The sequence below is a fragment of the Planosporangium mesophilum genome, from assembly GCF_016863255.1.
In the GTDB taxonomy this organism is placed as follows: Bacteria; Actinomycetota; Actinomycetes; order Mycobacteriales; family Micromonosporaceae; genus Planosporangium; species Planosporangium mesophilum.
This window is the reverse complement of record NZ_BOON01000018.1, coordinates 169,589-227,094: the sequence shown is the minus strand read 5'-3', so window position 1 is coordinate 227,094 and position 57,506 is coordinate 169,589. Positions and strand designations below refer to the sequence as shown.

The 57,506-nt window shown below is 68.5% G+C and carries 55 protein-coding genes (2 of these 55 running past the window's edge); 37 read left to right on the top strand and 18 right to left on the bottom strand.

Features of this window, described 5'->3' with window-relative positions:
- Positions 1-140: the final stretch of a phage/plasmid primase, P4 family gene (locus tag Pme01_RS10880; RefSeq protein WP_239088138.1), read on the top strand. 2,386 nt of this gene lie to the left of the window's left edge; 140 of the gene's 2,526 nt are visible here — the last part of the coding sequence; its start codon lies beyond the left edge, outside the window; it ends in the stop codon at positions 138-140.
- A 353-nt stretch (positions 141-493) separates the two neighbouring features.
- On the top strand, positions 494-1,393 hold the full coding sequence (locus Pme01_RS10875) for an endonuclease domain-containing protein (protein ID WP_203935537.1): 900 nt from the start codon (positions 494-496) through the stop codon (positions 1,391-1,393).
- Positions 1,394-1,452: 59 nt separating this feature from the next.
- Here the strand turns inward: Pme01_RS10875 and Pme01_RS10870 are convergent, their stop codons facing one another.
- On the bottom strand, positions 1,453-1,947 hold the full coding sequence (locus Pme01_RS10870; protein ID WP_168114578.1) for a helix-turn-helix domain-containing protein: 495 nt from the start codon (positions 1,945-1,947) through the stop codon (positions 1,453-1,455).
- A gap of 888 nt (positions 1,948-2,835) precedes the next feature.
- Positions 2,836-3,573: a hypothetical protein gene (locus Pme01_RS10865; RefSeq protein ID WP_168114577.1), complete on the bottom strand. Its 738-nt coding sequence runs from the start codon at positions 3,571-3,573 to the stop codon at positions 2,836-2,838.
- Positions 3,574-3,681: 108 nt separating this feature from the next.
- Between Pme01_RS10865 and Pme01_RS10860 the strand changes: the two genes are divergently transcribed.
- From Pme01_RS10860 to Pme01_RS10830, 7 genes are all read left to right on the top strand, one after another.
- Positions 3,682-3,921, top strand: coding sequence for a hypothetical protein (locus tag Pme01_RS10860; protein ID WP_168114576.1), 240 nt, complete (start codon positions 3,682-3,684; stop codon positions 3,919-3,921).
- A gap of 93 nt (positions 3,922-4,014) precedes the next feature.
- Complete coding sequence (locus Pme01_RS10855; RefSeq protein WP_168114575.1) at positions 4,015-4,266, top strand: hypothetical protein; 252 nt, start codon at positions 4,015-4,017, stop codon at positions 4,264-4,266.
- The gene (locus tag Pme01_RS10850) at positions 4,248-5,885 is read left to right on the top strand and encodes a S53 family peptidase (RefSeq protein WP_168114574.1); all 1,638 of its coding nucleotides are present in this window, start codon (positions 4,248-4,250) and stop codon (positions 5,883-5,885) included. Before Pme01_RS10855 ends, Pme01_RS10850 begins: the two co-directional genes overlap by 19 nt.
- Before the next feature lie 2 nt (positions 5,886-5,887).
- Positions 5,888-6,808, top strand: a complete 921-nt coding sequence (gene ldt-CoaP / locus Pme01_RS10845) for a L,D-transpeptidase (protein ID WP_203935536.1) — start codon at positions 5,888-5,890, stop codon at positions 6,806-6,808.
- Positions 6,805-7,494, top strand: a complete 690-nt coding sequence (locus tag Pme01_RS10840) for a hypothetical protein (RefSeq protein WP_168114573.1) — start codon at positions 6,805-6,807, stop codon at positions 7,492-7,494. The genes ldt-CoaP and Pme01_RS10840 overlap by 4 nt, the downstream gene beginning before the upstream one ends.
- Positions 7,495-7,666: 172 nt before the next feature.
- On the top strand, positions 7,667-8,029 hold the full coding sequence (locus Pme01_RS10835) for a hypothetical protein (protein WP_168114572.1): 363 nt from the start codon (positions 7,667-7,669) through the stop codon (positions 8,027-8,029).
- Between the two features lie 10 nt (positions 8,030-8,039).
- A complete protein-coding gene (locus tag Pme01_RS10830; protein WP_168114571.1) occupies positions 8,040-8,555 on the top strand; it encodes an amino-acid N-acetyltransferase in 516 nt (171 codons plus the stop codon).
- 779 nt (positions 8,556-9,334) lie between these two features.
- On the opposite strand, the gene Pme01_RS10825 is transcribed toward Pme01_RS10830, so the two are convergent.
- Positions 9,335-15,520, bottom strand: coding sequence for a DNRLRE domain-containing protein (locus Pme01_RS10825; RefSeq protein ID WP_168114570.1), 6,186 nt, complete (start codon positions 15,518-15,520; stop codon positions 9,335-9,337).
- Between the two features lie 709 nt (positions 15,521-16,229).
- Between Pme01_RS10825 and Pme01_RS10820 the strand changes: the two genes are divergently transcribed.
- The 14 genes from Pme01_RS10820 to Pme01_RS10755 all read left to right on the top strand — a co-directional run bounded on the left by Pme01_RS10820 (position 16,230) and on the right by Pme01_RS10755 (position 30,432).
- Complete coding sequence (locus Pme01_RS10820; protein ID WP_239088151.1) at positions 16,230-17,372, top strand: cellulose synthase operon protein YhjQ/BcsQ; 1,143 nt, start codon at positions 16,230-16,232, stop codon at positions 17,370-17,372.
- Complete coding sequence (locus tag Pme01_RS10815; protein ID WP_239088150.1) at positions 17,372-17,734, top strand: hypothetical protein; 363 nt, start codon at positions 17,372-17,374, stop codon at positions 17,732-17,734. The genes Pme01_RS10820 and Pme01_RS10815 overlap by 1 nt, the downstream gene beginning before the upstream one ends.
- 476 nt (positions 17,735-18,210) lie before the next feature.
- Positions 18,211-19,911: an ICP22 family protein gene (locus tag Pme01_RS10810; RefSeq protein ID WP_168114568.1), complete on the top strand. Its 1,701-nt coding sequence runs from the start codon at positions 18,211-18,213 to the stop codon at positions 19,909-19,911.
- 17 nt (positions 19,912-19,928) lie between these two features.
- Positions 19,929-21,446 carry an SCO6880 family protein gene (locus Pme01_RS10805; protein WP_168114567.1) on the top strand — a complete coding sequence of 506 codons (1,518 nt, stop codon included), beginning with the start codon at positions 19,929-19,931 and terminating at the stop codon, positions 21,444-21,446.
- On the top strand, positions 21,443-23,035 hold the full coding sequence (locus Pme01_RS10800; protein ID WP_239088137.1) for a putative type IV secretion/conjugal transfer ATPase: 1,593 nt from the start codon (positions 21,443-21,445) through the stop codon (positions 23,033-23,035). Before Pme01_RS10805 ends, Pme01_RS10800 begins: the two co-directional genes overlap by 4 nt.
- Positions 23,035-24,888: a type IV secretory system conjugative DNA transfer family protein gene (locus Pme01_RS10795; RefSeq protein WP_168114566.1), complete on the top strand. Its 1,854-nt coding sequence runs from the start codon at positions 23,035-23,037 to the stop codon at positions 24,886-24,888. The genes Pme01_RS10800 and Pme01_RS10795 overlap by 1 nt, the downstream gene beginning before the upstream one ends.
- A 1-nt stretch (position 24,889) precedes the next feature.
- A complete protein-coding gene (locus Pme01_RS10790) occupies positions 24,890-25,519 on the top strand; it encodes a hypothetical protein (RefSeq protein WP_168114565.1) in 630 nt (209 codons plus the stop codon).
- Positions 25,516-25,809: a hypothetical protein gene (locus Pme01_RS10785; RefSeq protein ID WP_168114564.1), complete on the top strand. Its 294-nt coding sequence runs from the start codon at positions 25,516-25,518 to the stop codon at positions 25,807-25,809. The genes Pme01_RS10790 and Pme01_RS10785 overlap by 4 nt, the downstream gene beginning before the upstream one ends.
- A complete protein-coding gene (locus tag Pme01_RS10780; RefSeq protein ID WP_168114563.1) occupies positions 25,809-26,081 on the top strand; it encodes a hypothetical protein in 273 nt (90 codons plus the stop codon). Before Pme01_RS10785 ends, Pme01_RS10780 begins: the two co-directional genes overlap by 1 nt.
- Complete coding sequence (locus Pme01_RS10775; RefSeq protein ID WP_168114562.1) at positions 26,078-26,626, top strand: hypothetical protein; 549 nt, start codon at positions 26,078-26,080, stop codon at positions 26,624-26,626. The genes Pme01_RS10780 and Pme01_RS10775 overlap by 4 nt, the downstream gene beginning before the upstream one ends.
- On the top strand, positions 26,623-27,717 hold the full coding sequence (locus Pme01_RS10770; RefSeq protein WP_168114561.1) for a M23 family metallopeptidase: 1,095 nt from the start codon (positions 26,623-26,625) through the stop codon (positions 27,715-27,717). Before Pme01_RS10775 ends, Pme01_RS10770 begins: the two co-directional genes overlap by 4 nt.
- A gap of 253 nt (positions 27,718-27,970) precedes the next feature.
- A complete protein-coding gene (locus Pme01_RS10765) occupies positions 27,971-28,558 on the top strand; it encodes a MarR family winged helix-turn-helix transcriptional regulator (protein ID WP_168114560.1) in 588 nt (195 codons plus the stop codon).
- A 243-nt stretch (positions 28,559-28,801) separates the two neighbouring features.
- Positions 28,802-29,521 carry a hypothetical protein gene (locus tag Pme01_RS10760; protein WP_168114559.1) on the top strand — a complete coding sequence of 240 codons (720 nt, stop codon included), beginning with the start codon at positions 28,802-28,804 and terminating at the stop codon, positions 29,519-29,521.
- A 74-nt stretch (positions 29,522-29,595) separates the two neighbouring features.
- The gene (locus tag Pme01_RS10755; RefSeq protein ID WP_168114558.1) at positions 29,596-30,432 is read left to right on the top strand and encodes an IS5 family transposase; all 837 of its coding nucleotides are present in this window, start codon (positions 29,596-29,598) and stop codon (positions 30,430-30,432) included.
- 49 nt (positions 30,433-30,481) lie between these two features.
- Here the strand turns inward: Pme01_RS10755 and Pme01_RS10750 are convergent, their stop codons facing one another.
- The 5 genes from Pme01_RS10750 to Pme01_RS10730 form a co-directional block, all read right to left on the bottom strand.
- Positions 30,482-31,096 (bottom strand): hypothetical protein, encoded by a 615-nt coding sequence (locus Pme01_RS10750; protein ID WP_203935535.1) that lies wholly within the window; start codon positions 31,094-31,096, stop codon positions 30,482-30,484.
- Between the two features lie 272 nt (positions 31,097-31,368).
- Complete coding sequence (locus Pme01_RS10745) at positions 31,369-31,749, bottom strand: response regulator (protein WP_168114557.1); 381 nt, start codon at positions 31,747-31,749, stop codon at positions 31,369-31,371.
- A 117-nt stretch (positions 31,750-31,866) separates the two neighbouring features.
- Positions 31,867-32,322 carry a hypothetical protein gene (locus Pme01_RS10740; RefSeq protein WP_168114556.1) on the bottom strand — a complete coding sequence of 152 codons (456 nt, stop codon included), beginning with the start codon at positions 32,320-32,322 and terminating at the stop codon, positions 31,867-31,869.
- A 708-nt stretch (positions 32,323-33,030) separates the two neighbouring features.
- Positions 33,031-33,396, bottom strand: coding sequence for an STAS domain-containing protein (locus tag Pme01_RS10735; RefSeq protein ID WP_168114555.1), 366 nt, complete (start codon positions 33,394-33,396; stop codon positions 33,031-33,033).
- A gap of 165 nt (positions 33,397-33,561) precedes the next feature.
- Positions 33,562-33,933, bottom strand: a complete 372-nt coding sequence (locus Pme01_RS10730) for an STAS domain-containing protein (RefSeq protein ID WP_168114554.1) — start codon at positions 33,931-33,933, stop codon at positions 33,562-33,564.
- A gap of 423 nt (positions 33,934-34,356) precedes the next feature.
- On the opposite strand from Pme01_RS10730, the gene Pme01_RS10725 reads away from it, so the two are divergent.
- Positions 34,357-34,680, top strand: coding sequence for an STAS domain-containing protein (locus Pme01_RS10725; protein ID WP_168114553.1), 324 nt, complete (start codon positions 34,357-34,359; stop codon positions 34,678-34,680).
- Between the two features lie 45 nt (positions 34,681-34,725).
- On the opposite strand, the gene Pme01_RS10720 is transcribed toward Pme01_RS10725, so the two are convergent.
- Both Pme01_RS10720 and Pme01_RS10715 read right to left on the bottom strand, forming a co-directional pair.
- Entirely contained in the window at positions 34,726-35,112 is a 387-nt protein-coding gene (locus tag Pme01_RS10720; protein WP_168114552.1) for a response regulator, read from the bottom strand.
- Positions 35,113-35,292: 180 nt separating this feature from the next.
- A complete protein-coding gene (locus Pme01_RS10715; protein WP_168114551.1) occupies positions 35,293-35,619 on the bottom strand; it encodes an STAS domain-containing protein in 327 nt (108 codons plus the stop codon).
- Positions 35,620-36,414: 795 nt separating this feature from the next.
- Between Pme01_RS10715 and Pme01_RS10710 the strand changes: the two genes are divergently transcribed.
- A complete protein-coding gene (locus Pme01_RS10710; RefSeq protein WP_203935534.1) occupies positions 36,415-36,777 on the top strand; it encodes a hypothetical protein in 363 nt (120 codons plus the stop codon).
- 66 nt (positions 36,778-36,843) lie between these two features.
- Here Pme01_RS10710 and Pme01_RS10705 read toward each other — a convergent pair whose 3' ends face one another.
- The 3 genes from Pme01_RS10705 to Pme01_RS10695 all read right to left on the bottom strand — a co-directional run bounded on the left by Pme01_RS10705 (position 36,844) and on the right by Pme01_RS10695 (position 40,265).
- Complete coding sequence (locus tag Pme01_RS10705) at positions 36,844-37,422, bottom strand: hypothetical protein (RefSeq protein WP_168114549.1); 579 nt, start codon at positions 37,420-37,422, stop codon at positions 36,844-36,846.
- A gap of 784 nt (positions 37,423-38,206) precedes the next feature.
- A complete protein-coding gene (gene idi / locus Pme01_RS10700) occupies positions 38,207-38,797 on the bottom strand; it encodes an isopentenyl-diphosphate Delta-isomerase (RefSeq protein WP_168114548.1) in 591 nt (196 codons plus the stop codon).
- Between the two features lie 595 nt (positions 38,798-39,392).
- A complete protein-coding gene (locus Pme01_RS10695) occupies positions 39,393-40,265 on the bottom strand; it encodes a class I SAM-dependent methyltransferase (RefSeq protein WP_168114547.1) in 873 nt (290 codons plus the stop codon).
- An 822-nt stretch (positions 40,266-41,087) separates the two neighbouring features.
- On the opposite strand from Pme01_RS10695, the gene Pme01_RS10690 reads away from it, so the two are divergent.
- Genes Pme01_RS10690 through Pme01_RS10675 form a run of 4 tightly spaced genes read left to right on the top strand, consistent with a single transcriptional unit; the run spans position 41,088 to position 44,829 of the window.
- Entirely contained in the window at positions 41,088-43,466 is a 2,379-nt protein-coding gene (locus Pme01_RS10690; protein ID WP_239088135.1) for a sensor histidine kinase, read from the top strand.
- A complete protein-coding gene (locus tag Pme01_RS10685) occupies positions 43,463-43,900 on the top strand; it encodes a roadblock/LC7 domain-containing protein (RefSeq protein ID WP_168114545.1) in 438 nt (145 codons plus the stop codon). The genes Pme01_RS10690 and Pme01_RS10685 overlap by 4 nt, the downstream gene beginning before the upstream one ends.
- Positions 43,890-44,255: a DUF742 domain-containing protein gene (locus tag Pme01_RS10680; protein WP_168114544.1), complete on the top strand. Its 366-nt coding sequence runs from the start codon at positions 43,890-43,892 to the stop codon at positions 44,253-44,255. Before Pme01_RS10685 ends, Pme01_RS10680 begins: the two co-directional genes overlap by 11 nt.
- Before the next feature lie 19 nt (positions 44,256-44,274).
- Positions 44,275-44,829, top strand: a complete 555-nt coding sequence (locus Pme01_RS10675) for a GTP-binding protein (protein ID WP_308441046.1) — start codon at positions 44,275-44,277, stop codon at positions 44,827-44,829.
- A gap of 158 nt (positions 44,830-44,987) precedes the next feature.
- Here the strand turns inward: Pme01_RS10675 and Pme01_RS10670 are convergent, their stop codons facing one another.
- Together Pme01_RS10670 and Pme01_RS10665 are read right to left on the bottom strand one after the other, a co-directional pair.
- Positions 44,988-46,400 (bottom strand): tryptophanase, encoded by a 1,413-nt coding sequence (locus Pme01_RS10670; RefSeq protein ID WP_168114643.1) that lies wholly within the window; start codon positions 46,398-46,400, stop codon positions 44,988-44,990.
- Positions 46,401-46,449: 49 nt separating this feature from the next.
- Complete coding sequence (locus Pme01_RS10665; protein ID WP_168114542.1) at positions 46,450-47,580, bottom strand: tryptophan dimethylallyltransferase family protein; 1,131 nt, start codon at positions 47,578-47,580, stop codon at positions 46,450-46,452.
- A 683-nt stretch (positions 47,581-48,263) separates the two neighbouring features.
- On the opposite strand from Pme01_RS10665, the gene Pme01_RS10660 reads away from it, so the two are divergent.
- On the top strand, positions 48,264-48,494 hold the full coding sequence (locus Pme01_RS10660) for a transposase (RefSeq protein ID WP_168114541.1): 231 nt from the start codon (positions 48,264-48,266) through the stop codon (positions 48,492-48,494).
- Positions 48,495-49,045: 551 nt separating this feature from the next.
- On the opposite strand, the gene Pme01_RS10655 is transcribed toward Pme01_RS10660, so the two are convergent.
- Entirely contained in the window at positions 49,046-50,665 is a 1,620-nt protein-coding gene (locus Pme01_RS10655) for a GAF domain-containing protein (protein ID WP_168114540.1), read from the bottom strand.
- Between the two features lie 201 nt (positions 50,666-50,866).
- Here Pme01_RS10655 and Pme01_RS10650 point away from each other — a divergent pair, with 201 nt between their 5' ends.
- From Pme01_RS10650 to Pme01_RS10630, 5 genes are all read left to right on the top strand, one after another.
- Positions 50,867-51,145, top strand: a complete 279-nt coding sequence (locus Pme01_RS10650) for a hypothetical protein (protein ID WP_168114539.1) — start codon at positions 50,867-50,869, stop codon at positions 51,143-51,145.
- Positions 51,146-51,349: 204 nt separating this feature from the next.
- Positions 51,350-51,607, top strand: a complete 258-nt coding sequence (locus Pme01_RS10645) for a hypothetical protein (RefSeq protein ID WP_168114538.1) — start codon at positions 51,350-51,352, stop codon at positions 51,605-51,607.
- 155 nt (positions 51,608-51,762) lie between these two features.
- Positions 51,763-52,461 carry a hypothetical protein gene (locus Pme01_RS10640; RefSeq protein ID WP_168114537.1) on the top strand — a complete coding sequence of 233 codons (699 nt, stop codon included), beginning with the start codon at positions 51,763-51,765 and terminating at the stop codon, positions 52,459-52,461.
- Positions 52,462-52,816: 355 nt separating this feature from the next.
- Complete coding sequence (locus Pme01_RS10635; protein WP_203935533.1) at positions 52,817-53,938, top strand: hypothetical protein; 1,122 nt, start codon at positions 52,817-52,819, stop codon at positions 53,936-53,938.
- A gap of 306 nt (positions 53,939-54,244) precedes the next feature.
- Positions 54,245-54,475, top strand: coding sequence for a DUF2188 domain-containing protein (locus Pme01_RS10630; protein WP_168114536.1), 231 nt, complete (start codon positions 54,245-54,247; stop codon positions 54,473-54,475).
- A 236-nt stretch (positions 54,476-54,711) separates the two neighbouring features.
- On the opposite strand, the gene Pme01_RS10625 is transcribed toward Pme01_RS10630, so the two are convergent.
- The gene (locus tag Pme01_RS10625; protein ID WP_203935532.1) at positions 54,712-55,224 is read right to left on the bottom strand and encodes a tetratricopeptide repeat protein; all 513 of its coding nucleotides are present in this window, start codon (positions 55,222-55,224) and stop codon (positions 54,712-54,714) included.
- 262 nt (positions 55,225-55,486) lie between these two features.
- Here Pme01_RS10625 and Pme01_RS10620 point away from each other — a divergent pair, with 262 nt between their 5' ends.
- Positions 55,487-55,744 (top strand): hypothetical protein, encoded by a 258-nt coding sequence (locus Pme01_RS10620; protein ID WP_168114535.1) that lies wholly within the window; start codon positions 55,487-55,489, stop codon positions 55,742-55,744.
- Between the two features lie 496 nt (positions 55,745-56,240).
- Complete coding sequence (locus Pme01_RS10615; RefSeq protein WP_203935531.1) at positions 56,241-57,047, top strand: hypothetical protein; 807 nt, start codon at positions 56,241-56,243, stop codon at positions 57,045-57,047.
- A gap of 188 nt (positions 57,048-57,235) precedes the next feature.
- Here the strand turns inward: Pme01_RS10615 and Pme01_RS10610 are convergent, their stop codons facing one another.
- Positions 57,236-57,506, bottom strand: partial view of a LamG-like jellyroll fold domain-containing protein gene (locus tag Pme01_RS10610; RefSeq protein ID WP_168114534.1) — the end only. The gene runs 3,845 nt beyond the window's last position; 271 of the gene's 4,116 nt are visible here — the last part of the coding sequence; the start codon falls outside the window, past its right edge — the gene reads right to left on this strand; it ends in the stop codon at positions 57,236-57,238.

The following is a 57,506-nucleotide window of genomic DNA, read 5'->3' as shown; positions in this document are numbered from 1 at the left end:
CCAAGCGGCTGACCCAGGAGCTGCGGGACCGGTTTCGCGTCGGTGATGCCCGTGGCGCGAAGGGCCGCAGGATATACACGGGGATCTGCCTGCTCGCGGCGGACAGCGAAGGTGGCTTCGATGAGGCAGGCGAACGGTGAGCGCGGGTAACCGGCCGCGCACGTCGGCACGGAGCCCGTCCGGAGGCGCGGCAGCCGAGCGCGTGTCGGCCGCGCGGTGGGTGACGGGGTGACAGATCGCCGACCGTTTCCGGTTGACAGCGTTACGCGCGCGTACGCGCGTGCATGATCCGCCCGCGTGGCGTCAATGCCTGGGCCTAGGGGGAATATCCGCCACCCGTCACCCCCCGGTACGCGTTGTGCCTGCGGACCGATTCGCTGCCTGTCCGACAACTCCCACGGCGGTGCGCGCCGGCTCCCGCGCCTACCGAGCCGATGGGCAGGTAGCCGCGCCGTGGGTGAAAACGTCGTACCCGGTGGGCAGGCTCCTACGGGTGGGGATTGAGGACCTGCCGGTACACCGGCGCGAGGCGTTGTTGTGGCGCTACGCACTCGACCTCGATTACGACGGCGTCGACGACCTGGTCCGTGAGGCCGCGGACATTCCGTGTCGGTGGGACTGGGGGCCCGACGCCATTGCGGAGGAGTGCGTCGCCGTGGTGGGTGACGACGGTCGTTACCACCTGGTGGTGAACGGCGAACCGCAGTGCGCCGTGGAGCGCGAGCGCGGCGATCCGGCGGGTGCTGTCCGCCACGGCCAGTGGTGCTACTGGTGGACCGACGGTGCGCGGTACCGGGTGCAGGCTCCGCCTGGTAGCTGGGGCCCGGATGGGCTGATCTGTGGAGAGCAAGGCCACCTTGACGTCAGCTGGTTGGTCACGCTGACTGACGCCGTCGCCGACCCGGCGCTGGTCCCTGTCCGGCGGCGCTGCGTCGACACCACCGCACGCGGGCATTGGCCCGGCTATCAGGGATCCGACACTCCATTAGGTCGGCAGCGGGCTCAGTTGGCGGCAGCGCTCGGCCCGCGCTGCCACGCCTGCCGGCTGCGTCCCGGCACGGATGTCGACCACGACCACTTCACCGGACTTGTCCGCGGGTTGCTGTGCGAGCACTGCAACAGCCACGTCGACAAGTGCGTTCACGTGTCCGGCTGTCCGTGGGCCGATTACCTCAATGACCCACCGGCCGCATACCTGCGGCTGAGGTACGCCAAGCCGGAGCGGGTGGGACGCGACATGCAGACCGCAGCCAGGATTGAGTATCTGGGCTTCGATCCCTTGTACCGGGGAGTGGCCAGCAGACGTCCCCGGTTCCCGGTTCGTCAGCTTCCCCCGCCCGCTCGGGCGGATGGTATCGATATGTCGACGGTGGAGGAGGCGCCTCTGTTCTGACGGAGGGCAAGACCCGGTACAGCAACGGCCGGCTCGTCACACGAGGGCCGGTGTGCGAGTTAGTCAGGTTTGTGGGGCTTGCGGGCGGGACGTGCGCGAGGTGGCCTGCTGGAGCCGGGCTCGATGCTCGTGTCGTTCTTGGTGCCGGCTTCCAGGCGTTGCACGTGATCGATCATCGCGGTGATGGCTTCGAGGCCGGCGGGTGAAAGGTTCGCCTTGGTGGCCCGCAGCGCGAGGGCTTGAATGTTGGGGTCGTTGATCGCCCTGAACAGGTCGAGCTGTGCGTCGAGCCTGTCGATGGCCTCGTCGTCGGCATCGTCGGTGAAGAAGCTGGGCTTGACGCCGAAGAATCTGGCCAGGTCCTGGATGGTCTTGAGCGTTGGGTTGTCGGCTGATCCTCGGCGCAGGTAGCCGACGTAGGTGTCGGACATCCCCGTCGCGGCCGCGACCTCGCTGTTGGTGTAGGTCCTGCCGGTCTTGCGGCCGAGCCAGTCGAACAGGAAGTTGATCTTTTCTGCCAGGGACGTGTGCGGTGGCGGGGGAGGCTCGGTCATGTCTCGCCTTCTGACGTTGGCCCGGCCGGTCTGGATAAAGGTTGACTACTACCTGTTTGTGGATTGACACGCCGGGCTGGTTGACGCTTATGCTCCGTCCGGCCCGCCTAAATATTGTGGAACGTCTGTCCTCGAAGTCAACCATCGTGGGGCGATGGTTGCGTTCGGCGTGGGAGGTGTACCAGATGCGTACAGCCGCGGCTGGCGTCGCGCCAGATGTGAAGTCGTGCAAACGGTTCGCAACGGTCATCGCCCATGAGTCCAGGGGGAAAGTTGGTCACCCCCGGACCGGTGCGCAGAGCGAGTCCGGAAGCGATGAGCACGTTGGCTATCGCAAACCTCAGGTCCAGGCGCGACATCGTCAGCAATCCGTGCGAACCGATGTACCTGCGGTCGGAGCGAGACGACGTCGCCAGCGGGCGGCTGATTTCGAAGTGACCTGGCGTGGTCAGCGTCGGTGGAGCTGCAGGTGCGGGCGGTGAGACATCGCCACCGCGGAACCGTGTGCGACGAGCTAACCGGGGGAGGCGCGAGTTGCGTATGAGTCCGCCGAACATGTCCGAGGGGACCCCGAACGGTCGAAACCACACGCCAGGTTCGGTGATCAGGCGGGTACGCCGACAGCGGGGATGGTCACAGCAGCGCCTCATCTTCGAAATGCAGCGGGTCGCGCCGCGCCTGGGAATGACTGTGCCCGCCCCGGAGAGCCTGAAGGCCATGCTCAGCCGGTGGGAGAATGGCCATCAGGTACCGGATGCGTACAACAGGCGCCTGCTCGCCGCGGGTCTCAGGATCCCGGAGTCGACGTTCGACATGCCGTCGGATTAGCGAGCCTCGTGGCTGGCCAGCGCCGGTCGCAGTCGTGCGGCGAAGCTGCCCGGGGGGGCGCTACGCTTGACCGTCGCGCCGCTGTCGAGTCGCCAGGCCGATTGCCGATACGCAGGTGGTTGCGTACCTGTGCAATGCCTCGGGTAACTGCGTGATGAGCGAGACCGACCCGGCCGGCCGGTGAGCCGACTGTGAGGGGTCGTCATAGACGGTGGCGGGTCCGGCCTCCAGTACACCCGCCATCACGTCGTGCAGGCTGCGGTGGTCTTCGGCCAGCTGTTGATTGTGGTCGTCGATCAGCTCGGTTTCGACGTCGTTGTGTGGCGCGAGCTGTATCAGCGGCACATACCGCTGCGGCTGTCCGAGGATCTGCGACGGCAGGACCGAAACCGGATCGGCTGCGCCGAGGCGCCGGCCCGCGCCTGCCTCGGCGCCTACTGTCGCGGCGTAGCTGGCATATGTCGCGCTGGCCATGGTGTAGGCGACGGTCAGGCGGTCGGCGTAGCCGATAGCCGAGTCGACCAGGTCCCCGGCGTACTGACGCTGGTAGAACGCTTCCGGCCCGCTCACATCGGCCCGTTCGGCGGCGGCGGTGGCCTGTCGTTCCAAGAGACGAGCCTGGGCCAGGGCGAGTTCCGCGGCAACGCATGCGAGTCCCATATCCAGCAGCGCGGCCTTGACCGGCTGGGGCAGGTCCAAATGGGAATCCAACGGAAGCAAATCCTCGCTGCCGCTCATGACGGGTGCCGTGCGTGGCCGCCGCAACGGCGATTCACTCGGCGGTTTCTTGCTGGCCACGCTTGACATTATGTATGCGCCGGCAGCCCGCAGCTATCCCACACCGCGCTAGCTGCGTTAACCCCCGTCAACTTCCGGGCCCCCACCCCGGCACGGATCGTCAGGGGCGTGATCGAGCCGGATCAGCCTCAGGGCTACCGCAACACGCCAGATCGGTCGAACCCGCAACCCGACCGTGCCTGGCAGCGGCTCGACACCCGGTGCGCAAGCGCCGCGCGTCTCGGTGAGTCGTACGGCCGCTACATCGCCGCGCTCACTCCGCAGCGGTGCTGGCAGATCCGCCGTCGTGTGCTCATTGTCTGCTGCCGTTTGGCCGAGGCGGGCCGCACCAGCGGCCCCCGCTCTTGACCAGTCGTTAGCCGCAGCGGGCGCGCGCGGTTAGCACCGGGCAACCGTCGGTCCACATCGGCGCGTAGCCGCCGAGGGAGGAAACGAGCGCCCATGCACACACGTCATCTGGCTGCCGTTGTCGGTGGCCTGGCCGCAGCCACCGCCATGCTGCTGGCAGCCGGCCAAGCGGCGGCGGTACCGACCGCCGCCGACCATCGTGCCGGCGGGTCAGCGGTCCGCGGCACGGTCGCTGACGGCACGCCGGTCACGGTCACGCTGACGCTTACGGCCGACGACAAGGCTGTCGCCGACTATGCGACGGCTGTCGCCACACCGGGGACACGGTGTATCGCCAGTACCTGACCCGCCAACAGCTGCGGGACCGGTTCGGTGCCGGGTCGCAGACCGTGTCGCGGGTGTCGGCGTGGGCCCGCAGCGCCGGATTCACCGTCAACGGCCTGGACTCCACCGGCAGCCGCCTGACGCTGACCGCGACCGCGCGAACAGCGCGGGTGGCGTTCGGTGTGGGGCTGGTGATGCAGCGGATCGGTGGCGTGCAGGTACGCGTTGCGACCGGTACGCCTCGTCCACCGGCGGCCGTGGCGGCCGACATCCGCGCGGTGTCCGGGCTGTCCGAGCACGTCGCGACGCCGCTGCGCGTCAAACCGGGCGCACCGGCGGTGGCGGGCCCATCGACGACCGCGGCCGGCGACGGACCGTACTGCGCGACCTACTGGGGCGAGTGGAACAAGCAGTCGGTGCCGCAGAAGTACCCGGCCGGCTACCAGAGCAACGAGCTGTGCGGCTACAACGGTGCCCAGCTTCGCGCCCTCTACGGGCTGAGCGCCGCCGACCGCGGCCAGGGTCAGACGATCGCCATCGTAGGCGCCTACCACAGCGCCACAACCCTGACCGACGCCAACACGGCGGCCGTCCGCAACGGCGTGCCACCGCTGCGCCCGGACCAGCTGGTGGTCAAGCAGTACCCGATCCCGGCCGGTGACGGCTCCGGCTGCGACCAGGACACCTGGCACGCCGAGGAGGCCCTCGACGTGCAGGCGGCGCACACGACCGCGCCGGACGCCCGGCTGGTCTACGTCGCAGCGCCCGACTGCACCCGGCTGGAAGATGCCCTGGCCGCGGCCGTCGACGACAGCAGCCTGGGCGCGACGGTGGTGTCCAACTCGTGGGGCATCCTCGGGGCGGAACCGGCCGACACGCAGTACCTGACCGCCACCAACAACGTCCTGGCCCGCGCCGCCGTTCTGGGCATCGGCACCTACTTCGGCTCCGGTGACAGCGGCGACAACAGCACCCTGCCCGGCGCGCAGGGCCCGAGCGTGACGTTCCCGTCATCATCGCCGTGGACGACCGCGGTCGGCGGCACCTCCAGCGCCGTCGGCGTAGGGAACCGCGTGTTGTGGCAGACCGGTTGGGAGGACGCCGGCAACACCCTGTCGGGTGGTTCGTGGACCCGGCTGAACCCGCCGCTGCTGGCGGGCGCGGGTGGTGGCGCCTCGCAGCGGTTCGACAAGCCGACCTGGCAGTCGAACCTCGCCGGCAGCAAGCGGATGGTGCCGGATATCGCTGCGTTGGCTGACCCGTACACCGGCTTCTTCGTCGGCTACACCACATCCGGCGGCCAGTACATCGGCACGCCACTGGGCGGCACGTCGCTGGCATCGCCGATCGTGGCATCGCTGGTCGCGGTGGCGCAGGGCCGGGCGGGTGCCGACAGCGATGTGGGGCTGCTCGCGCCGGTGCTGTACGCCAAGGCCGGATCGGGCAGCGGGGTCGTCGCCGACGTCCAGCACGTCGCGGCCGGGGTCTGGGCCCCGTCGGTCGGCGCGGGCAATCCGCGCGGGGACTACCTCGTCGACCTCGACGCCGGCGTCCAGACCCTCAAGACCGGCTCCGGATGGGACCCGGTCACCGGCCTCGGTACCCCCGGTCCGGGCTTCCTGACCGGGATCGTGTCCTGACCATGGCACGCCATGCACGCCGCGCGTCGGTCGGGCTGAGCCGCATCCCGATGTGGCTGTGGCTCAGCCTGGCCGGCGCCGGGATCCTGCTGGTCGCGGCCGTGGTCGTGGACCTGGTTTCGGGCGGCGACCACCGGCCGGCCACCCCGCGGCCCTCGGCGAGCACGGCGAGCACACCAGCGCCATCGCACTCACTGCACACCGCGGTGCCGCTGGTGAGCGCGGCGCAGCTGGACGCCTTGCCGGAGGCCAGCACCTGGACCACCCTGCCGGCGGCGCCGATTACTTCCGACCGCAGCGCGATCGACGGGACCGTAGTCCACCCCACCGCGGCGGTCGCGGTCTTCACCGAACCCGGCGATACGGCATTCGCGCGGCTGCCGACCACACAGGTCGGCAGCCCAACCTGGTTGCCGGTCATCGACCGTCGGCCCGGCTGGGTTCGCGTGCTGCTGCCGACCCGGCCCAACGGCGCGACCGGCTGGCTCGCCGACAGTGACCAACTGCAGGCGGCCCGAACACCGTTCGACATCGAGGTGGACCTCGCCGCCAGGTCGCTGCGGCTGCTGCGCGACGGCGACGAGGTAGGCCGCTGGACGATCGGCGTGGGCACGCCCGTTACCCCGACGCCGGCCGGACGCACCTTCGTGCTCGCGTCCGTCACCGACCCCACGCAGACCTACTCGCCGGTGATCCTGCCGCTGGGGGTTCACAGCAACGCCTTGTCCACCTTCGCCGGCGGCCCGGGCACCGTCGGCCTGCACACCTGGCCGACGCCCGACGTGTACGGGACACCCACCAGCCACGGCTGCATCCGGGTGCCGCCCGACGCGATGCGGGCACTCATGACGGTCCCGCTCGGCACACCGGTGGTCATTCACGAGCACCAACCACAGCCACGAGGAAGGACGTATCCCCAGTGAGGCGAAACAGAGCAGTCACGGTAGCCGTAGCCGCCATCGCCACCGGTGCCACCGGAGCAGCCCTGGCGAGCACCGCTGAGCCCGCCGCAGCCGCCGCCTACCACGACGCGGCCTACGGCATCTCGGCCACCGGCGCGTCTCCGATCGGCGCCACGCCCGCGGTGTCCAGCACCGACGGCCAGGTCCGCACCAACTCCGGATCGGCGCGATCCTCCGACGGCACCGTATCGATCAGCTCGGCCACGGTCCGCGCCGGAGGCGGCCAGGCCAGTGCCCAGGTCAACGGGTTCTCCGCCCTCGGGGGCCTCGTACGAGCCTCGAGCGTGTCCGCGACATGTACCGGCGGTACGGCGGCGGCCAGCGTCTCTGGCACGCCCGCGGGACCGGTGGGCAAGAAAGCCACTGTCGCCTACCGCGTCAGCTCCCGCAACGCCGACGGCTCCACAACGGTCATCGGTATGCAGGTGACTGTTCACGCCGGCGCCGGCAGCCCGGCCGGTGTCATCAACGTCGGATCGGCGACCTGCGGCCCGACCGGCAGCAAGCCGCAGCCGACCCCTACCCGCCGAGTGCCCCAACCGCCGACCGGGCACCCCACGGGCGGCCGGCCGCTCCCGCCGAGCGGCGGGCTCCCGGCCGCGCCCGCACCACGGCCCAACGCCGGCCACGTACCCGTCACCGGCTAACCGCCGCCGGCGCAGCACCGACCCGACACGGCCGGTCAGCGGGCCGGCGTAGACCACGCCGGCTCGCTGACCGCCACACGCGTCATGGCCGTAACGGCAGCGGCCGCGCGCGACTCGTCGCTACCCCGACCAGCCACAACTGCGCTCCCACGTCACCGAGGACGGACGACACATGGCACAACACTCGATCTCTACTGCCGATGACCGTTGCGCCGACCTCCTTCGCAGCCTCGATGTCGACACACGGCAGGCACTTTCGGCGCGCTACGACCAGGCGTACCTCGCCGACTACACCCGCATGGATCGCATCGTCGCGGCCGCCTACCAGGCCCTCGTGGTCAAAGGTCGAGTAGCTGAAGGCACAGGCCAGGAGTGGGAGGCCATCGCCGAGGCAGGGGACCTGGTCAACGGTGGCGACGACCTCGTGGCCGCCATCCTCGCCGCCGACCTGATACCGGACGAAGACTTCGTAGCGCTGGCCGGATGGGCGGCGACGCTGATCAGGATCGAAAGCCCGTCCCGTGCCGAGAGCTAGTGACCGGCAGATGGACGTCATCATCCGGCCGGCCCGTACCCGTGACGTACAGGGAATCCAGCGCTTGGTCGACGCGTACGCCGACGACCGGATCCTTCTGTCCAAGGCGCCCGTCGCGCTGTACGAGGACGTACCCGAGTTCTGGGTGGCCGAGCGTACGTCGGACGGGGCGGTGGTCGGCTGCGGCGCGGTGCACGTGATGTGGGACGACCTCGCCGAACTGCGCACGATCGCCGTCGACCCGGAGTGCCGCGGACAGAAGATCGGTCACCGGATCGTGTCGGAGCTGCTCGCGATCGCGCGGGAGCTGGGCGTGGCGCGGGTGTTCGTGCTGACGTTCCAGACGGAGTTCTTCGGGTCGTTCGGCTTCCAGCCGATCGACGGCACACCGGTGTCACCGGCGGTGTACGAGGAGCTGCTGCGCTCGTACGACGAGGGCGTGGCCGAGTTCCTGGACCTGGAGCGCGTCGAACCGAACCTACTGGGCAACACGCGAATGCTGCTCCATTTGGCTGATCGTGCGTAAGGTCCGCCGCGTGGTCAGAGTGGCGCTGGCCATCGCGAGGACTCGTTGCCAGGCGCAGATATCGCGGTTGTCGGCGGCGAACGGCGACAAGGGCTGCCACGCTGGCCCCTCGAGCGCCGGGCAGGCCGGTTGCGAACAACCGGGCCTTCGCCACGGCGCGGTTGTGAAAACGAGACGGGCACTTGAGCGGTGCCAGGTCGTTGATGGTCCGACACGCGGTGTCGATGCCGATGAAGAGCGAGGGAGTGGGAAGCTGTCTGGGACCCTTGATTGTCGGATGCACCGGCGCTGCGGTGCATGTTCGTTGTTAATTCAATAGATCTGCGTCGTGTGATCTAGGAACCCCGGGTTCGCACGGACGGCACCGCCACGATCGCTTACCGTTTTCGGACGATGGCCCATCCCGTTGCCAGAAGCAGGAAAATGATCACGAGGGCGATGATAAGCGGCAGGAAAGTTCGATCGTGGCGGTCGAAGAGAAATAGATGCGCCGACAGCGACAAAGCCAGCCCCATGACTCCGAAGTAGGTAGCGAAGGCGGCACGCGGCCACGTGACAGCACGTCCCCAGATGCTTCGCCGAGTGGGGGAATATCCCTTCAGTCCGACGGCGAAGACAGCATAGACGAACAAGGCCGTCCCCGCACACTCAACCACCAAGACTGCAGCATTGAATAGTCCCCGCGCGATCATTGCAAGCCTTCCCTCTGAATCGCCGGCGCCGGAGCAATTCCTCCACATAGGAGCGTGCTCCGACGCCGGCGCGGCTATCCCAACAAATCAGTGACAGGTCTCCCAGAACCATCCGGGATACGTCGAGGTACTCCACCATTTACGCCCATAGGCGTTGGGCCAGCGTTCATAGATTGTTCCGTTGAAATAAACACCATCCTGCCGACGGCAGAACGTGGAGTAGTACCAGGGAACGATGGCGCCGAGGATGGCTCCCGCGAAAGCGCCACCTAAGATGGTTCCGGGGTTGATCCCAGCCATGCCGATATACGCGCCGACAACTGCGCCGAGAACTGGCCAGGCATAAGCGAAGGTGTTCACGTAGCCGTGTCCCACGGCACATCTGATGTTGAAGTTGTAGCCACTGGTCCAAAACCCAGAGTAATTCGAGCGCCATGAACCGCCGCAGTTCAAGTACCAAGTGCCCCACATGCCGCTGGTGTCGGTGCAGTTGACACCGTCGCCGGAGCAGTAGTCGTAGGCGTTGGCATTGCCGCCGTAGACGGAGTCGACGCTGAGGAACCGTCCGGTGGCGGGGTTGTAGGTGCGTGCACCCATCGCGACGAGGCCGGCAGGGTTGTCGGCGGCACGTTGCGTTTGGCCCAGCCAGCCGTATCGGCGGTTCCCGACATCGCCGGCCTGGGTAGGCGTTCCGAAGGGGTCGTACTGGCTGGTGGAGGCCAAGCCTGCGCTGCCGGCGACCACGCCACCGACAAAGTTCCCCCGGAGGTCGCTGATGAGGTACACGTTGCCGGTGGTGTTGGTGAAGGTCGCGGCGATCCCGGTAATGCCAGGGATCTGTCGCGAAGTGTTGCCGTTACCTTCATCGGTCCAGGCCGGGACGTCGGTGTCGTTGTCGTAGTGGTTGCGCTTGCTGACGCTGCCGTCGGTCCAACTACGGATGCGGTTGGCGATCACGTCGAGGTCGTAGGTGGCGCTGCGACCGTTCTGGGTGCTGGTGCGGGCCATGTCGTTGGCGTAGTACGTCATTTGGGTGTCGCTGCTGCCGGTGGCCGTGTCGGCGGCGGGCAGCGTGACGGTGCGGCCGAGCGCGTCGTAGGTGTAAGCACCGGTGAGGCGGTCGGCGTTGTCGTAGCGCCAACTGCGCGAGTTCGCCTGCGTGCTCATTTGGCAGGTGCCGTCGGACGCCGGGTTGAAGGTGTTGAGGACGGTGCGGTTGGAGTTGGTGTCGAAGCCGTAGGCGCGGCTGGTGCACTGCCCGGCGACGGTGGTGCTGGTGATGTTCAGTCGGCCGGCGGCGTCGTAGCCGTCCCACTCCGCTGACAGGGTCGAGTTCTGCCACCGCTGCCGGTTGTGGGCGTCGGCTCCGCTGTAGGCGGAGTACAGGGTGCAGTCGGCCTGGCCGCAGCCGGTTTGGGCGTAGACGACGCCGGTCTGGGTGCCTGCCTCGTTGTATCCGCGGGTCACCACGATGTTGTTGGGCCAGTTCTCCCGGAAGGCGTTGCCCTCGGCGTCGTACTCGGCGGTGAAGGTGCCGCCCTGGCTGTCCTGGACCTGGGTCAGCAGGCCGCGTCGTTCCCAGCCGCTGTCATAGGTGAACGTTTGGGTGCCCTTTGGGTCGGTGATGGTGGTGGGCCGGGAGGCCAGGTCGTAGGTCGTGGTGGTGGTGTTGCCGTCCGCGTCGGTGTAGGACGTGATCCGCCCGAGCGTGTCGTAGGCGCGGGTGATCCGGGCGGTGACGGATCCGCTGGCGTCCAGCGACTCGGTGGCGGTGAGTTGACCGCTGGCCGGGTCGTAGACGTTGCGGGTGATCGGTAGCGCGGTGCCGAGGCTGTCCGCCGTGGTCACGGTGACCGCGCTGGCCCGGCCGGCGTTGTCGTAGGTCGTGGTGGTGGTGCGCAGCGTTCCGGCCGAGGACTTTTCGGTCTTGACCCGCGGCTGTCCGTAGAGGTCATAGGTGGTAACAGTGACCGGCAGTTCGGGGCCGGAGCGGGCTTGCCCGCCGGGGCCGGTCGTGCAGACCAGGCCGGTCCACTCGGGGTGGTTGTCGCATTCGGGATGGCCGGAGCCGGTCCCGGAACGGTAGTAGGTGGTGAGCTGGGTGGCCGGGGTTGTGTTGCTGGTGCCGCCGGCCGGGTTGGTGGTCGCGGTGACCTGTCCGGTGCCTGGGTCGTAGCTGGTGCGCTTGGTCAGGCTCAGGCCGCCGGGATCGGTGGTCACCGCGGTCGGCTGGCGCAACGTCCAGTCGTAGCTGGTGACGGTCGTGCGGGCATCGGCGTCGACCTGCAGCCCGGTGGCGTTGATGTACCGGACGCTCTCCGTGGAGGTGGTCACCAGGTTGTACGGACCGCCATAGGCCGGTGCGCCTTCGTCGTAGCGGTTCACGGTGTGGGTGCGGCCGCGCACGATGGACCCGTCGGACAGGGTGACGTCGTGCTCGGAGCCGAGGACCTCCAGTTGGCGCTGGCCGTCGGCACTGTAGGTGGTAATGGTGGACAGGCGCGCGGCGGTGGCGGCCTGGCCGGCGACACTGGTGCTGGAGTTGAGCGCGGTCTGTCGGTTACCGGCGGTCAAGGTGCGCACGGTGGCGCCATAGGCGTCGTACCAGGTGGTGTCGATGAACCCGCCCGGCCGGGCGACGTTGACCGGGTGGCCGTTGGTGTCGAAATAGGTGATGGTGGCGCCCTCGTACGACGACGGCAACTGCCCGGCGGCCTGGTTGCCGGTCGGCTTGTGGCCGGGGCTGAACACGGCGGTGCCCGTGACCGGTGCCTCGTTCTGGCCCCAGCTCATCGTAGCTAGTGGGGACAGATCGTACGGCGCTCCGCTGCCGCTGATAGGCACGTTGTAGACGACGGTGGTGGTCGCGGTCCCGGCAGACAGGGCGCTACGGGTAACGGTGGTGAGGCGCCCCTTGCCCGAATCGGACGGCAGCGTGGTGTAGCCGAGCTGCCACGGCTCCTGCGCGGGTGGGGTCAGCGTCGTGAGCAGGCCGTCGCTGTCGTAGCTATAGGTGATGCCGACGTGCACGGTGGCGCCGCTGCTGGTGGTGTAGTCGCGGCGCGGGTCCCACTGCTGGCGTAGCCGGCCGGTGCTGTCGTAGGCGTAGCGGGCCATGGTGATGGTGCGCATGGCGACGGTGTCGGGGGCGTAGGCGGTGTAGTCCACCGATGCCAGCCGACCGGTGTAGTCACCCCACTGGCCGGCGTCGCTGCCGGTCGCCGTGGTGGTGGCGGCGTAGGTGAAGGTGAGTGCCTGGCAGCCGCGTACCAGCGCAGCGGTGCAGTCGACGCCGGCGGGGACCGAGGCGAGCACCCGGGTGGGGCGCACCACGTCCGTGCCGTCGACGGTGGCCTTCTCCCACGCGTAGGTCGCGGACGTGCTGGATCCGGCGGGGGTGACGGCGGTCGGCTGGTAACTGCCGACGTCGACGGTGGCCAGGTGGGTGAAGATGACGGTTGCGTCGCCAGTCTTGCTCAGGGTGTAGGTGTCGTTGGCGCTCGCATAGGTGAGCTGGAGGTCGTCCTGGCCGGTCGGGGAAGTGAAGGTCGTGCCGGTGGCGGTGGTCGCCTTGGCGGTGAAGCCGAGGGTGGTGCCGTCGGGCAGGCCGACCTGCACGAGGCTACCGACCACGGTCAGTTCGGTGTAGGGCGCGCTGCTACCGGCGACCGACACGCTGGACACCCAGCCGGGGCCGAACATGTTGGCGGTGTCCGTGGCGGTGGCGCGGCGGGTGTTGAACGTGCGGCCCACGCCGAGGCCGGACCCCGCGGAGACGTCCGAACTGGAGACGGTGTAGTTACCGGTGACTGCGTTGACGCTTCCCGGCCCGACCTGGGTCACAGCAGCGCTGGCCTGGTTGCGGTCAAACGTGATCTTTACCGGGCTGCTCGCGGCGCCAGCCGGGTTGGCGAATGTGGCGCGGATCTGCAGCGGCCCGTCACGAGGGATCCGCTGGGCATCGGCGGCGGCCAGGGTGGATTCGATGTTCCAGATCAGGTCCGGGAAGGCGCCATTGCCGGTCGTGCTCAGCGGCCAGCTGACGGCCGCGCCGCCGGATGCGACGGTGACATCGGAGGCGGGGATGGCGGTCCAGGCGTCCGTTTCGGCGCGCCGCCACTGGTAGGTGATGCTGGTGGTGCCGGGCTGCGCGACGCCACTGAGCTTGATCTTGCCAGCGACGGTGTCGCCGTCGGCCGGTGCGATGGGGGCGCCGACGCCGACGTTGAAGTGGTAGGCGGTGGTCGGGGAGGCGTTGCCGGCACGGTCGACCGACTGCACGTACAGAACGTGCGGGCCGTCGGACGGCGGGGTGATCGACACGCTGGCGGTCCCGCCGAGTCCGGTGGCGTTGACGCTGGTGGTGGGCGGGTTGGTGTCAAGTCCGTACAGGTAGGAGGTGACGTCGGTAATGCCGGCGCCGCCCAGGTCGAACGTTCCAGCGGTGTCCGCGGCGCCGCTCCATGTGTCCTTGCGGTACGTGTTCGACGACACGTCGGGCGCGGTGGTCGGTGCAGTGACGTCGACGGCGAATTCGCACCACGGCGACCACGGGCCGGTGTCCATGCCGTCGTTGCTGGCCGCCCGCCACGCGTAGGTGCCGCCGTCGGCGAATGCGCCGGCTGGCACGGTGACCAGGACCGGTGAACCCGCCATCCGGCTGGCCGAGGCCTGGCCGATCTTCGAGCCGCCGGCGACGAACCACTCGAACGTGGTGGTCAGCGGGCTGCCCTCGGCGTCACCGGTGGTGACCTGGAGCTGGGGGGTGGTCGAGCCGATGTAGGGCCGGGCGTCGCCGGTGGCGCAGGCGACCGCCGGGGTCGTTGACGCGGTGGTCGGCTGCTGCGGAATCGAGTTGGTGGTGATGGTCAGGGTGGGGTTGTTGTCGAACTGCTTCCACGAGTTGGTGTCGGTCTCGTCAGCCGCGGTCACCACCAGTGTCACCGCCGACGAACCCTGGTTGGCGGCCTTCTGCGTCGCTGCGGTGACGTCGAAGCCGACGGTACCGGCGGGGCAGGACGAGGCACCGCCGATGCCGTCGGGCGAGAAGCCCTTGGCCGTGGACACCGACTGCTGAAGTGCGCCTACCCCGGGCTGGGTGTTCCAGGTCAGGTTCGCGTCGACCGCACCGTTGGACTCGTGGACCTCGACCGCCCGCGGGTCGCACGACGGCGCCCACTTCTCGTACAGGTTGAGCGTCGCCGACAGCACATGGGCTCCGGCCAGCGCCGAGCCGGCGTTCATCGTGAGGTAGGACCGGACCCGGTCGACTCCGTCATTCCAGGTGCCGGCCTCGATGTCGTTGGTGACGTTCCAATAGTGAGTGTCCGGGGTGGCCGAGTCCACCAGCCCCCAGCCGCCACGGTTGGCGGTCAGCTCCGGGTCGATGGTCACCGGGTAGACGGTGGCCGGGTCGGCCAGCATGCCCTGGTCGGGCAGCACCGACACCGCCCCGGCGGTCGCGGACGTCTTCATCGTCTTGTGGCGCGGGCCAGACTTGCCCTTGTTGCCGGCTTTTGATTTGCCCGCCTGGCCCGCGGTGGCGTCCCACATCAGCGGAGTCGAGCCGACGAACAGCGCTTGCCCCTTGGCATCCACCACGGACAGGTTGCCGTGGGCGTCGGTCTTGACGCTGGCACCCTTACCCGCAACGGGGAAGTCCAACTTTGCGAGCGCCTTCTGTGCACCCGCCTGCCGGTTCTTGATCACCAGCCGCTCGGTGTAGCCATCCACGTCTGCCGACAGCACCAGATCCACGCCCGGCAGAACCTCGCTGTAGGTGGCCGTGTTGGCAGCCAGCGTCGGTACGGGCAGTCCGCCGAACGGGGACGACAGCGATACTTCCGCGCCGTCACGGCGCAGGGTGACCAGCGGGCCCGCGCCGCCGCTGGAGAAGCTCATGTCCGCACTCGCCGCTGCCGGCACAATCCGGCCGGCATTGTCCCGCTGCAGGGTGGTGTCGACCGGAAACCACTTGCCGGCACGGTTCACCCGCACCGGCCGGTACCGGTGTTCAACGGTGAACGTGCCGTTGGCGTTGGCGAACACCTGGTCGGTTTCCGAAACCAAACCGGTGACCTCGACGCGCTTGCCGCACAGCCGCGCCGCCATTGCCGCCGACGCCCGGTCCGGACGCTGAAGACTGCGGCATTCGTCCCTGGTCTTGCTCGGCTTCGGTGCTGCCGCGGCCGGCGTCGGCAGGGCCGGTGCCTCGAGCAGTGAAGCGACCAGAGCGATCGCGATGAGCCACGCCACGGACCACAACCGCGACATGGTTCGAAGTGACAGGCGCGTACGCCATTGAGCAGACAAAGGCCAATCCCCCGTAACGAATGGCACGAACAATCGGCCACGCCAGACAGGGAGGCCGGTGAGCGGCCACCTTAGAGACCTTCCCCCTTGCATGACAAATGAAGAAACAGCAGCTCAGAGGGTGTTAATCGGTTGCAAGACGGTTCCTGCCCGATATGCCGCGCTCGATCCGACCCATGTGGACGACTAACCACAGTCCGATGCGGCCAACGCTCACCAGGCGAGTAGATGGCGAGTCCAGCCCGACCACCTGACGCGAAACTGAACCGCGCGGGCCTAAGGAGAGCTCTGTCGCGACGCCCAAGTAGTCCAGGCCGCGGGTCCGAGGTTGGCGTCCCTGGCAGAGTGGCAAGGTCAAACTCCTGACCCAACGTCTTACACCACCAGGTCCACCGTCCGGGCCCGGCAATATCGGCCGCAGTGATCAACTACTCACTGTCCCCTGCACCTGCGGGTATGCAGCGCCGCAGCGAGCGCGTTAACCCCCGTCAACTTCCTGCGCCTTTCCGTGGGCGGCATCGTCGGGCAGGTGAATGAATCGTTCCTCGACACGCGAAGCCCGGCTGTGAGCCGGCCGGGGGGATCGTGGCGGCGGGGAACGGGCGGGCGCAGATCCACCACGCCGCCTGGCTACACCGCAGTGGGGGGCACGGGGTGGGGCGGCGTGGTGATGGCCGCGCCCGCGGCGGGGTCGTCCGTGCCGGAGGTCGAACCTTCCCTGGCATCCGGCACGGGCGGCCCGATCACATCGCCGGCGACGGCAATGCTTCGTAATGGTCACGGCCTCCTGGTCCCGACCGTCGACCCGCAGGGGTCCATGGAGCCCTCCTGGCACGAAGCGCATCCCGCTACACCCGCCGATGACAACCAGATTTGGACCAGCCAGTTTCCTGCCCATGTGCGGGCGCCGAGGACGCTGCCGCGGGGTTTTCGCGGGTCGCGGGTTGAGCGGGTGTGGCTGCGCGCGGCGTCCGTGCGACCCGGTTGTCCGGTGCTTGCCGTGTCGTCGGCTGACGGCGGTGTGGGCCGCTCGACGGTAGTCGCCGCGCTCGGTGGCCTTCTGGCGTTGGCCTGCCCGCAGCCGGTCCTTGCGGTGGACGTGTCCGCGCGAGCCTGGGGTGGTCTGGTGCATCGGGTGGGACGCCGCAACGCGGCCACGGTCTGGGACGCGGTCCGTGACATGGCGCTGCTGACCGACCGCCTACAGGTGCAACGGCTGGCGCAACTCGGCCCGACCGGGCTGTGGACTCTGGTCGGCGAGGTCGAATTGAGCGCAGTTCGGCATCCGCCGACGGTCGGCGAGACGGTGCCGTTCGTTGATCACGTACGGACGCTGTACCCGCTGTTGCTGCTGGATCTGCCGACGGCCGATACCCGCCAGGTTTGGCAGGTGCTCGGCGCGTCGGCCGTACCGGTGCTGGTGGCGCGGGCCAGCCGTGACTCCCTGCAGCACAGCATGCGGCTGCTGGCTCGACTGCGCGGTGTCGGCCTTGCTGAGGCAGCGGACCGCAGTGTTCTCGCGGTCGTGGCGACATCACCACGTCCCGGGTGCGACGTCCGGGCCGCGATGCGGCAGGCCGGTGACACGGCGGGTGAGGTGTTGAGCCTGCCTTATGACCGGGCGCTGGCCCAGCCGGACCCGATCGATGTGCGGTCGCTGGGCCGGGCGAGCCGGCGGGCGCTGGTTGAGCTCGCCGACGCGGTGCTGCGCCGTTGCCCGTGCGATCCGGTGGCGGCGGCGACGGTCGTCGACCCACCGCAGCGATGGGAGCAGGCGGTGCGTGACCTGACCCTGGAGGAGGGAACGGCGTGATGACGGCCTACACGGGGGCGTGGCTCGCGGCTGTGCTGACGGCGCGCGTTGTGCGTCCGGTGGCCGATCCGACGCCAGCCCCAACCCCTGGTGGCGGGTTCGACTGGGAAAAGATCAAGCCCGACCCGAGCGCGGTGCCGAAGTCCGGACTGTTTTACACGATCGTCAACGCCTGCATGTTTTTGGGCGTTGTGGCCGCCATCGCCGGTCTGGTCAGCGGCGCCATTGCGTTCGGCGTGGGCCCGATTTTCGGCGCGCACATCATCTCCGATCGCGGGAAGTCGATGATGTGGAAGGCCGGTCTGGTCGCGCTCATCGTCGGCTCGGCGACGACGATCGTCAGTTTCCTGCTGAGGCAGTGATGGCGATGAGAACGCGCGGCGAGTCGTTGACCGTTCGCACCGACATGCGGGTGTCGGCAGCGCCACATGACGCGGTCGGCGGGGCGGGCCGGCGGGGACGGACGCCTGTGACAGAGGCGATCAGCACATGGCCGGCCCCGCAGCCCATCCGGCTAGTGGGCGGGCCAGCTGCAAAAACGACCCTCATGCGGGCGGTCGTTGCTGCCCTGTGCGCGTTGGTGCTTGTGATGGCGGCCGCGAGCGCGGCGTGGGCCGATCCGACGCCTGCCCCTGGGCCACCACCGTCGGGACCTGCCCCGTCGGCAAGCCCTGCCCCTAGCAGTAGCTGCACGCAGGCCCCTGCGCCCGATCAGGTGGGCTGGTGTTTCGCCTGGGCGGTCTACAGCGGCGCCGCTAGCAGTGGGACGCCGCAGTGGCTGACGGTGTGCAGCCGGGCTGAGAGCTCTGAAGACAGGACCGGCTGCGACGCGGCGTCGTTGACGTTGTCCAGCCCGCCGCCGGACAACACGCCGTCGGTCCTGCACGCGGGCAAGCCGGACGGCCCTGTTGTGCACTGCGACACGTTCGCGCAGCGGGCGCAGCACGACCCCACGAACGGGTGGGCCTGGAACGCCAAACGCGATCGCTGCGTAGCGCTGCAGAGCTTCTTGCTGTCCAAGGCGTATGTACCGAGCCAGCCCGGCGGTAGCGACTGCGGCGCGGCGAACGTCTCGTGCCAGGTCAGTCAAGCGGCCCAAGACGCCCTTGCCGCTGGCATCCGCTCCGGTATTCAGGGCCTGGTCGACATGGTCGTACAGGCGATGGTCTGGATGCTCGACCAGCTCGCGAAGCTCGTGTTCACGACGGCGACCGTGCCCACCCCGGACGCGCCGTTCTACACCGTCTACAACCAGTTGGCCGGCGTGATGGTGTTCCTGGTCCTGGTCTTCTTCCTCGTGTCGGCGATCATCAACGGCCTGCGACTGAACGGCCCGGGTCCGATGTCGACAGTCGGCGGACTGGTGCGCGCGATCCTGGGCATCGGTCTGGCCGGCGGTATCGCCTGGACCATCACCCGTGCCTGGGACGAAGCCGCGGTCGCGCTCATCGAGGCGAATCCTGGCTCGAACTGGGATCCAGGCCGGTGGGTGAAGGCGATCACCGCGCTGTCGGGTGGTGCGGGGACAGCGGTCGTGGCGCTGATGGTCGCTGGTCTGGCGGTGATCGGGCTGGTGCTTTTGTTCATCACGCTGCTGTTTCGGTCCCTGCTCGCGGTCGGTGCGGCGCTATTCGGCGTGATGGCGATGAGCGGGCAAGTCATGCCGGAGACCCGGGCCTGGGGCAGACGGTGGTTCTGGACCGTGAACGCCCTGGCGAGCTCGAAGTTCTTCGTCGCCGCGTTGTGGATCTATGGGTCGCGGGCGGTGTATGAGTCCGACAACCTCATGACCTGCCTGCAAGCCCTGTTGATCATCTGGCTGATGGTCGCGGCGCCGGTGGTGTTGCTGCGCCTGACGACCCTGTGGGACGGCTACCTGTCCGACATCCACGCGGGCCGGGTGCTCGCCGCGGCAGGGCATGCCATCGGTACCGGTGCGGTCGGCGGCGGTTTCGGCGGTAGCGGCGGCGGCCCGGCCGCCTTGCTGATGAACGCAAACATGGCCGATCTGGCCGCCGTTCCCGGTGAACCGCTGCTCGCAGCGGCGGGCCTGTCGCAGGGGACCGGCCGTGACATGGCGGAAGCGGTGCGCGCGGGCGCTGGCGGTGAGCGGGTCGGGCAGCCGCCGCGGGGCCCTGGCGGCAGTGCGCAGGCGAGTGGCGACGAGCAGACCGAGGCCGCGACCGACGACGGTGGTCGGCCGAACGCCGACGAAGCAGAAGCCATCGGGGCGGGGGCGGACGCCTCCCGGGCCGGCGTCGAGGGCGCACATGTCATCCCGCCGGGAGCCGATGCCGACGCGGGGGCCGGCGGCGAGGCGTCAACGCCGGGCGCCACGGGTGCACCTGGTGTGCCAAGCGGCGCGGGTTCCGGCGGCGGGCCGGGCGCTGCTGGCACGAGTGGCACGCCGCAGCACTCAGCGGCGCAGATGGCCGGCGACCAGCAGAGCTCCGGCCCTGCCGACGGCGGTGCAGGAGCGACCGGCGAGGCGGCGAGCAGCGGTGCTGGGGCTGGCATCCCGCCGGTGCCGCCGGTCTGAGAGGGGGAGCAGACACCATGAGCCAGTTCGAGTTTCCGCCCCGGTCAACCCGTGGCTCCGTGCTGGGGTTCACCTGGGGGCAGGTCGCCTGCGTCGTCGCGGCGGTGATTGCGTTCGTCGTCGCCGCGAACCTCCTCGTCGCCCAGAACCGGTGGCCGGCTGCTGGCTTGGTCGCCGTCGCGGTGCTGCTGGTCGTGCTGGCATTGGTACGTATCCGCGGGCGGCGGCTGACCGACTGGCTGCCCATCGCCGCCGGCGCACTGCTGCAATCGGCGGCCGGGCAGGACAGCTACCGCGGCGCGGTGTTCGCGCCCGCGGCTCACGCCGGGCACCCGGATCTACCCGGCGCTGCTGCCGGGTACCGGTGGCTGACCGGGGTGGCCGCTGACGGCACCACCGAGATCGGGTTGCTGCATCACCGCGCCGAGCGCACCGTCACGGCGGCGCTGCGCTGCTCCGGCCAACACCTGGTCCTGGCCGACACCGACGTGCAGAACCGGCGGCTGGCGGATTGGGCCAACGCGCTCAACATTCTCGGCACCGAGTACGGCGAGTACGGGCTGGCGCGGTGGGCACTGACGGAACGGGCCGTGCCAGACACCAGCAACCGGGCCCGGCGCTACCTGGCCAACCGGGCGGTTGACACCACCTCGGCGGCGTACCAGTCGCTGGCGGAACTGACCGCGGCCGCAACGCCGACCGCCCAGCGCCACGACGTGTACCTGGCGGTCTGTTTCGACGTCGCGCGGCTGTCGGGTGAGATCTCCGAGGCGGGCGGCGGCGACGCGGCGATCGCCGCCGTGGTCGTCGACAAGCTCGCCGGGATCGAAGCCACCGTCGTCGAAGCAGGACTGACCAGCCATGGGTGGCTGTCGCCGCGCGGCTACGCCGCCGTGCTGCGGACCCAGTTCGACCCGGACGACCAGGAGCTGGTCGACCTGCGCAGCACCGGCAACGGCGCCAGCACGGGTGTGCCCGAAGGGGTGTCGCCCGGCCTGGCCGGCCCAGCGGCGGCCGAGAAAACGGGCTGGTCGATCTACCGGCATGACAGCGGGGTCAGCCAGACGCTGTGGGTGACGGACATGCCACGCCAACGGGTCGGGGCGACGTGGCTGACCCCGCTGTACGCCACGACCACGAGCCGGCGCACGGTGACGCTGGTCGCCGAACCGGTCCCGGCGGCCCTGGCCCAGCTGGCCGTACGGCGAGACAAGGTCGCCCGCGCCGGTGACGAGGTGACCAAACGCAAGCTGCGGCTGGTCCGTACGGCGCGGGAGACCGCCGAGGCCCGCGCGGTGGAGCAGATCGACCGCGAGCAGGCGGCCGGGCATGTGCGCTACCGCTACGCGGTCCTGGTCACCGTGACCGCCGAGGACGTGGCGGCGCTCAAGCGAGACGTACGGGCGGCCAAGCGGATTCTGGGCCGGGCCGGCTGCGAAACCGTGACCCTCTACGGCGAGCAGGACCAGGCGTTCGCCGCCGGCGCGCTGCCGCTGGCCCGTGGACTCAAACCGATGCGGGGGTGGCTGGCGTGAGCGCCGGCAACAAGCCAACCGTGCGGCTGTCCCGGGAGGGGTCGCTGACCGAGCGGATCAGGCTGCAGGCCGCGGCCCGCGACGCCGCCCGCGCCGACGCCGCCCTGGCCCGGGAGCGCCGTGACCTCGAGCGGCTGGCACGGCGCTACCTGGGCCCGCCGCGGGCAGACCGGCGGGGCGGATTCGGTCGTGGCGCCGGCCGGGTGTTCTGGCGGTTGCAGCTGCCGCCACTGGTGACCACGTCGGCGCAGCTGTCCAGCGTGTACCCGTTCGTGACCGACCCCGGTCTGCCGGTGGACGGCCCGCTGGTCGGCGTCGAGGTGTATTCCCGGTCGGCGTTCACGTTCAGCCTGCACGAGCTGTACCGGGCGAAGGTCATCTCGTCGCCGAACATGGTGGTGACCGGCGAGATCGGCTCGGCCAAATCCTCGCTGCTCAAATGCCTGGCGTTTCGGGGTGTGCCGTTCGGGGTGCGGTTCTACGTCACCGACTACAAGGGCGAGTACGACGCGCTCGCTGCGCTGGCCGGCATCCGGCCGCTACGCGTCGGTCCCGGCCTTGGCGTGAGCATGAACCCGCTGGCCGGTCTGCGCCGCGACCCGGGCTCGACGGTGCAGCAGTGGCTGCAGATGCAGCGGGCGCGCCGGCTGCTGCTGCTGGAGGGCCTGCTGGAGATCCAGGTCGGCGGGCCGCTGACCGAGGCCGAACGGTCGCTGATCGAATATGCCGTCGACGTGGCCAGCCGGTCGGATGACGGCACGAGTCCTGAGCGGATGCCGACACCGACGCTGAGCGCGGTGCTGGAGGCGATGGGGCAGCCGGACCGGTGGCGGCGCCGGCTGGCCGCGCTGAACTATCCGATGACGGCCTTCGTCGCCGACTCCCGGCGGGTGCGCCTGGCCCTGGAACGGCTGATCTCTGGGGCGCTGGGCGGCGTCTTCGACGGGCCCTCGTCAACGGCCGCAGCGCTGGACTTCGACCAGCCCGGCGCGATCCTGGACCTTCGCGCCATCCGGTCGTCGGACCAGATGACCGCGATGGCCGTGGCCTGTGCGCAGTCCTGGCTGGAAGCGGAACTGTCCCAGCCCGACGCCCCCCATCGGGTGTGTTTCTACGACGAGTTCGCGTTGATCGCCCGGCACCTGTCGTTGATTCGGCGGATGCGCGAACAGCTCAAGATCGCCCGTGCGCTCGGTATCGGCAACGTGCTGGCGTTCCACCGGTTTTCCGATCTGTCGGCGTCTGGTGCGGCCGACTCGGAGCAGGTGCGTATCGCGCGCGGCCTGATCGAGGACACCGGCGTACGGATCTCCTACCGGCAGGCCACCGGATCGCTCGATCAGGCCCGCGAATTCCTCGGCACCACCGACACCGAAACCGAACTACTGCGCTACCTGCGCCAAGGCGTCGGCCTGTGGAAGATCGGCACCCGCTCGTACGTGGTCAAACACCAACTGTCGTCGATGGAGGCCGACATGGTGCACACCGACAGCCGCATGGAGGCCGTGGCAGGCGTCGATGACCTGCCCGACGCCGAGCACGCCGCCCGGCTTGAGGCCGCGCCGGCAGACCGCATCGGGGCGGCGTGATGCGCCCGCCGCTGTCCTCGCCCGCGCACCGCCTGCCGCGACGGGGCGTGACCCGCGCCGACATCGTCACCCGCGTGATCCTGCTCGGCGTGGTCGCGGTGGTGCTGCCCGCCGCGGTGTGGTCGCTGTGGCTGGGCGGCCAACTCGCCGGTTGGCTGACCCATCTTGCCTGGCCGGACTCGTCGCCGGCCGACGCGCCGGGCATTGCGCTGCGGCTGGCAGCCGACCCCGGGCGGCCGTCAGCCGCTTGGCCCGCACCGGCCCGCGCGCAGGTGCCGGGACCGTGGCTGGTGTACCCGGCGGCGTTGCTGATGTTCGCCGCGGGACTCACCGGAGCCGGCACGCCGGGGCTGCTGGTGGCGCGTCGGCTGGTGCGCCGTCACGGGTTCGCGCCCCGCTGGCAGGTGGCGCGGGTGCTCACCGCGGACGCGGTGACGGCACGGGTGGACATCGTGCGGCCGGGGCTTTCCATCAGCGACGCCGACGATCAGGAGACCCGCGCGGCGAAGCAGGCCCGGCGTGCCGACCCGCTGGAGGTCGGCCGGTACCTGGGCGACGAGGTGCTGACCGGCCAACCGCTGTACCTGGCCAACGAGTACACCCTGTTGGCCGCGGCGGCGGCACGGTGGGGCAACAAGACCACCCGCTACGTCATCCCGCAGGTGCTCGATGCCCGCGGCGCGGTCATCTCGACCTCGACCCGCCTGGACGTCGCCGAGGTCACCTACGACCTGCGGGCCGCACTGGGTCCGACGCTGGTGTTCGAGCCGCAGGGCGAGGTGCCCGGCGTGCCACGGCTGCGCTGGTCGCCCATCGACGGTGCCGAGGACCAGATCGTGGCGATGCTGCGCGCCAACGGCTTCGCCGCCGGGTCGGGAATCGGCGACGAGTCGGTGGAGAACGGCAAGTGGTTCCGCGACCAGGCCGCCACGATCATTCGGGGCCTACTGCACGCGGCGGCGCTCGACGAGCAGGCCACCATGACCGACGTCCTGGCCTGGTCGCAGGCACCGTCCAACAGTCGGCCCGAGAAGATCCTGCGCCACCACGGGGTCGACAGTTGGGCCGATCGGCTGGCCCGCCACCGCGAGACCACCGGCCGGGCACGCGACACGATCCAATCGGTGGTGTCCGGAGCGCTGGACGCCTTCAACGACCCGCGCGTGTTGACGGCCTGCTCGCCGCCGCGCGGAACACAGTTCCAACCGGCCCAATGGCTGCGCGAGTCCGGCACCTTGTACCTGGTCGGAACCCGCGACGCCCAAGCACTGGTCGCACCCCTGCTGGCCGCGCTCACCGAGGACCTCATCTATCGGGCCAAGCGCGCCGCGCTGGTCTCGCCCGGCGGCCGCGTCGAGCCGTGCCTGTACTTCGTCGGCGACGAGATCGCCAACGTCGCTCCGCTCGGGTCGCTGCCGAGCCTGATGACCGAAGGTGGCGGCAGCGGCATCGCCGTGAGCATCTTCGCCCAGAACACCCACCAGCTACGCGAACGCTGGGGCGACAAGGGCGGCCACGCCATCATCGACTCCGCCAACTGCCGGCTGCTCATCGGCGGCACCAGCGACGTCGCCGGGCTACGCGACGCCCAGGCCCTCGCCGGACAGGTCAACGAGGTCTCCAGCGGCGCGTCATGGGGCAGCGGGCGGGCCAGCATCAGCGAAAGCATCCGCCGCGAGCACCTGTTCGACCTCGCCGAGCTGCGCACCCTGCCCGAAGGGCGGGCCATCGCGCTGATCGGCAACCTGCCGCCGGTGGAGCTGCGGGTACCGGCGTGGTGGGAACGCCGCGACGCCGACCGGCTACGCGCGGCGCAGCAAGCGTTTCGGTCCCGACTGGCCAAGGCGGCCTGACATGGCAGCCGACACGCCCAAGCCGTTCGCCTTCCAGCTGCCGGACAACGCCCCGCCGGACATGCAGGCCATTGCCCTGCTCGGCGAGGGCCTGGACACACTGCGTGCTGCGGTGGCCGAGCTGGCCGCCGGCTACGACGACCTTCGCGGCCGCGTCGACTCCCAGCAGCCCGGGCGCCGCCAACCCGCGACGGTGCCCGTTCCGCTGCGTTGGCAGGACCTTGACCGGGTCCAGGCGAGCAATACCTGGGTCTGGCTGATCAACTGGGTCGGCTGGGTGGTGGCCCGTTACCAGCTCGCCGAGGAGCTACCGCGGTGCTGGCCGAAGCACCCGCCGCTGGTCGAGGAGCTGACCGCGCTGTGCGCGGCCTGGTACGCCGCCTACGGCGACGACGCGTCGGCGGACGCACCGCTGCTATGGCACGAGCGGCTGGCCCGGGCCCGGATCCGGCTGCACGACTGGGATGACGCAACCCGCTGCCGCAACGGTACCCACAGCGACCGGCGCATCGAGCTGAACTGGCCGTCCACCTGGCGGCTGGACGCTCTGGAAACCGCCGAGGACGACCTCGCCGGCCGCCGACCGGCCGTCGATCCCGGGACCGATACCGACGGGGGTGACCAGCCGTGACGCAGCCCGCATTGGTGTCGGATCGCCAGTCCTGGGAGGACCTGCTCGGCGGGCTGCGAGAAACCGTGCTGGCCGTCGCCGGGCTCTATGACGCCATCACCGGTCGCATCAACCAGAAGGACCACGACATGACCGACCCCGACCTCGAAGCCGAGCTGGAAGACGAGCGCCGGCGGCGCCTGGACTACGAGACCGACTTCGACCTTGACGGCGACTACGACCCGACACCGGCCGACGACCTCGACGCACACGGCGGCGACGACGGCGGCCCGGACCTGGAGGAGGAGTGATGTCGGCAACCGACGCCGGTCACGCCACGCAGACAGCGGCCACGGTCGAGTCTGCGCCCGCCGCGCCCGCTGACCGCTACGCGCAGACGCTGACCCGGGTCGACCAGGGCCTGCTCGACCTGCGCGCCATGCTCGCCTACGCCCAGGGCGCGACGCCATCACGGCGCGTAGCAGCGCTCGTCGCGCTCTACAGCACCTGCCGGTCGGTGTGCAACGTGCTCAACGACGCCCTCGGCAACTGGCCCGAGCCGACCAAGCAGCACACGCGATGACCGCCGGACGCCGCACTGCGGTCACCGCCGTTGCCGTAACCGTGCTGGTCGCTCTGACCAGCTGTAAGGGCGCCGGCGACAACCCGGCCGGGCGAGCGCGCCCGCCGACGGGCGCCGTGACGCACTCCGCGCGTCCGCCGGCAGGTGCTGACTCTGCCTCCCCGCGCCCGGAACCCAGCGCGTCGCGGACCATCGACGACGATGGTGTGGTCGGCGCCGCGCCGAGCATGCCCGCACCACCTGCGGCCCTGTCCAGCGCGCAGGCGTTCGCCCGCGCCTGGGCCCGACCGGACCTGCCGGCCGGCGCATGGCTGGCCGGCGTGCGGCCCTACACCCACCCGAGCTATTTCCAGCTGCTGGACACCGTCAATCCGGCCAACGTGCCCGCCCGCCGCATCACCGGACCGCTCGTGGTGGTGTCGTCCAACACCGACGTGGTCGTCGTCGAGGTGCCCACCGACGCCGGCACGCTGCGGCTGACCTGCGTGACGGTGTCGGGACAGTGGCTGGTCAATGGCGTCGGCTTTACCAGGACGCCGCGATGAGACGCGCCAGCGGACTGGTCATCGCTGTGGTCGCCGCGGTGGCACTGCTGTGTGGCCTGCCGATCGTCGCCGTCATCAGCAGTGAGCCGCAGGCCAATGCCTGCGTCGGCAACGGGCTCGGCGGCGCGGGAACACCGGCGGCCGCCGGGCCGGGTCGGACGGGCCCTGTCGGACGGTGGAACAGCACGCAGGTCGGCAACGCCGCGACCGTCGTTGGCGTCGGTAAAGGTATGACCGTGCCACCGCGCGGCTGGGTAATCGCGGTGGCCACGGCCATGCAGGAATCCAGCCTGACCAACCTGTCGGTGGCCACCGACCACGACTCGGTGGGTCTGTTCCAGCAACGCCCCAGCCAAGGCTGGGGGACCGTCGTACAGCTGACCGATCCCGTCTATGCGTCACGCAAGTTCTACGAGAAGCTGCTGACTGTCCCGAACTGGCAAACCTTGCCGCTGACGGAGGCCGCGCAGGCGGTCCAACGTTCGGCCACTCCGGACGCGTACGCCCGGTGGGAAAACGACGCCGGCGTTGTCGTCGCGGCCCTCTCCGGCGTCGCCGCGATCACCGACTTGCCCGGGGCCAGCCTTGTCAGCTGCGGCGCACCGCCAATGGTGTCCTCCGGAGGCTGGACCCAGCCGGTCAAGGCCGCCATCGTCTCCGGCTTCCGCACCCCGCAACGGCCCGGCCACTACGGCGTCGACCTCGGTGCGCCCCGCTACACCATCATCCGGGCGGCCTCGGCCGGGCGGGTGGTGTGGGCCGGCTGCGACCGCTCCACCGGAAACTGCGACATCGACGGCAGCGCGCAGACAGTCGGCTGCGGCTGGTACGTCGAGATCCAGCACAGCGGAGGGGTCGCCACCCGCTACTGCCACATGGTCACCAAACCCCAGGTCACCGTCGGCCAGACCGTACAGGCGGGCGATCCGATCGGTGTCGTCGGCACGTCCGGTAACTCGTCCGGCCCGCACCTGCACTTCGAGGTGCACATCGGCGTGTCCTGCACCGCCAGCAGGTGCGCCCTCACGCACGCCAACGCCATCGACCCGGTGCCATGGATGACACAGGCCGGCGTGCCGCTCGGAACCTGAGCACCGCTGTCGCAAGCAACCACGACGGGACCATCGCCCGTGGCCACGGCGACCAGCGCGGGCCCCCGTCGCCGGTTACTCGACCACATCCACCGCAGCAGCCACAGGAGGAGCCGATGAGCGCCACCACCACAGCGGCGTATCCCAACCACTCCGCGACCGGTACACGCGTCGGCCATCGCGGCGCACACCGATCACCGGACCAGTGCTGCAGTCTGCCGCAGGCGAGACGAGCTCGTCGAGGGCGGCGGACATGACCGAGCCACCCGCCACCAATCCCGGCGCCACACCGCCGAACCTGGGCGCCGAGCCGGACAGGGCACCGAACACCGCAGGCTACGGAATTGGTCTGGTTGCACAGCTCAACCACACCAGCAACGCGCTCCGCAGCTACGTGGAACGGGCCGTTCTGCTGCCCGAGGGCATGCGCTGGACAGCATGGGACGTGCTCGTGCTCATCTGCCGACGCCGGGGGATCGAGACCCGCGCGGTCGCCGCAGAGGTCGGCATCGCCAAAGCCACGCTGACTGAGGTGCTGGCCGGTCTGGTAGGTCGCGGTCTGGTCCGCCGCCACCGGCACGCCACGGACAAGCGCCGCGTCCACCTGCAACCCACCGACACCGGGCTCGCGCTCGTGGGCCGGCTCCACCAGCGGGTACAGGCCGAGGAAGCCCGCCTGCTGGGCCGCACTGAACCACCGGTCAGCCAACAGTTCGCCGACATGCTGCAAGCGCTGGCCCACCGCGCTCGTCACCTCGCCACCGTCCAGCCGCCGGGCCCGGACTCGGCAGAACAACGTTCGGCGGCACGCCGACGAACGCGGGTGCGCACGCGCACCTGACCCAGGGCGGCAACCTCGTCGCGCCCCGCGGACAGCGGCGACGGCGCCGCCCACATCGCGTTCACCCGGCGGCCCGGACCGCGTCGTGGCGTCACCGTGTCGAGGCCGTGGCCTGACCAGGTCGGGAAGCGAGCGGCGCGGCCGAGGAGAACAGGCGAGACCAACACATGAACGAACAGGCCCAACGCTGACCGCCACTGGTCACGTCGAGGGAAGTCACATCACTGCTCACGGGAGGTCATTGTGAAAACGCGTCACGGTGTCATCGTTATCGTGCTGGCCGGCATGCTTGCCGGCGCCTGTGGCGGGACCGGTCACGGTAGGAGCGGAGGCAACCGGAGCCCCAGGCCGAGCGCCAGCGCGTCGCCCGAGACAAGCCAATCCCCGTTTGTCTACACACCCGTCGACGACCTGTGCGCCACGGTGGACCTGTCCGCGCTGTCGTCACGGTTCCCCAAGCAGACCCAGACACGGCACGACTCGTACAACTCCCCGTACTCATCGGACATGCGATGCTCCGCGATGCTGGAAGCATCCGATTCGGCACGCGGATTGGTACAGATGTTGGTCAACTTGACGCCGACACCTAGCACTGCCGCAGCACAGTTCCAAGGCATCCGGCCCTCCCACCAGCGGACAGCAAAGGACGGCAAGCTCACCGACATTCAGAATCTCGGTCAGCGCGCTTACGTCTTTGTCGACGAGGGTCTTGGCCCAAAGGTGGTTGTGCTCGACGGCAACCTGTACATGACCATCGTCTGGTCCTCACACGGCCCGGAAGGGACGCCGGCCGACATCACGACGCTGTTGGCAAACGTGTGCCGGGCGACGATGGCGAAGCTGCGGACGGCGAGCGGTACGACCGCGACCGGCACGGCCAGCTTTCGGCCGGGCCCGACCGGGCAGACTGCTGATGATCATGGGCCGGCTCTCCCGAAAGGGCTGGGACGTGAGGTTGCCTAAGAACGTGTTTGAGAAGTTGAACGATGCCGGCGTGTCAGCGTGATTGAAGATGTCAATACATCCATGGTGGACGAATGGCACGCGAGCGGCGCTATCCCTCGGACCTGACCAATCGGCAGTGGAACCTGGTCGAGCCGTTGTTGCCCACAGCCAACACGGGTGGCCGGCCGGAGAAGCATCCGCGGCGCGCGATCGTGGACGCGATCCTGTATGTGGTGCGTACCGGCTGCTCGTGGCGGCAGTTGCCCGCAGACTTCCCGCCCTGGCAGACGGTGTACTGGTATTTCACGCGGTGGGAGCAGCGGAAGGTCACCGAGGTGATGCTGGCGGCGTTGCGCGAGCAGCTGCGTGTCCAGCAGGGCCGCAACGCGCAGCCCAGCGCCGGGATTATCGACTCCCAGGCGGTCAAAGGCGCCGACACCGTCGGCCGGGACTCGCGCGGCTATGACGCGGCGAAACGGATCAACGGCCGGAAGCGGTTCATCGTCACCGACACGTTGGGCCTGCTCATCGTGGTCGCGGTGATGGCCGCCAATGTCCAGGACCGCGACGGCGCCAAGACCACTCTGCTGGGCATGTACCTGACCGTGCCGGTCCGGTTCGTGTTCGCCGACGCCGGCTTCGCCGGCCGGCTCGTCGACTGGGCCGCCCAGATTCTGCGCACCACGCTGCACATCGTGCGCAAGCCCGACGGCCAACGAGGGTTCGCGGTCATTCCCCGCCGTTGGGCGGTGGAGCGAACGCTGGGCTGGCTGACCGGGCACCGCCGGCTGGCCCGCGACTACGAACGCGATCCCGCGATCTCCGAGGCAATGATCCGATGGGCCGCCATCAACACCATTACCCGACGCCTGGCGCGTGGCCGCCCGGCCACCCGTCAACCCCGTTGGCACTGGCCTGCAGGAAATTAGTCACCCCAACGAATCGACGACCGCACCGAAAGAGACGGCAATGCGCCGGTCAGCCGACACCGGGTAGCGCCTCGATCAGCGCGTCGAGCACAGCGGGGTCACACCGGTCCGGCCGTGCCGCAGGCAGCACCGCGGGAAGGCCGTCCGACGGCAGCTCCCAGCGCACCCGACCGGGCGCCACCATGTCCAGAGCCTCGTACCACTCCCGTAGCGGTTGCGCGAGCTGAACATGCAAGGCGAAGTTGCGGCGTCGACGGACCGGGTCGGCATCCCGGCGCCGGTGCAGCTCCTCAACGGAAGGAAGGGAGACCAGCACCACGTCCGCGAAGCCGAGTCGGCCGTCCGCGATTGCGGCACGGTTCGCGGCCACCTCAAACGTCCACAGTTTTCGACTGGCCGCACCGATACGGACCAGGGACCAGGAGTAGTGCAGTTTCAACGGGTCGTCGTCGCACACGGCCAGGCCGGAGACTCGCTCGCGGTGTATTGCCGCCTGCCACCGTTGGCAGTTCACCGCGCACCAGAAGGCAGCCTGCGCCGGCAGGTCAGTGTCATCCGGTTCCGCGCCGGTCGGCACGTACTCGCCGACCAGATCCTCGACGTGGTGGCGTCGGCACCACGTCGTCTTCCCGGCCGCGCTCGGGCCGGTTACCGCGACGATCACACCCGACAGTCTGCCAACAACCAGCGCGGATCTCGTGACGGCCCTGCCAGGCCAGGTGAGCAGGAACCACAGCAGAAACGGTGGACGTGACCGGACCAATGGGCTGCCGACCTTCTCAAACACGTTCTTAGACAGCCCTGCCGCCGGGCGCCGAGGAGACCGCGGCGGTGGGCGACGACATCGCGGGGGAGTGTCGCAGCCTTGACACCCCACGCGTGCGTCACGGCCACCGTGCCCTCGGTCGTCTCAACCGCGGGCGGCTCCGTGGCCGGTCACGAGCAGGTAGTCGGCTCGACGGCGAGAATCGCATCCACGTGGGCGGTTAGGTCGTGCGGCGATACCGGCTTGCGCAGCAGCAGCGTGGCCCCCAGCGCGGCGGCCGTGTCGGAGTCCAGGTGCCCGCCGGTGGTCACGATGACGGGGATGGGCGCCAGGTCGGGGGTGGCTCGGATCATCGCGAGCAGGTCCAGTCCGGACATCCCGGGCGGCATGTCGACGTCGGTGAGGACCAGTTCCGGCCGGTGGTCGCGGACCCGGGCCAGCGCCGAACCACCGTCCGGGCATGCGTCCACGTGATGCCCGGCACGGGTCAGCACGCGGGTGAACAGCCCTCGCAGGGCCGCGTCGTCTTCGGCGATTACCACCGTGGCCATGAGCTTTCCTTCAAGTCCTGTCTCGCTCCTGCGACCGTAGCCGGGCAACCGGGCACCGGCGGCACGAAGCCGGTAGCGGTCCGGTAGCGGCGGGGGTATACCCCGCCACTTGTGCGGTCAGGCGAAGCGCTGGCATCCGGCTGGCTGCGATCCGACTGGTGGCCGGCCTGCGGTCCGGGTCTTCATCGCGTCCGCTGGATGCCACCACGGCCGCACGTCACGTGACGGCGGACGTGGTAGTCCCAGGTGCGGTGACACCTGGCCGGTTACGACGTGCGGCACGGCTGCCCGGCCGGTCGCCCCCTGCCGTGGCAGGCCGGCCGGGCCTGGAGCGCCCCGGGGCACGCCGGCAGTCGTGTGCGTCTCGGCCTTTGCCGCACGTACCAGCCTCGCCAGCCGGGTCAGGGCCAGACCATCCAGTTCGTCGGCCGTGTCGTTGTCGAGGCTGGCGACGAAACGCCGGCGGTCGTCGACGCTGGTGAGGTCACCGCCGGCGGTCTCCCACGCGTCCATGGCACGCAGCACCCCGCGAAGCTGTGCCACGTCCGCCAACAGTGTGGGTGTTTTGATCATATGTCCCACCTCCTGTCTGATTCGGCGTCAGTGCCCCGGTTATCGTCACCACGGACAGTCACTCTCGGGTTAGTTCGATCGGACAGGCCCGGCAGGGGCCGTGACTGTGCCCACCGCCACGCCGAGGGCGGCTTCGGGCCCGTCAGCCAGGGGCGACAGGTACGCGTGGCGCCGGCGGCCGCGGCCACCGCCGCCGTCGCAATCGTCGGCCAGCGCCACGCCGGCCGACGTGTCGCCGATGAGGGCGGTGAGAGGTGAACGTCGGCGGTCTCGGGCGGCGACCGTGACCGACATCGGTCCTGATCTGCGCACGGGGCAGATGGGCGGCGCGGAACGAGCCGGCCCCGGGCGGGTGGAGCGGGCTCGTCCACGCTCGATGCGCGGTGGAAGGTCGCTGTCGTGCCGGCCGGTGCGGGAGTCGGACACAGGCCTCGTCGCCGCAGGCGCATCCCGGCGGGCGAGGCGGCGCGGGTCGTCGCCGGGATATCGCGCGCCGCGCTGTCCCGGGGGACGGCGCGGAGCCGGGCAAGGCAGGCAGATGTCTCCGCCCGGCTCCACGCCGCCGACGTGTCGCGGCAATCCCCGTCGAGTGGGGGCGAGATGCCGAGGACGGCCGCGACCGCGGGGACGAGGCCAGCGAGCCGACGCCGGGTGACGGTCGTGTACGCGGGCCACGCGTCGAAGGGGAGGTGCGCGACCCGACCACGGTCAACCCGGTCGGTTCACTGAACGCTCGTCGTCGATAAAGGCGCCGAGAATCTTGCATATGTCACACCGTCGGGTGCGCCCTGCGGCCGCCTCCGCGGGTTTCCACATCGGGCGGGGGCGGATGGTGCTGGCGACCGTCGACGGGGGCCAGGCGGCGTCCACCGGGGCGGCGGTGCCGATACGGGCCGGCGGCGGGCCGCGCATGAGGTCCACACCGAGCACCCCGAGGACCCGTGCGGTGACGACGCTGACCGCGGTCAGCCGCCGCGGTACGCCGACCTGGGCGCTGATGCTCCGGGCGGTGACGAGGGCGCCGATGCCGGCGGAGTCGATGAAATCCAGGCCGCGACGGTCGAACGATGGCAAGCCCGGCATCCGTCTGCAGGGCTGCGTGGGGCTGTGCCCCGGGGTGTGGCGGTTTCGACCGCCGTGATGGACGGCAAGCCGAGCCACTGGTGACGAACGCGTCCGGGCGCCGACCGCGGCGAACCAGCCACGCGCGTGACCGGCGTGGGCTGCGGCGAGCGCCGGCTAGCCGACCGGGGTCAATGCGGTGCGAGGGCCGGTCGGCGCCGCGGGCGGGTCGTCGGCCAGGCCCCACAGCCGGGCCAGGCCGGTCATGCGCAGCAGTCGGGTCGCCGGCGGGCTGGCGGCGGCCACGGTGAACGGCAGGCCGGCGGCACGGGCGGTCTTGAACGCGGTGACCAGGGCGGCCACGCCGACCGAGTCGATGAACACCACCCCCGACAGGTCCACCGCGATGCCGGCTTCACCCGCCTGTTCGACCGCGTCGGCGATAACCGCCCGCAGCCGGGGCGCGCTGACCACGTCGATGTCGCCGCGGGCGTGGATGATCACCGTGCCGTCGTGGCGGCGGCTCAGCCGCGTGTCCGCGCGATCCACATCATCCTCCAAGCTGCGCGTTGGGCGCCTGGGGTGGTAACCCGCGATCGAGATCGCCAAACGTCGCCGCGGGCGATCCCCCCCATCGGGTGACCGCATTTAGGGCCTTGCTCGACCGCCAACCATGGGGCGGTAGCGGCCGCACCAAGATCGGCGGTCGAGCAAACCGACGGTAGCGGCCGATCGTGGTATCGCCGGCGGCGCCGAGGGAGCGAGCACCGGCAGCACAATCGCCCGCGCTCGCAAGGTGCAGGGCGACCCGGTCACCCCGGGCACCAGCCGCGGCCCGCACCCGGCGCGTCCGGCCGCAGGCGTCGATACGCCGGCCCACACCATCGGCTGCCGCCCGTTCGGCGGAGTTGTGGACCCGTGGCGTACGGTGGATGCCGGACCACCGCTCAGGCAGGAAGCCGGACAGCTGACATGGCAAGCGCGTTGATCAGTACCCGACGTGCTCCCGACGGCAGCGTGCTGGTCGAAGTCCGTGGTGACGTCGACATCCAGTCCTCCACCCGGCTGCGCGACATCCTCGTCGACACCGCCACCCGTGTGATGCCGGCCAAGGTCACGGTGGATCTGCTGCACGTGACGTTCATCGACTCCACCGGCATCGGGGCTCTTGCAGCCGGCCACAACGCCGCCCAGCGGCGCGGCCTGGGTTTCGCTGTCCGCAACGCCACCGGCATGGTCGCCGCCCAGCTCCGCCAGACCGGCCTGCACGACGCGGTGGCCGGCGGCAACGGGTAAGTACCCCGGCCCGTACCGCCCCGGTCCGCCCGCCAAAACGGCCCTTTACCCGGTAGGTAACCGGACATGATGGCGCAGGCGATCGGCGAGAACGGTCTCGACGGTGGTCACCAGGTCCGGCGGTGCGACGGGCTTGCGCAGCAGCCGCGCGACCCGGGGCGGCTCGGCGCCGTCGAGGTCGACCCAGCCGCCGGTCACCAGGATGACCGGGATGTCCGCGACGGCGGGATCGGCGGCGATCTCGGTCACGAGTTCCAGCCCGCTCATACCCGGCGGCATCGCGACATCGGTCAGCAGCAGATCCGGCGGGTCCTTGCGGACCTGAGCCAGGGCCGACTCGCCGTCCGGGCACGCCACCGTGTCATGGCCGGCGCGGGTGAGGACACGCGCGTACGCGGCGAGGAGGTCAGGGTCATCATCAACAATCACCACACGGGCCAAGGCATCCTCCGAGTCGATGGAATGGTCCGAGGATGATACCGGGCAAAAGCGCAGCAAGTATCTGGCGTGTGGCGCGGTATGCCGTCCACGACCTCCGTCGGAGGGGACGGATCCGCGACCGGCGCTCACCACACGCTCATGAGACGGCGACGCGGCCCGTTGCGCGGACGGTCAGCTCGCTACGTTCGCCGCCTCCCCGACCGGGCCGGTTCTGGTCAGGGCGGCCAGCACACCGGCGACGTTGAGCACCCGGCGTACCTGGCCGCGGGCATTGGTCACCACGAAGGCGCAGCCGCGCTGACGGGCGGCACGGCGCACCGCGAGGAGGGTCCCGATGCTCGTCGAGTCGATGAAGACCACACCGCGAACATCGACGGTGAGATGAGTCGGCCGTGCGGCTAGCGCGTCAAACAACACCTCACGCAGTTCGTCGCGGGCCCGGACGTCGGCTTCGCCGGCGAGGACGATCGTGATGTGGTCATCGGCGTGACTAACCACGTATGCCAGAGTCACAACCGCTCGCCCGTCTTCACCACAGCTACTTCCTCACAATCGGTGACGCTACCCGTGCGCTTCACGGTCGGCTGTCGGCCGGACTCGGAGCGTAACCCGCACGACGGTGATCCGGCAGTAGACCTTCAGACGATCCGTGGCCACGACGGCTGCGACGTGCGTCCGATCCCGGCGGGTCCGAACGGACAGTAACCATAGGCGGCGGGTAGGGGACGGGTCGCCGAGTCGCACACTCGGCCCCGTTACCGTGGTGTCAACGCGGGTCCCACTGCGGTTCTGGTCCACTCTTCGCGATCGAGGTTGTCCCGCGACGTGGTCATGTCGCGAGGAGCACGTGTGCGGAGGAGATCGAGCTTCGCGGCGCCGAATATCTGTCGCTTGAGTATCTTGATGCGGTTGACGTGACCTTTTACAGGCCCGGAACTGTGCGGCAGGATCCGACGTTGAATACAGCGTCGTGGCCACGGGTGGGGCCGGCGGTGAAGGAGTGCCGCCCGGGCTGAGCCTCTACGGTGGGGAACCGTCCGGCAGGGCCTGCCTCTGGCGGGCGGTGGCAAGCCGACCCGGACCGCAGGCGCACCAGCGCCGAGGACGGGAAGCGGCGCGGCGGTATCCGCAAGGCCGCAGTGTCGGGGCATGTACAGGGCGACCCCGCTGCCGCCGCGTGAGCCTGCAGACGATCAACCATCCACGCGGTACTCGTCCCTCCTGCGAGTGACTGGCGCGCTCCCATCCGTGCCGACAGCATGGATCGTCGGTATGCGGCCTTACCGTGGCGCAGTGATCAATCCCGGCACTCTCCCGGTTGACGGCGCCACCGAAGCCGCCGCAGCGCAGAACATGACCGTCTTCATCACAGCGGTGCTGGAGCAAGGCGGTCAGCTTGCCGGTGACCCGGTCCGCGACCCAGAGGCCGACCGGGACGGCCGGTTCGGCTACCTGCTGCCGGTCACGAGCGGCTCGACCGTACGGGTGCTCATGCCTGGCGTCGACCTGCAGCGCGTCCGCGATGACCTGACCGTGGCCGCACCTTGTCTGTACGTTGACGACGAGCCCTGGTGGTGGCCGTCTGCGGTCACCCAGGCCGTCGGTGCCACCGCCCGACTGGCCGTAGCCGAATTAACCGGCCAGACCGAGGACTGAGCCCGGCTCCACGGGCTGGATAACCAGACCGGGTCAGCGGCCGTGCTGCTATCGCGGATGGTCTGATCAGTGCAGCTTCGTCCTGGCAATCGCCACCAAGGTCCGAGCGAGGCCGTGTGCTGGCAACGTCTGGTTCGACCCGCCCGTCATTGCCAGCGTGACGACCCCACACCGGCGGCAGTACCAACATCGCCGCCACAGAGCGCGGGCCCTCTCTGCTATCGGTCCACTGGCACTGAGCTTCCGCTTGCGTACCAGGATCACGCAGGTCAAGGCCGCGATGACGAGCCCGAGCAGAGAGGCGAAACCAGCCACCGCGCCAAAGTCCGACCGTGCCGGGTCGAGGTTGGACAGCATCACGAACTCCAAGAAGACCGCCACGCCTAAGCACACCGCCGGGGCTGTGACTGTCTGCAATCGTGCCGGAGGCGCGAGCATCGCAGCGAGACGCGTCTTCGTCTGCACGCGTCCCGTCAGATAGCCGGCATAGCCGTTCGCACCCATGTTGCCCGCCCGTACCAACACGGTCGGGGATTCTTCGAGGACAACTGCTGCAACGCTGACCATCTGCTCACTTTGCCCGCAGCTCCCGCACGGCGTGACGGTGGCCTGTACGGCGCGACGCATGGGAGTCTTCGCGACCATGGCGCCAGTGTGCCCCACGCGTAGGACAGTCCCGCAAGCCTAAATCGACGCGGCGGCTGCGCCGAGGACGACCCTGTTGATCCGGTCGCACCCATCATGGGCCGTAGGGGCTGTCAGCAGGACAGGGACGAATGAGTACACCAAGACGTCAACCGCCGTCATCTACTGACCACGACGGCGTGCTGTTTCCTGGTACGCGGAACAATGGCTAGAGACCTGCAGCGAGGCTGATGTGCGACCGGTGGCGTGCGCTGCGTCCGAAAGAACTGCCAACAAGGGGGAGGTGGTGACGTTGCCAGAGGAGGAGGCGCCAACCAGGTCTAGTGGACGCCGTGCGGCGAGGCGTGTTTGGACCGTGGAGGCGGTGAGGGAATTGGGTACCGTCACCGATCTCGTGACTGCCGCTTCGGTGCTGTGTATCGGACGCAGCAAGGCGTACGAGTTGGCACGAACCGGGCAGTTTTCGGTCGAGGTATTGCATGTGGGGAGGCGCTACCTGGTGCCCGTCTCGGCCCTGCTAAAGGTGACCGGCTTCGCGCCGACGCGAGATTAGTAAGACGGACACCCAAGGTCGACGAAGACGTCGGAATCGGATGGGACCTCCATCCTAAGATGCTTTACGTGGTGCAGCCCTTGTCACCGAGGTGGATAGCGGCGAGCGAGCCTTCGCGATCGACGAGTTCCTCCTTGTCGATGGACCTCCAGGCGCAGGATCTGCCCTGGCTCGGTGCTCTTCGATGACTTCGCCAAGCCTTCTGAGTCGCGTGGATGCGATATTCGGCACCTACAGGGTCAAGCGAGCCGCGGGCGGGAGGTCCGCGGTATGGCCTCGCGGCCACGACAACGGATCAGGGCCGAGTCCGTCGAGCTCGGTGACCTGTAGCCGGCACCATGGGGAGACATCGCGGGTTCCATCGAGGACGGATCCGGCGAAATCTTGCCATGGGAGCCATAGGAATTCGCCGACCTCAGCTGGATTTGGCGTTGGCTGCGTATCGACTGTCGCGCTGAAGACAGGACAGATCTCGTTTTCTACCACGCCGTCAGCCATGGTTGCCCGGTAGCGGAACCGAGGAAGCCTCAGCTCGAGCGGCCCAACCGCGGCAAGGCCTAGTTCGTCCTTCAGGCGGCGGACGACGGCGTCATCGATTGGTTCATCTGCGAGCGGATGGCCACAGCAGGAGTTTGTCCACACGCCCGGCCACGTTTGTTTTGTCAATGCGCGTCGAGTCAGCAACAACCTCGCGTTCGTGTCGAAGACGTAGCAGGAGAATGCGAGGTGCAGCGGAGTGTTCCGGTGGTGCACATGTGCCTTAGCGTGGACGCCGATCCGGTTGCCTTCTTCATCGAGAAGTATGACTTGATCTGCCGTCATTGGCTGATGCTGCCACGCCAGCGACGCCCTATCAAGAGAGTGATCCGTCTAGCTTGATGCGGCGAGCTCAAGGGGGCCGGGCGTAGGGAGAACAGCGAGTGAGCCCCCACCCCGCCCAATCCGATCATGCCGGTTGGAGGGGCACCCGGGCCCGGCTCGTCGCTGCCTCCCGCCCGGCTGTCGACCATCGACTGTCCATAGGCGGCGGCGCCACTCGAGCTGCGTGAGCGCCGTCGCCGAATGGGTTGTCGCAACGGTCGGGCCCCGTATCGCGTTCCCGCGTGCGGAAGGGGTGTGATCAACGATGCCGGTTGGCGTCGATCCGGGCGTCGTGACGTTCGGTAACCATCCGAGTCGCCTTTGTGATCAGGCTCTCACTCGCCACCGGACGATCATGTATTCGATCGTGAGCCATGCCCTACCGGTCGTCTGATCGGGCCCCGAGAGGAGTGGCTTGGATTGGTGACATCCGGCCTCGGTACCGTGCGTGTCGACGCCACCGGGGTGCCGCCCAACCCGGTCCCCGTCACCTGTGAGGGCGGAGAGGGACTGACCGACGGGCGCGCCGTCGTCGGACTGGGCGCCACCCAGGCTGCTACAGGCTTGAGGGCCGGGTTGCGGCGAACCAGCCTACGGTGAACACCCCTGCGCCTCGCGCGGCGTCCAGCGCCCGTTTGCCGTCCTGGAACAGCTCACCGGACTGGCCGCTGTAGGTCAACCACTTCTTCCGGTCTTCGGGCGGGGTGCTGCCCCAGCACGGCTCTCCCTCGAACTCGTCCACGGCGTGGGTGACGTCGAATCCCGCCGTGCGCATCATGGCGGCATAGCTGTCGAGCGTGCCCAGGCCGGACAGCCGAATGTGCTCACAGACCGGCCTGATGATGGACTGGATCTGCTCGTCGGTCTGGTAGTCGCCGAACGGGCGCTGTAGCCAGTCCAGTCCGACCAGCCGACCACCTGGCTTCAGTACCCGGAAGGCAGCCTGGAAGAATGCCTGCTTGTCGGGAAGGTGGCACACCGACTCGAAGAACGTGACCGCGTCGAAGCTGCCGTCGGGCCAGGCACCCAGGGTGCGATAGTCGCGGTCGCCGACGGTCAGGAAGAAGACCTGATCGTCCAGCCCCTTGTCGGCGGCCAGTTGGCGGGCGCGCTGGCCGAGCGTTTCGGTATTGGACAGCCCGACGAAGGTGGCTCCTGTCATCTCTGCCATCTGTGTGGTCGCGCCGCCGGGCCCGGAGCCGAAATCGAGAGCGCGCTGGCCGGGTTCGAGTCCGGCGAGGTCCATCAGGCGACGTTCCATGATCTCCGCCGCCTCCGCCACGGACTTGCCGGCCGCTTCGGCGTCGCGGGCACCGTGATGCCAGATGGTGCCCATCAATGCCGTGTAGGCCTGGCCTGCACCCTCTCCACCGTCGCTGTCGTCGTAGAACCGCCGAACTTTCGCCTCATGGAGTCGGGTGTTGGTCATGATGCCCTCCTGCCGGTCGATCCGATCGGGTCGCCGAAGTACCACGTTCCGTCCGTGGCGGTCGGCGACATCACCGATTGTCTATTGCCGGGGCCGAACTGATCTAGTGGCCGTTGCGAACCGGTGTGGTGGTGCACCCCACCTCGCCGTCGTCTGGACAAGTGCTTCACCGGGCCATCGGGGACGGTACGACGCTGGCCCGCCGTCTGCCTGACCTCCTGCTACCCATGGCATCCCCTCAGCGTTGCCGACGACCCGCTCCGGGCTGCCCGGCTTTCAGCGCGTGACGTCCACGTGTCACCGCCGACCTCGAGCGCCGGCGCGCCGGTGATGGCGGCCGCGTAGAACTGGCGGCATGCCGATGAGCCACAACCGGGTCGCACGTCCGCCGGTCTCGGTCCGGCTCAGCCGCGCGAGGTGTCGCTGGGCGTCCGCGCTGAACTGTCCATAACACACTGTCCTATCGCTACGGACGACGCGATGAGGTATCGTCTGCCGATAATCCTTTACTGGCAACAGATTTCGTGCTGCCGCGAGTTAGGCGGGCCAGCTGAGTCGCCGTTGCCAGGCGGGCTGGTACGAGAACGGGCGCACCGCTAGGGTTGCGTACGCATCGACGTCGGTTGGCTGTACCTGCCTACTGACTCTTTCAAGCTGCCCATGATTGGATCGAAGTTGGCGCATCAACAGGGCGACCATGCGAACAAGCGGACCAGTTCGCACAACGGAGATCAGCCAACGGTGCCGGACCGGCGCCGCGGTCGACAGCAGTCTATTAGACGGCGTGTCATCAGGCTGGTGCTCGTCCCTAGTGTGGTGGCCGTGGTCCTGTGGCTCGTGGCCTCCGGATACCTCGTCTTCCAAGGTTTCTACAACCGGACGGTCGCTGCCAGCGTCCGAGAGGTTTCGATTCCCGCGGTCTCCGCGTTGGCCTCGATCCAGCAAGAGCGGCGATTGAGCGTCGCGTACCTGGCGCAGACGTCGAGCGACCTGCAGCGGCTTCTCGATCAACGGCGGCAGACCGACCGGCCGCTTGCCAAGCTCAACAACGTGGCCGAGTCGGCGTTGGCTGGCGCTCCGGACTCCATCGTGACCCGGTGGAAGAAGCTGACCGGTTACCTAGATCAGCTCCCGAGCGTACGAAGTACCGTCGATTCCCGGACGGCCCCGCCGCAGCGGGTCTACGAGTTCTACAACCAACTGCTCGACGCGGCGACCGACCTCTTCGATACTCAGGCTCGGATAGTGCCCGATGCCACGGCCACCCAGGGCGCCATAGCGGGCATGGAAGTCTTCCGCGCCACCGACGAAATGTCCCGCGCCGGATCCATCATCGACGGCGCATTCGGGTCCCGCGCGTTCGCCCAGAACGACTATCTCGCGTTCGTGGGCCTGGTAGGCGCTTACCACTCCGCGCTGACCAATGTCGCTCCCAACTTGCAGCCGGATGTACGCGAGCGTTATCAGAGCCTCGCCGAGGGCTCCGCCTGGAAGGAGCTTGTCGCCGCCGAGAACGCGCTCATCACCGGCGGCGCGTGGGTCAACGGTGTACCTCGCACCCTGTCCGTCAACAGCGGGCGCTGGGAGGCGCTCAACCGCCAGGTCTCCGACGAGTTGGTCAGCCTCACCGTTGCGCAGGCCGATCAGGTTTCGGTCCAGGCGCTCGACACCGGCAACAACCAGTTGCTGGGCGCGCTGCTAGGGAGTCTGCTGGCGTTGTCCGTCGCGATCGCCGCGATTTTGTGGGCAATCCGCCAGTCGCAGGTGCTGGTAGACCAGGCCCTGTCCGTCCGCCTGGCACAACTCGGCGAGGAGGCCGCCGGAATCGTGGACCAGCAGCTGCCGGCCATGATGGAGCGGCTACGCCGACGCGAAAAGATCAACCTCGCGGTCGAACTGCCGACCAAGGATTACGGAAGCGACGAAATCGGCCAGGTCGCGGACGCCATCAACAAGTCACTACGGGTGGCGGCGGGAGCGGCGATCGACGAGGCGAAGACCCGGGCTGCCGGCATGACGATGCTGATGGGTGTCGCGCGCCGTCCCCAGCGTCCCCTCCAGCGCGGACTTAAGGTCATCGAGGACCTGCAGAACCGAATCGGTGACGAAGAACTGCTGACCGAACTGTTCGACATCAACCATCAGCTTACGCAGACCCGACGGTTCCTGGAGAACCTGGTCATCCTGGCTGGTGGACAGATCGGCCGACGCTTCCAAAATCCGGTACCTATTCGTCGGCTGCTGCTGGCTGCATTCGCGGAGACACAGCATTACCAACGGATCACGCTTCTCAGTGCGCCCGAAGTGGCGTTGGTGGGGCAGGCGGTCGCTGGAACCGTCCATCTTCTGGCCGAACTGTTGGACAACGCGCTTGCGTTCTCGCCTCCGGAGACAACGGTGCGGGTCGCGTGCAACGAGGTCACGCGCGGCGTCGTGGTGGAAATCGAAGACGCCGGCGTAGGAATGAGGCCGGACGCACTGGAAGCCGCGAACGAACTGCTGGCCACCTCGCCCACGCCCGACGTAACGGCGCTGAAGGACGGCGCACAGGTCGGGTTGCACGTCGTAGCGGAACTGGCCAAGCGTGACGGTATCCAGGTCAGCCTTCGCCGTTCGGCGTACGGTGGGTTGCTGGCGGTCGTGCTTCTGCCCCACCACGTCATCGCCACCGACGCCGCGCCTGACGGTTCGGATGCAGACGCTCAGCTGCCCGGCGCCGGCCTTTCGGTATCGTCGCCGAACGGCATCAGTCACTACGATCAGCGTCCAGCTGCCGTGCCCCCTGCCACGCCGGTGGTGACCGTCTCGAACGGATCGGCTCAGGCGTCATCCAAACCCGACGCCGGACAGGTCAGACTTCCTCACCGCGCGGGCGGCACGACGAAGGATCATCAAACGAACGTCAGCGCGAGCGGCTCCAGCCGCGCAGGATCTTCCGTTGCGTCTGCGGTCAGCGCTGATTCGTCCCGATCACGTGCCCCTGTGCCTAGGCCCCTGCCTCACCGGCAGCCCCAGCAGCACCTCGCGCCCGCGCTGCGCAACGACGACCCGCCGGGCGCCGACTTGCAGCAAGCGGAGTCCGCGAGATCACCCGAGGAGGCTCGGGACCGGTTTGCGCAGTATCAACAGTCCTGGGCCGCCGGTCAGACATCGCATGACAACGACACCGTAACCACAGATGGGCAAGGCAGGAAGGCATGACCAACTCGACATCCCAGAATGACCTGACCTGGATGCTGGACGATCTCGTGGGGGTTCCCGATGTTGAGTATGCCGCCGTCCTTTCCGCCGACGGACTGATCATTCAGAAGTCCACGTCGTTGCCTCAGGAAGCCGCGGAGCTACTGGCTGCTGGCGCGTCCTCGTTGCACAGCGTCGCCGCAGGAATGGGCAGGCACTTCGAGGGTGGACCGGTACAACAAGTCGTCATCGAATACCGCGGTCAAACCATGTTCGTCGCGGCGGCCGGCCAGAACGCCCGCTTGGCCGTCGTCTGCGACCAGGCCGTCAACATGGGAACGGTCGCCTACGAGATAAGCCGCCTGGTGAGGCGAATCGGCGAATACCTCGGTACCGAGGCACGGCCGGCTGCGCTGATGCCCCATGGCCAATCTGGTACAGGCCATGACGTATGACGTGTGGGATGGCGACGACGATGCCGAGGCTGGGCGGCTCGTGCCGCTGTACATCCTTGTTAATGGGCGTACCAGTCCCAGGAACACCGACCTCGACCTAGCAACCCAGGTTATTGCCCTGCCGGTTGACAAGTCGCGGTTGGAGCCGGAGTATCAGAGAATCGTCGAGCGGTGCGATCGCTGGATGTCCATAGCCGAGCTGGGCGCATATCTGCATCGTCCGCTCGGCATCACCAAAGTAATGGTCGATGTGCTCCTCGAGCAGGGATTTCTGGGAATCGGAGCTCCTGCACAGCAATCGATCCCGGATCGTGCGGTACTCGAGACGGTTCTCGCTGCACTCGAAAGACTTTAACAAAGAGGGACTGATAAAGGTGGATCGTAAATCGGTCAAGGTCGTTGTGGCGGGCGGGTTCGGCGCCGGCAAGACCACCTTGGTCGGCTCGGTCAGCGAAATTCCGCCATTGACCACGGAAGAAGTCCTGACGCGGGCCAGCGTCGGGGTGGACGACGTCACGGGCGTGGAAAGCAAGACGAGCACGACGGTCGCTCTGGACTTCGGGCGGATCACTATTACTCCCGACACCGTGCTTTATCTCTTCGGAACTCCGGGGCAGGACCGATTTTGGTTCATCTGGGACGAGCTCGCCCGAGGGGCTGTCGGTGCTATCGTGCTCATCGACACCCGACGGCTGGAGGCCAGCTTCCCAGCAGTCGACTATTTCGAGCGGCGGGGCATCCCGTTCGTCGCTGCCGTCAACCGGTTCTTCGGCGATTGCCCGTACAGCGAAGAAGAGATCCGTTCAGCCTTGGAGTTGGGTCCGTCGGTTCCGCTCGTGTGGTGCGATGCCCGGGACCGGTCGTCGAGCAAACAGGCTCTGATCGGCCTGGTCCGGCACGCGTTGACACGCCTGCCTGTCGGGAGTTGACAGGGTGCGCGTGAGGCGCCAGGCCGCCCGGGCGTCGACGTTGGAGTCGGCGCCGGGAGGCCGGCGACGATCACTGGTCACAGGTCATGACCGCACCGCGCAGTGTCGCCGGCAGTTGTGCGGAACGGCTCAGTCGAGTGACTGCGGAGACGGAACGTCTATGCGTCGGTGGCCGCGGCTCCCTCCGTCGCCGTCACCGGCTCCAGGATGACTTTGAAGGGGCGAAGCAGGCGCGGCGCTGAGACGATCCGGTAGCCGCGGACCCGCTCGGGGTCCTTGGCGATGTCGGCGAGAACCGCGGCCACGTACTCCAGGTGGGTGTCGGTGTATACCCGGCGCGGGATCGCCAACCGGACGAGTTCGAAGGGAGCGGGGGTCACCAGCTGGTGCTGGTCGTCCACGGTACCCAGGTAGAGCGAGCCTACTTCCGCACAGCGGATGCCACCGTCGAGATACAGCTGACAGCCCAGGGAGTGCCCCGGGAAGTCACGCGGGGAGAGGTGGGGCAGCAGCCTGGCGGCATTGAGATATAGGCCGTGGATGCCGGCAGGCTGGACGGTGGCCACGCCGGCGTCGTTGATCAGCCGGGCCAGTCGGGCCGTCGATGCGGCACGGGCCCTCAGGTATGCGGGATCGACCACCTCGCGGATCCCTTGAGCGAGTCGTTCGAGGTCGTGGCCGGCCAGCCCGCCGTAGGTGGAGAACCCTTCACTCGCAATGAGATTCGCCTCGCACACGGCGTGGAGGTCGTCGTCGCGCAGCCCGATGAATCCTCCGATGGCCGACAGACCGTCTTTCTTGAGACTCACCAGGCACCCGTCGGCCAGCTGGAACGCGCGGGTGGCGATCTGCCGAGGCGTCCAGTCGCTATAGGCGGACTCCCGTTGGCTGACCAGCCAGGCATTCTCGGCGAAACGCGCCGCGTCCAGGAAGAACGGCACGTGGTGTCGCCGGCACAGCTCCCGGACAGCCTCGAGGTTGGCCATGGACACCGGCTGCGCACCGAGCCCGTTGTTGGTAATGGTCATCAGGACCAGCCCGACCCGGTGACCCTCGGGCCCGGTCAGGGTGCGCTCCAGCGCATCCAGGTCGATATTGCCCTTGAACGGTTCCACGCTGTCGAGGTCAGCCGCCTCGGGGCACGGAAGGTCCCGCGGCTCGGCGCCAGCCAGTTCGACGTTGGCATGGGTGGTGTCAAAATGGGTGTTGCTGATGCAGATCTGGCCCGGCTTCAGGAGGCTGGTGAAGAGGATGCGCTCGCCTGCCCGGCCCTGGTGGACGGGCAGGATGTGCGGATAGCCGGTGAGGTCGACAACCTCGTCGCGGAACCGGAACCACGATCGCGCGCCCGCGTAGGACTCGTCGCCAAGCGCGGCGGCGGCTTCCTGTGCAGCCGACGTGGCACCGGTACCCGAGTCGGACAGCAGGTCGATGGTGATCTGGTCCGCGCGCAGGTTGAACGGGTTGTATCCAGCTTCTGCAAGGGCGCGCTGACGTTCCTCGGCGCTGAGAAAGGGGATCGGTTCGACGACCTTGATCCGATACGGCGGCAGTATCGTGCGCGGGTCCATCTGCACAGCTCGCTCCTTGAATTCCGAACCGTCGGGAAACTCTGAGGTGTCAGGCCGCGGAGCGACCGGCGGGGCGCTTCGCAAGATTACGAAGTACCGGCACCTGCCGTGGACCCGGCGCATTAACCCGGTACGCCTCAGCGGACAGGTACACCGTCACACCCGGCCGGGGTGGGCCTAGTCGTAGTGAGACGTGCGCGATGAGCCCGACGCCGTCACGGAGCGACCGTGGTGACACCGCGGTGATCGCACGATCGAGCTCCGCGCTGTCGAATCCGTACCGGTTCAACAACGACACCACCCGGTCACGGGCCTCCTCGTCATCGCTGACGTAGCTGCGGATCGGCACGTAAGCGCTGTACCCGACGGGTCTGTCAGCTCCGCCCGTGAAGGTGTAGCTGCTCACGAGGGGCCGGCCTTGGAAGGGACCTGGACCGCCACCGGCCGTCTCACAGAACTCGGCGAGTTCCGCCACGTCGACGCCGTCGACCACTCCGGCTGCCCGGACCAGGTCTCGTACTCCGGCACCGTGATGGCTCAGGTAAAGCTTGATGCGAGCGTGCGGTCCGTCATGCAGGTCCAGCGCGAAGAACGACAGCCGATCTGCCCGGCCCAGCTCACCGGGACGGACGCCGTGGTCCAGCATCCTCTGGTACGACGCGCCCAGCCCGAGCCGGTGCAGCGCTTCGGCCACCAGATCCGGCGCTCGCTCGACTCCCTTGAGCTCAGGGTTGAAATAGATTTTGAACTCGGGCCGCCGGCCGTTGCGGAACACCAGCGAATGCCAGAGCGCGAACCTGCCCCGCGGGTCTTCGGTGGCGAACAGATCTTGTATCTGCTCCAGCCGGGAGGCCGACAGGCCGTACCGGTGGGCTTGCGCGTCGAGGAACCGGTGGGCGGCGGCCAGGTTCGTCAAGGCGCCCGGTGGTGACCCCAACGACTCAGCCAGGATCCGCAGCGTGGGAGGCTCGTTCTCGTTGAAGGCGATCGAGAACTCCACGGGAGTGTGATCGTCTGCGATGTCGGACGGCCACGCCGGCGGTTCCGACAACGGACGCGAGCCAGCGGATCCGAGAAGGTCTCCCAGTAGGTCCAGGGGGGCGCGCGGATCAATCCGGGCGACGTCGCACAAGCGCGCCAATTGGCCACTCAAAAGGTCGGCAAGGGACAAGTCACTCATAACTCTGCCCTCTCTTCGCTGGCCCAACCGGTCGTACCTCCATTCGCGCCGTGCTCCTTACCTGCATCGGAGTCGGAGATGTCGTCCCTGGTCGGGTCCTGCTGGTCGCGGCGGTCGCCCGAATGAGCTGCGGAGCCCGTTGCGCAGGCCGCACAACGGCTTTGTCCTGGCTCGGTCGATTCGCCGGCGATCTCGATCACTTGTCGCAGTTTGAATAACGGGCCAGACAGATGTCGAGTGAGACAAGAATCACAGACAGACGTCGATTGATTCCATTTGGTTACATAGATGAATGCTGATGAATGGAGGGAGCCGTAGGGCGCTCCTGTGACGTGCGGAGGGTGTGGTGCCGGCCCACCGTCGTCGTTACGGGATTGGAGGGATCCGATCACCTAGAGCGAGTGGTACTTCTTGCTCTCCGTCCGACATCCGAGACGATCGATTCACGTGACCGGCGAGGCTTGACATGGGCGGCGGGCAATGCTTGAGACCGGGATCTGACCAATGTGGACACCACCGTGCCTGCGAACCGGTGCGGTGGCCCCTGTCGTGCGTAGGCCGACGGGTGTCGGCGCGTCGCGGCGGGCCTGGAGCCTTGGGTGCAATCTTCCGGGTGGACTGAAGTGACCCCCTGAGATCGGACGCCTCCTGACTTGGCATTCTGCCGAGGAGGAGGAATCGAGTTGGCTCGACAGGGCAAGTACCCCGAGGAGTCCCGGCGCCAGGCCGCGGCGCTGGTGCTGGACTCCGGTCGCACGATCCGTGACGTGGGGCGCGAGCTGGGCGTCAACCACGAGACGCTGCGCAACTGGGTCGACGAGCTACGCGCCGAACGTACCGGCGGCCCGGCGGCGGCCGGGTTGAGCAGTGACGAACGAGCCGAGCTGGTCCGGCTGCGCCGTCAGGTTGTCTAGTGGACGCCGTACGGCGAGGCGTGTTTGGACCGTGGAGGCGGTGAGGGAATTGGGTACCGTCACCGACCTCGTGACTGCCGCTTCGGTGCTGTGTATCGGACGCAGCAAGGCGTACGAGTTGGCACGAACCGGGCAGTTTTCGGTCGAGGTATTGCATGTGGGGAGGCGCTACCTGGTGCCCGTCTCGGCCCTGCTAAAGGTGACCGGCTTCGCGCCGACGCGAGATTAGCAAGACGGACACCCAAGGTCGACGGAGACGTCGGAAGTGGATGGCCCCTTCATCCTAGGATGCTTTACGCGGTGCGGCCCTTGTCACCGAGGTGGATAGCCGAGATTGAAGAAGCCCTAGCCAGGAAGGAAAACTGGCCAGTCGGCCGCTGTTGCCGATGCGGCCGACGAGGCCGGCGTGCGGATCGGCGCGCGAGTAGGGCAGTGGTGAGCAGGCGGCGTTGCGATCGTGAGAAGCGGCAACGTGGCTACTCGGATGGCGACGGACGGCCCCGGAGCTGGGCTGACGAGACCACAGTGGAGATCGTCGGTAGCCCGGTTTCCTAACGGGTGCCGACAATGTCACGGGTGACGGCGGACTGTTCGGTCAGCACGCCACTGATCATGGTCTGGGTCTCGTTGATGCGTTCGACGATCTCGCTGATCGAGGCGAGCGCCTGCACCACGTTACCGGCGTCGTTCTGGATAACGGTGATCAGTTCAGCGACGTCGCCGGTCGCACGTGCCGTGCCTTGGGCGAGTTCCTTGACCTCGCTAGCCACCACGGCGAATCCCTTGCCGGCCTCACCAGCACGGGCGGCCTCGATGGTCGCGTTGAGCGCCAACAGATTGGTCTGTTCGGCGATACCGGTGATGACCTTCACCACGTCACCGATCTTGGCGCTGGACTCCGAGAGTCGGGCGACGACCTGGTTGGCCTCGCCGGCCAGCGCATTCGCCTGGCCGGCGACGGTGGTCGCCTGTGCCACATTGCGCTCGACCTCCTCGATGGAGGCGACCAGTTCGGTACCGGCGGAGACGAGCCGGTTGCTCTCATCGGTGCGTTGCAGCGCCTGAGAGACCAGGAAGTCGGTGTTGCGCAGCGCGTCGGTGCGGCTGTCGGACAGCGTCAGCGTTTCGGTGGCGAAGAAGTCCATGGTGCCGACGACCTGATCGTGCAGAATCAGCGGCAGGCAGACCCCGGACCGGACACCGGCCCGCCGGGCAGCCGGGGCGCGGACGCAGTCGGTCACCTCGCCCAGGTCGGCGACGAAGACCATGTCGCGGGCCTTCCAGGTCCGGCCAGCGAGCCCGACGCCCTCGGCGAACGTGGCCGAGTGGGTGACTCGGCGGAACTCCTCGCCGGCGCTACCGGATTCCAACACGAAGCTCAGCACGCCTGCGGCAGGGTCGACCGCCCAGAATGAGCCGTACTCCCAGCCGAACTCCCGCCGGATGGTCTCCAGCGCCTGCCGGATCGCGTCCTCCCGCGTGGTCGCCGTGAACAGGCCACGCAGCACGCTGTTGACCGCGGCGATGTCCGCAGCGACGGCCTGCTGCCGCTCGGCCTGCTTCACCCTTTCTAGGGCCTGTGACACGACCAGTCCAATGCTGCGCAGCGTCTCCATCCGCTGCTCGGATAGCTCCCGGGTCTCGGTGGCGAAGAAGTCCATCGTGGCGACCACCTTGCCGGCCTCCAGCAGCGGGAAGCACACTCCGCTCTGCACGCCGGTCTTACGCGCAACCGGCGCTCGTACGCAGTCGGTCAGCTCACCGAGATCACGTACGTAAACCAGGTCCCGATTGCGCCATGCGCGCCCGGACAGGCCCACACCCTCGCCGAACGTCGCGCTCAGGGTGACCTGCCGGAACTCCCGGCCCGCGTCGCCGGACTCCACCGCGAACCGCAGGACGTTGACCTCCGGATCGACGCGCCAGTACGAGCCGTACACCCAGCCGAAGCAGTCCCGCACGGCATCCAACCCCGCCTGCACCACCTGCTCGGAGGAGGTGGCCGTGCCGAGCGCCCGGACCACAGCCGTCACCGCGGATGTGTTGGCTCGCGACTCCGCGAGAGCGGCGTCCGCGGCGTCCTTGGCATCGGAGCCCCGACCACCAAACCAGCGACTGCCCGGCTTGCGGGCGGGACCGTGGTCGTGGCTGGACGCTAGTGACGCTGCCATCAAGGTGGCCCCTTCGTACAGAGTGTCGTGGTAACGGACGTTTTCCCGTCGGCAGCGATGCGGACATCACGTGGACGACCGACCTACTGTCGGCCATCAAGACAGGTACCTGAGGAGTAGGGAGCCTGTGAGTGCCAGGAAGCCGTCCGTTGTGGTTGAGCTGTGGTTTCGTGGCTTGGTCCCGGACGAGATGATCGGCGGGTGGCGCTCCGACTGATCTACCTGGCGTTCTCGCGGTTGATGAAGTGGGCGGTGTTGCTGGCCCGAGATTCGGCCGCCGAGGACATCGAGTTGCGCTGGGTCGGGATCGTACGTGGTGAGCTGCTCGACCGGATGCCCGTCGTTGGGCGTCGCCATCTGCAGTCGGTGCTGATCGAGTACGTCGATCATCACAAGCGCACCGTCCACACCGCTTGCTGGGGCAAAGTCCGCCGCTTGGACCCGCTTCAGTTCCAGTGGCCACTAGCGGTGGGCGGCTAGTACGGCGAGATCGTCTTGGCGGCCTGATCGGTGAATACTCGCAGTCCGCCTGATGTGACCGACTATCTGGCACCCACAGGTGAGCAGGCGGCGTTGTGATCGTGAGGGTGGTGAACGGGGCGTGGGCAGGACTGGCGAGATGTGGCAGCTGTGTCGGGGCGACGAGGTGCTGGGTGAGATCACGGTCACCGGCGCGGATTTCCCGTGGTTGAGCGGGGACTTCGCTGCGCGGGCCGGGTTGCCGAGGTCGAGTCGTTGTTCGCCGACGAGCTCGCGCTCTCGGAGATGATCGCGGACGACGACGGCACGGGCGACGCCGAGGCGTGGGAGACGGCGGACGACCGCATCGCCGAGACGATGGCGTTGGTGGCCCGTCCGGTCGGGTTGCCGGGTTCCTACGTGCATATCGGCGGGGGCGAGGCATGGTTTCACTGGAGCGATGAGCCATTCGGCCAGCAGTAGCGCGACGTGCGTAGACGTGAACCGAGGACCTGCTAGTTCAGGGGGTCGCGGGCCTGAAGCGCGTACGGACTGACCGCGGTTCTTGTCGCACCCGCGGAGTAGGTTCGGCCGCCAGCCAGATGCTCCTGGTCTGGTGAGACTCGGAGGGAACAGGGATGGGCGCGGCGAACCGGGCACCGTACGCGATCGGCGATGGCGGGCTTCCCGACACCACGACCGTCTACCTGAGGTGCCCGTGCTGTGCGGTGCTCGCCGTCCCGCTCGGTCTGGTGTACGCCCCCGGCGACGTCGGCGGCATCAGCCCCGACCACGTGGTCGAGATGACGTGCGGCGTCTGCGGTGCGGACTCCGTCACGACTGCCGCCGCGATCGTTGCCCGGGAGGCCGCCCGCGTCTGTGCCCGCTGCCGGTTGAGCCTCGCCGTGCCGGCGGCCGCCGACGAGGTGGTCTGCCCCGGTTGCGAGCTGCACCAGCGTGGCCCGGCTACGCTTGCCGACCCGCAACGCGCCGCTGCCGTCGATCGTGTCCGCACGGCGAACCTGGCCGCGGTCCGGGCGCGGCTGCGCGCTCTGCGGCAGATTCCTGAGGAGGAATCCGCCGACGAGCTGCCCTGCTACATGGACGATCCGCTCGTGGACCGGCGCTCGCACCGGCTCGCGCTTCACCACGATCCCGACGCGTCCGCCAGCACTGGGCGTCGGCTGCAGTTCGGGGTCTGCTCATGCGGGGAGTGGGTCACCCCCAGCTGGGACACCGGCGCGATCTTCGCGGCGTATGACCAGCACATGAGCGAGGTCCAGACCAGCGTCCACGAGCAGGCGCGCGGGGGCGGGCTGGTGCCGCCTGACGCCTGAGCCCCATCCGCGGCCGGACCGACCTCCAGGTGGCCGGCTGGACGAAGTGGCGGCGCCACTCGCCTGCCCGTCGAAGCCCAGACGGCTGCGTCGCCGACCGAATATGACGTCGACGGCGATCGTGGGACAGAGCCCGGCAGCGTCAACGGCGCAGCAGCGCCGCCGATGGTCTGCAACCCGGCCTCGGCGTGCCTGACGAGGGCATGAGTTCAGGTCGCCGACCGTTCCATTCAGGCGTGCCGGTCACGGGGAGCAAGTAGATCTGGCGTGTGAGTGCGTCGGCCGTTGGCGATCGTGCCGCGTTCCCGAGAAGTTGGCTTCGGTACCGTGTGAGATGAGAGCACGGGAGTGAAGCGTGACGCGCTACGCGATCGACGAGGCACGCGGCGAACTGGCCGCCAGTTGGAGCACTGGGTACGGCGACGTCTCGACCACCGTGGCGGCATTGCCGGTAGCGTCGACCAGTCAACAGCGGTTGGTCTTGGCAGCGGCGTTGACGGCTCTGTCGGGGCAGCTGTGGCGCTGCTACACGCATCCGGCGTCAGCCTCGCCGACCTTGGAGATCAACAGCGACGGGTGGCGCAGGCAGCAGCAGCGTGATTCGTTCGCCGCCGTGGTGAATAGCGTGCGTAGGCCGAACCTGCCCGACGAGCACGGCACGCTGACTGTTTCCTACGACCCGGTAGAGGAGTGCGCGCACCGGGTGGGCCGCGCACTGCACGTGATGACCGACGAAACGCTGACCGCGGCGGTGGCGGCCGACCTCGAGGCTGAGATCGCGGCGGTCGGGCAGGCCGAACGGGGAGACCTGTCTGACCGGGCGCGGCAAGCCGTCGAGCTGACGCGGGCCGCCCCCTCTCCCACGCAGGTCGCCGAAGCCGATGGGGTCCTGTCCGAGAACCCTCTGGCCTGGGACCGATTGTTCCTCGACTTCGACCCGGCGGCTGCCGCGGTGGCGGCCGCCCACTGGCTGCGAGCCGCCGCCGGCGTGGTGTCGGAGGCCTCCGGGATCGCCGTGACGGAGGTTCTGACCGAAGCGGACAATATCGAGGCCCTGCCACACGAGACCCCGACCGTCGTCCTCGAGCTGCTGGACAGCGGCGTCCGTCCGTATGACGCGGTGAGCTTGCTCATCCGTGAGGCGATGCTGGTGGCGGAGGGTGAAGTGCCGGACCTGGGCCGTCTCCGCGATGCCATCGACAAAGTTGACCGGCTCGTTGGGGAGCATGCGGCTGACGGTCTGGATGCGGCCGAGTACGTTGCCACGGTCAGGCTCACCCCACTCGACCCACGCCGTCCCGCGCGGGACCTCCTGGAAGACCTGCTCACTGGCGTCCAGGGCTGTCGGCTGCTCTACGGCGAATACGCGGATCTCGACGATGCCGGCGACGATGACGGCCTGGAGGAGCTGATCGACGAGGCATTCTGCCGCGAGGTCCGGAAGCGTGCGGTAGCAGACAAGCACCGTCTCCTGTAGCGGGAATGCCTCTCTGTCGGGCTGACGTACGACATGCGCACCGAGATCGCCGGAGCCTCGGGTGGTAGCGGGCGTCCTCGGTGCGGACACCGACCTGAGACGCGTGCCGCCGACTCTCTACATCAATATCCTTGGAAGCTTTACGGGTGGTCGTCCGTCTCGTAGCGCGAAGCGGGGGAGGCGCACCAGCCGGTCTTCGTCCACAGCGGACGGATGGGGTTTCCGCTCGAGCGGTGATGTTTGACAACGGTTGCGACTGGGGCAGTTATCGATGTAGCGAACAGCGTCTAGCAGAGGAGTCGGAAGATGCCGGCGGGAGACGTCGAGACGTATCACGAGGACGGGCAGTGGAAGAACCGCCCGGAAGGCAATCAGCGCGCGAGCAGCACCCACGACACCAAGGCCGACGCGCAGGGTCGAGGTCGCGAGATGGCCATCGACCGCGGCGTCGAGCATGTGATCAAGAAAGAGGACGGCACGATCGGGGAGAAGAACACCTACCCACGCAGCCGCGATCCACGCGACATCGAGGGCTGATGGCTGAGGGGGTGCCCCGACCGTTTTCGTGGGGCGCCCCGTTGCCCGTCCACGGAGAACGTCGGCGAGCCTGAAAGCGCGGGGCCGCCGTATGGCGGCGGAGATCCGGCGGCGCTCGGCGTCGCGCAGCAGCTCGGCGCCGTCCGCGTCGCGATGTGCCGCACCCGAATGGGTAGACATCACGGGAGCGGAATGAGAGCAGCGGGGCCGGCGAACAACGTCTCGCCCGATGCTTCCTATTCGGGCCGGCCGTCGGCGAGCCACTGGGCGTGGCCGCGCAGCCCGACCGCCCACCGCCCGAGGTCGGTGACCTCCGCGTGCCCGGTGACGACGGTGAGCAACTCGGCCACCGCCTCGTCTGGCCGCTGGGCGTCGTTGAGAGTCAGGGCGCGGAAGACGCGTACGGAGTCGGAGTCGGGGAACTCCCTGCTTGCGCGGTCGAGCACCGCCAGCGACTCGTCCAGCTCGCCCAGCCACCGCAGGGTGCTGGCGTACTGGCACAGGCACCGACGCAGGACGTCGCCGTCGAGGCCGAGGGCGAGCGCTCGCTCGTAGTAGCCGCGGGCGGTCTCCTCCTGGCCTGCGGTGTCGTAGGCGCCACCCACCTCGTACACGAGGACGGGGTGGTCAGGGTGTTCGGCGAGCAGCGCCTGGAAGTAAGCGATCGTCGGCGCCATGTTCGCCCGGTCGCGTTGGTCGTAGCCGCGCTGGATCGCCTCGGCCAGTTCGGTCGTCACGTCGGTCGTCACTGCTGCAGTCCCTATGCGTACGAGCCTGAAGATCAATTCACTGTATCGCGGCCTCGTCCGCAGGCGCCTACCTGCGGGTCGGCCCAGCGTTTACAGCGTTTGTGCTCGAATTTGGCGGGTTGCGTCCTTACCGCTGCGTCGACGGTCGGGTGCAGCGCGCGCACCGGCATGAGCGCAACTGCTGCAGCCGCCGAAGTACCGGGTCACGCTGGTCGATCCCTATCGTAAGCATCTGCGCCGCCGCCGCGCCGAACAACCCGACGTGCCGGTGACCCGCCTGCTGGACGAGATCCGCGGCCTCGGCTACACCGGCAGCGCCAACCTGCTCGTGCGCTACCTCAACCAGGGTCGCGCGGACGCCCCGCGCACACCACCCGCGCCACGCCGGCTCACCTCGTGGATCATGACCCGGCCCGACCGGCTACCCGCCCCGCACCGTAACCACCTGCACGAACTGCTCGCCGCATGCTCCCACCTAGCGGTGCTGTCCGACCGGTCCGCGACTTCGCCAGACTGCTGACGGAGCGTCGCGGACAGGATCTCGACGCCTGGCTTGCCGCCGTTGACGCCGACGACCTGCCCGCCCTGCACAGCTTCGCCCGCGGCCTGCGCAAGGATCTACCCGCCGTGATCGCCGGCCTGCCCCTGCCCTACAGCAACGGGCCGATCGAGGGCGCGCGAACACGAAGGTCAAGCTGCTGAAAAGGCAGATGTACGGCTGTGCGGGCTTCGCACTCCTCCGCCAGCGCATCCTGCTTGCATAGGCGACGCCGCGTGACCACGGGATATGTGCCAGAGCCGTTCGCGAGATAGTCCCCGGGCTGACGCCCGGTCGGCGTGCGAGTAGGTCGGTGAGCGGGCGCCCTGCGGCCCCTGCAGACCAGCTGCGCAACAATTTGGTCGTCGGTTAAGGTCGACCCTCGTCATATTTTATGTCAGCCGTCAGGTGCTAATACTTGATCGGGAGTTACACCGTTCGATTTACAGGCCAAATGCGGCAGAACTAGGCTACGTCGGTGATGCTGCTGCTATTGAAGCTGCTGCTGGCTCCGATACTGGTCGTTGGCTCGTCGCTTGCGGGCAGGCGATGGGGCGCGCATGTGACCGGAATGTTGGTGGCGCTGCCCGTTGTGGCAGGACCGATTCTGCTGATCACATGCTTGGAGCATGGCGCGCGTTTCGGGGCGCGGGCTGCGTCGGCCGCCCTACTCGGGCTGGTGTCACTCGCGGCGTTCGTCGTGACATTCGCCTGGTGCTCGCGAGTGTATGGCTGGGTTGGCTCGCTGTTGGTCTCGTGGGGCGTGACCCTTGGCGCTGATGTCGCCCTATCTCGATTCACGCTGTCCGCAGCGTGGGGCCTTGTAGTGGTGCTGATGGCGGCATGGGCTGCGATGGCGGCTTTGCCTGCACCGCAGCGGCACGAGGAGGTGCTGCCTGCAACATCTGGCGGGCAACTGGCCTGGCCTTGGTGGGATCTGCCTGGCCGGGCCGTTGCGACGGCGGCGCTCGTGGCGGTGGTAACCGGAGCGGCCGGCGCTCTCGGCCCGAACTTGACCGGCGTGCTGGCGCCCTTCCCGACGGCGATAAGTGTGGTTGCAGCATTCGCCTTGGCGCAGCAGGGGACCGCAGGCGCGGTGCGAACATTGCGGGGAGTTCCCCGTGGTCTGCTCGGCTTCTCCGTGTTCTGCTTCCTCGTGGCCGTTCTCGTTGAATCCGTTGGCGTCGCCACTGCGTTCGGTGGTGCACTCTCGGCGACTCTGGCCGTGCAGTTCACGTGGCGCTGGGCATTAGCCCGGCGGGACGTCCATCAGCTTTCCGCGTGACTATGCCGCCCCATGTACGGAGATGTGCACGTCCGGTTCTGAGGGCCGGTCGCACAAACTACCTGCTACCTGCTGAACGGTGGGCAGGACGCTGCGGCTGAGTCCTTACCGCACACCGGTGCCCGTCGAGCCGTTGCCGTCAGAAGGTCAGTGACTCGACGGGCGCCGATGCGTTGGTGGTGGGTCAGTTACCTGATGAAGAACTTTTCCCAGGGGCCGATGGTGGTTCGGTTGGCGATCAGTGGGGAGCCGCCACCGCTTTCGGCGGTGACGTACTGGCCGTTGGCATTGGCCAGCAGACTGATACTGCCGTCGCTGTTGTTGATGATTTTGAACTTTTCCCAGGCGCCGATGGCGGTGCGGTTGGCGATGAGTGGCTGGGTTCCGGCGTTGTCGGCGGTGACGTACTTGCCGTTGGCGTGGGCGCGCAGCGCGATGTAGCCGTCTCCGGTGTCGACC

Coding starts and splice junctions, on each gene's coding strand:
- Pme01_RS10870 (WP_168114578.1), bottom strand. CDS start 1,947: ATGACCGAGCCTCCCCCGCCACCGCACACGTCCCTGGCAGAAAAGATC.
- Pme01_RS10855 (WP_168114575.1), top strand. CDS start 4,015: ATGCACACACGTCATCTGGCTGCCGTTGTCGGTGGCCTGGCCGCAGCC.
- ldt-CoaP (WP_203935536.1), top strand. CDS start 5,888: ATGGCACGCCATGCACGCCGCGCGTCGGTCGGGCTGAGCCGCATCCCG.
- Pme01_RS10835 (WP_168114572.1), top strand. CDS start 7,667: ATGGCACAACACTCGATCTCTACTGCCGATGACCGTTGCGCCGACCTC.
- Pme01_RS10830 (WP_168114571.1), top strand. CDS start 8,040: ATGGACGTCATCATCCGGCCGGCCCGTACCCGTGACGTACAGGGAATC.
- Pme01_RS10825 (WP_168114570.1), bottom strand. CDS start 15,520: ATGTCGCGGTTGTGGTCCGTGGCGTGGCTCATCGCGATCGCTCTGGTC.
- Pme01_RS10820 (WP_239088151.1), top strand. CDS start 16,230: ATGGCCGCGCCCGCGGCGGGGTCGTCCGTGCCGGAGGTCGAACCTTCC.
- Pme01_RS10815 (WP_239088150.1), top strand. CDS start 17,372: ATGACGGCCTACACGGGGGCGTGGCTCGCGGCTGTGCTGACGGCGCGC.
- Pme01_RS10805 (WP_168114567.1), top strand. CDS start 19,929: ATGAGCCAGTTCGAGTTTCCGCCCCGGTCAACCCGTGGCTCCGTGCTG.
- Pme01_RS10795 (WP_168114566.1), top strand. CDS start 23,035: ATGCGCCCGCCGCTGTCCTCGCCCGCGCACCGCCTGCCGCGACGGGGC.
- Pme01_RS10790 (WP_168114565.1), top strand. CDS start 24,890: ATGGCAGCCGACACGCCCAAGCCGTTCGCCTTCCAGCTGCCGGACAAC.
- Pme01_RS10780 (WP_168114563.1), top strand. CDS start 25,809: ATGTCGGCAACCGACGCCGGTCACGCCACGCAGACAGCGGCCACGGTC.
- Pme01_RS10775 (WP_168114562.1), top strand. CDS start 26,078: ATGACCGCCGGACGCCGCACTGCGGTCACCGCCGTTGCCGTAACCGTG.
- Pme01_RS10770 (WP_168114561.1), top strand. CDS start 26,623: ATGAGACGCGCCAGCGGACTGGTCATCGCTGTGGTCGCCGCGGTGGCA.
- Pme01_RS10765 (WP_168114560.1), top strand. CDS start 27,971: ATGACCGAGCCACCCGCCACCAATCCCGGCGCCACACCGCCGAACCTG.
- Pme01_RS10755 (WP_168114558.1), top strand. CDS start 29,596: ATGGCACGCGAGCGGCGCTATCCCTCGGACCTGACCAATCGGCAGTGG.
- Pme01_RS10745 (WP_168114557.1), bottom strand. CDS start 31,749: ATGGCCACGGTGGTAATCGCCGAAGACGACGCGGCCCTGCGAGGGCTG.
- Pme01_RS10740 (WP_168114556.1), bottom strand. CDS start 32,322: ATGATCAAAACACCCACACTGTTGGCGGACGTGGCACAGCTTCGCGGG.
- Pme01_RS10725 (WP_168114553.1), top strand. CDS start 34,357: ATGGCAAGCGCGTTGATCAGTACCCGACGTGCTCCCGACGGCAGCGTG.
- Pme01_RS10705 (WP_168114549.1), bottom strand. CDS start 37,422: ATGGTCGCGAAGACTCCCATGCGTCGCGCCGTACAGGCCACCGTCACG.
- idi (WP_168114548.1), bottom strand. CDS start 38,797: ATGACGGCAGATCAAGTCATACTTCTCGATGAAGAAGGCAACCGGATC.
- Pme01_RS10695 (WP_168114547.1), bottom strand. CDS start 40,265: ATGACCAACACCCGACTCCATGAGGCGAAAGTTCGGCGGTTCTACGAC.
- Pme01_RS10685 (WP_168114545.1), top strand. CDS start 43,463: ATGACCAACTCGACATCCCAGAATGACCTGACCTGGATGCTGGACGAT.
- Pme01_RS10680 (WP_168114544.1), top strand. CDS start 43,890: ATGACGTATGACGTGTGGGATGGCGACGACGATGCCGAGGCTGGGCGG.
- Pme01_RS10670 (WP_168114643.1), bottom strand. CDS start 46,400: ATGGACCCGCGCACGATACTGCCGCCGTATCGGATCAAGGTCGTCGAA.
- Pme01_RS10665 (WP_168114542.1), bottom strand. CDS start 47,580: ATGAGTGACTTGTCCCTTGCCGACCTTTTGAGTGGCCAATTGGCGCGC.
- Pme01_RS10655 (WP_168114540.1), bottom strand. CDS start 50,665: ATGGCAGCGTCACTAGCGTCCAGCCACGACCACGGTCCCGCCCGCAAG.
- Pme01_RS10640 (WP_168114537.1), top strand. CDS start 51,763: ATGGGCGCGGCGAACCGGGCACCGTACGCGATCGGCGATGGCGGGCTT.
- Pme01_RS10630 (WP_168114536.1), top strand. CDS start 54,245: ATGCCGGCGGGAGACGTCGAGACGTATCACGAGGACGGGCAGTGGAAG.